The following is a 40747-nucleotide window of genomic DNA, read 5'->3' as shown; positions in this document are numbered from 1 at the left end:
CGCCGACGGCGTGTCGGTCACGACGTTCCACTGTCCCGGGCGCGGGCACGGGCACGGGAGCCGGGGCGGGGAAGGGAGCGAGGGCGGGCGCGGGCGTCGGGTCGAGCAGGGTCAGCCGCGGCCGCGGAGACGGTCGATCTCGCGGCGCTCGCGCTTGGTCGGCCGGCCCGCGCCGCGGTCGCGCTGGGCTGCGACAGCCACCTGCTCCGGGGGCGGGGGTGCCGGGGTGCGGTCGACGTAGCACCGGGCGGCGGGCTCGGCGCCGACGCGGCGCTCCAGGACGTATGCGACCTCGACGATCCGCTCGGGACCCTCGCCGCGGACCCGGACCTCGTCGCCGACCTTGACCGACGTCGCGGGCTTCGCGCGCTCGCCGTTGACCCGCACGTGGCCGGCGCGGCACGCGGTCGCCGCCGCGGCGCGGGTCTTGGTCAGCCGGACGGCCCACACCCAGCGGTCCACCCGGGTGGACGGCGGGCCGGCGGGCAGCGGCTTGGCGGCGGGCACGGGGGAGCCCGTCGCCCCCGGACCGCCCGCCGTACCCGGGCCCGCCTCGCCGCCGCCCGCCCGGCCCGCCTCGCCGCCGCCCGCCCGGCCCGCCGCCTCGTCGCTCAGCACGTCGCCGCTCCGGTCAGGCCGCGGCCCGGGCGGCGCCGAGGATCTCGGCCGCGTCGTGACCGCCCGGCTGCTCGCCGGCGGCAGCGGCCGCCTCGGCCAGCCGCAGCAGCGCCGCGTTCAGCGGCGTCGCGACCCCGTGCAGGCGGCCGAGCAGCACGATCTCGCCGTTCAGGTAGGCCGCCTCGATCGACCCGGCGCCGCGCACCAGGCTCTGCCAGGACGACCCGCCGCGCCGGGTGACGCCGGGGAGGTCGACGAGGGTGAAGTCGCCGCGGGCCTCCGCCTCCTCCTCGGGGGACGTCGGCTCGATCCCCGCCGCCGCGAGCACCGCGCGCGCCTCCGCGACCGTCGCGGTCAGCAGCTCCTTCGCCGCGGGCTCGCGCACCGGGCCGCACAGCGCCTCGACGGCGTTGCCGAGGTTGCTCAGCAGCTTCGCGTACTTCCACGCCATGACGTCCCGCACGACCGGCGCGCGGAAGCCGACCGCCTCCAGGTCCGCGCCGACCGCGGCGAGGTCCGGGTCGGCGTCGCCGACCGGGAACGAGCCCACGGTGAGCACGCCGGTCACCGGGCTGCCGGCCGCGGACACCCGCCCGGGCTCGAGGAACGTCGCGGGCAGCCACACGCACATGCCCGCGACGCGCGCGAACCGGCGCAGCGCGGTGCGCTCGTTGTCGACGCCGTTCTGCGCGCACACCAGCAGCAGGTCCTCGCCCGCGGTCCGCGCGCCGGCGACCGGGCGGCCCGCCCACTGCGCGGTCGTCGCGGCGGTGTCCTGGCCCTTCACGGCGAGCACGAGCACGTCGCCGGGGCGCAGGTCGACGTCCTCCGGCCCGGCGGCCGTCGCGGCGCGCACCACCCGGGCGCCGGCCGGGGTGGTCAGGTGCAGCCCGTCCGCCCGCAGCGCGTCGAGGTGGGCGCCCCGGGCGACGAGCACGACCTCGCGCCCCGCCTCCGCCAGCAGCCCGCCGATGGTCCCGCCGACCGCGCCGGCGCCGATGATCACGTATCGCACGCGTGCCACCGTGCCACACGCGGCGCCCTCGCGGCGCGGGCGGTCGGCCGCCGGACGCCCTCGCGCGGGCCTGCGCCCGGGTCGGGCCGTCCCGGGCGCCGACGTACGGTGGAGGTCATGAGCTCCTCTGTCGTCGCCGTCACCGGCGGCCATGTCGTCCCCGTCTCCTCCGACCCGATCGACGGCGGCACCGTCCTCATCCGCGACGGCCGCATCGAGGCCGTCGGCGCCGACGTCGTCGTCCCCGAGGGCGCGACCGTGATCGACGCGACCGGCCGCTGGGTGCTGCCGGGCTTCGTCGAGGCGCACGGCCACGTGGGCATCCACGAGGAGGGCGAGGGCGTCGCGGGCAACGACACCAACGAGATGACCGGCCCGAACATGGCGGCCGTCCGCGCGATCGACGCGGTGAACATCGACGACGAGGGCTTCCGCGACGCGCTGTCCGGCGGCGTCACCTCCGTCGTCGTGAAGCCGGGCTCAGGCAACCCGATCGGCGGCCAGTCGGTCGCGATCAAGTCCTGGGGCGGCCGCACCATCGACGAGCAGGTCATCAAGGCGGCCGTCTCCGTGAAGTCGGCGCTCGGCGAGAACCCCAAGCGGGTGTACGCCGAGAAGAAGCAGACGCCGTCGACCCGGCTCGGCACCGCGCTGATCATCCGGCAGGCGTTCACCGACGCCCAGCACTACCGCGCCGCGCGCGCCGCCGCCGAGGCCAAGCGCGAGCCGTTCAAGGTCGACCTCGGCCTGGAGACGCTGGCGCGGGTGCTCGACGGCGAGCTCGCCTGGGACCAGCACGCGCACCGGCACGACGACCTGGTGACCGCCATCCGGCTGGCCGACGAGTTCGGCTACCGCCTCGTGCTGAACCACGGCACCGAGGGCCACAAGATCGCGGACGTCATCGCCGAGCGGGACATCCCGGTGATCTTCGGCCCGATGTTCACCTCGCGGTCGAAGGTCGAGCTCCGGGACCGCGCCATCGCCAACCTCGCGGCGCTCGCGAAGGCCGGCGTCCGGGTCGCCATCACCACGGACCACCCGGTGGTCCCGATCAACTTCCTGGTGCACCAGGCGACGCTCGCGGTCAAGGACGGCCTGCCGCGGGAGACCGCCCTGGAGGCCCTGACGGTCAATCCGGCGTCGTTCCTCGGGCTCGACGACCGGGTGGGCGCGCTGGAGCCGGGCCGCGACGGCGACGTCGTCATCTGGTCGGGCGACCCGCTCGACGTGCACGCCCGCGCGGAGCACGTCCTCATCGAGGGCCGCACGGTCTACACCTGGGACGACGCGACGCAGACGGCCCGCGTGGTGGAGCGGTCGGAGCGCTTCACGGCCTGACCCGGCGCGTCCCACGGCCGTGAGGTCGTCACATCGCGGTGAGGTCGTCACGAACGAGTGACGACCTCACGCGGTCGTGACGACCTCACGGGCCGGCGGGGGTTCATGGGTGGCGCTCAGGGAGGGTTCAGCGGCCTTCCGGGATCGGGGCGTTCTCTTGCTCCTGTCGGCGCCACAGCGGCGCCCCGCAGGAGGTGTCCCCATGGACCAGCACGACCAGGCCGCCCAGCCGACCGACCCGCAGCAGGAGCCCGCGCCCCGGCCCGAGGTCGACCCCGCCCTCGCCGCCGCCCCGCCCGCCCCGCGCCGCTCCCGCCGACGCCGCACCGCCGTCGGGCTGGTCGCCTCGGGCGCCGTCGCCGGGGCCCTGGTCCTCGGCGGGTCGGCCGTCGCGCTCGGCTGGCCCGCGAGCACCGCCGGCACCGGGCTCACCGCCTCGGCGGGCCGCGACGGCTCCGGGTCCGGCCTCGGCGGGTGGGGCTCGTCGGGGACGCAGGGCTACGGGTACGGGGGCTCCGCCCCGTCGACCGGCCTGCCCGGCTCCTCGTCCGGCTCGTCGTCGACCGGCACCGCCACCCTCGACGCCGGTACCGCCACCGAGGCCCAGCAGCAGGGCGTCGTGCTGATCGACACGGTGCTCGGCTACCAGTCGGCCGAGGCCGCGGGCAGCGGCGTCGTGCTCACCTCGGACGGCCTCGTGCTGACCAACAACCACGTCGTCGAGGGCGCGACCGAGATCACCGTCACGATCGGCACCACCGGCGAGACGTACACCGCCCAGGTCGTCGGGACCGACGCGACCGCCGACGTCGCCGTCCTCCAGCTCCAGGGCGCGTCCGGCCTGACCACGGCCACGCTCGACTCCGACGGCGACCTCGCCGTGGGCGACGCGGTCACGGCGGTGGGCAACGCGGAGGGCGGCGGCGTGCTGCTCGCCGCGGACGGCACCGTCACCGCGCTGGACCAGTCGATCACCACCCGGGCCGAGGGCGTCTCGTCCGGGGAGTCGCTGACCGGGCTGATCCAGGTGGACGCGGACGTGGTCTCGGGCGACTCCGGCGGCGCGCTGCTGGACGACCGGGGCGAGGTCGTCGGCATCACGACCGCCGCGTCGTCGGGCTCGTCGGACATCACCGGCTTCGCGATCCCGATCGACGACGCCCTGGACGTCGCGACGCAGATCGTCGCGGGTCAGGACTCCGACACCATCACGCTGGGCTACCCGGCGTTCCTCGGCGTGCAGCTGGCGACCGGCGTTACCTCGACGGTCCCGGGCCTGGGCGGGGCGACCGGCTCGACCGGCACCGGCGCCACGATCGCGGGCGTCGTCGACGGCACCCCGGCGGCGCAAGCCGGCCTCGCGGCGGGCGACACGGTCACCGCGGTCGACGGCACGGCGGTCGCGGACGGCGACGCGCTGAGCACGGCGCTCGCGGCGCACGCCCCCGGCGACCAGGTCACGCTCACCTGGACCGCCACCGACGGCACCGCGCAGACGGCGACCGTCACCCTGATCGCGGGCCCGGCGGACTGATCCCGGCGCCCGGTCGCCCGCTCGCAGGCGACCGGGCGCCCCGCGCCGCGCGGCCTGCGTCTTCCTGCGCGGCCGACGACCATCGGCGGCGGCCGGACCGGAACGCGGAGGCCCGGCGACCCGGCAGCCCGGGCGCGCCCGGCGACCCGGCAGCCCGCCGGCCGGGCGCGCTCGCCCGCCCCGCACCGGCAGGCCCTACGCTGACCCACCATGGCCGTCACGATGCAGGACGTCGCGCGCCGCGCCGCCGTGTCCGTCAAGACGGTGTCCCGCGTGGTCAACGACGAGCCGCACATCAGCCCGGACAAGCGGGCGCGGGTGCTCGCGGCGATCGACGAGCTCGGCTACCGGCTCAACCCCGCCGCGCGGACGCTGCGCACCGGCCGGTCGGGCGTCATCGGCCTCGGGCTGCCCGACCTGCGCGAGCCGTACTACGCCGAGCTCGCGCACGCCGTGCTGCAGCAGGCCGGCCGGCGCGGCCTGACGGTGCTCGTCGACCCGACCGGCGGCGACCGGGACCGCGAGCTCGCGCTGCTGCGCGGCCGCGGCGGCGGGCTGGACGGCGTGCTGCTGTACGCGCTGGGCGTGGGAGCCGAGGACGCTGACGCCGCGGCGCTGCCCGCGGTGCTGCTGGGGGAGCGGGTCGAACCCGGGGCCGCGGCCGCGGTCGACGCGGACCCCGCGGTGGCCGCCGCCGTCGCCCACCTGGTCGAGACGGGGCGCCGGCGGATCGCCGTGCTCGGGGCGGATCCCCGCCCGGGGTCGCCGGGCGCGCGCCGGACCGCCGCGTTCCGTCGCGCCGCGTGCGACGCCGGTCTCGACGTCGACGAGGCGCTGCTGCTCGACGTCGGGCCGCGCTGGGGCCGCCAGGCGGGCGCCGAGGCGGCGGCCCGGCTGCTCGACTCCGGCCGGCCGGTCGACGCGCTGATCGCGCACACCGACGCCCTGGCGCTGGGGGCGCTGCGCGCCGCGCTCGACCGGGGGCTGCGGGTGCCCGAGGACCTCGCCGTCGTCGGGTCGGGGGACACCGAGGACGCCCGGTACGCCGTGCCGTCGCTGACGTCGATCGCGCAGGGGACCAGCGAGGTCGCCGGCACCGCCGTCGCGCTGCTCGAGGACCGGATCGAGGGGCGCGCCCCTCGGGACGACGGGGCGAAGGCGGCCGCCGCCGTCGAGCTGCGCCTGCGGGAGTCCACGCTCGGGGTGGGGGTCGCGTGACCACCGCCCACGCCCGGGGCCCTGCCCCCGCCGCTGCGGACCGCGCCACCGCCGACCCCGACCGGCCCGTGACGATGGCGGACGTCGCCGCGGCGGCCGGGGTGTCGGTCAAGACGGTCTCGAACGTCCTCGCCGGGCACGCGCACGTCCGACCCGCGACCCGCGACCGCGTGCTCGCCGCGGTGGCCGCGCTCGGCTACCGGGTCAACCCGTTCGCGAGCCGGCTGCGGTCGGGGCGCACGGGCGTGATCGCGTTCGCGCTGCCGCACCTGTACCAGCCGTACTTCGGCGACCTGGCCGAGCGGGTCATCGCCGAGGGCGAGCGCCGCGGGCTGACCGTGGTCATCGAGCCGACCGACGCGGTGGCGGCCGCCGAGCGCGCGGTGCTCACCGGCGGGCGCCGGCAGCAGGTCGACGGCGCCATCGTCTCGCCGGCGGCGCTGAGCCCCGCCGAGGTCGAGCGGCTGCGCGTCGAGGGCCCGGTCGTCCTGCTGGGGCCGCGGCTCGGCGCGCCGCCCGCGGACCAGGCCGTGATGGACGACCGCGGGGCGGCCAGGACCGCCGTCGCGCACCTGCTCGCGACGGGCCGCCGGCGGATCGCGGCGATCGGCGCGACGCCGAGGGGCGGGTCCGCCGCGCTGCGCGAGGCCGGCTACCGGGACGCCCTCGCGGCGGCCGGCGTCCCCGTCGACGACGCCCTGGTGCTCGACGCGCCCGACTGGGACCGCCGGTCGTCGGGCGCGGCGGCGGCGGTGCGGCTGCTGGGGTCGGGCGCCGCGTTCGACGCGGTGTTCTGCTTCAACGACGCCATGGCGTTCGGCGCGCTGCGCGTGCTGGCCAGCCGGGGGCTGCGCGTGCCGGACGACGTGGCGGTGGTCGGGTTCGACGACACCGAGCAGGCCCGGTTCTCGACCCCGCCGCTGACCTCCGTCGACCCCGGGCAGGAGCAGATCGCCCGGACCGCCGTCGAGCTGCTGGTCGACCGGATCGGCGGGTACGCGGGGGAGCCCCGCGTCGTGGTGGCGGAGCACCGGCTGGCCGTGCGGGAGTCGAGCGGCGGTCCGCGGACGCCCGTGGCCTGATCCCCACCCCGTCCTCCCGGGACCGGCCGTCCGATCGGGGTGCGTCGCGAGAGATCGACGGGGACCGGGACGCGCCTCCTGCACGGGCACGGCGTGCATCGATGTCAGATCATCCGCGGAGGTCGGAGCCCCGTCGGCGCCCAGGATCGCGCGGCAAGGCGCTCGCCGCATGCCCGCCACGCGAGTTGTCGGTGTTGACATCGATGTAATCGGACAGCAGAGTGGCGTCCGCACCGTTGCACCGCTCACGGCGAGGAAGCCCCATGACGCACGCGGCCACCACCGCACCCACCGCCCGCCCCGCGCAGCCGCTGCGCGCGCACGCCGGCCCGGTCGCCCCGCGCGCCACCGAGCGCCTGGTCCAGCGCCCGCTGCCGGCCTCCGCGGTCCGCCTCGACCCGGCCGGCCACCTCGGCCGCTGGCAGCGGCTGAACGCCGACGCCACGCTGCCGCACAGCATCGGGATGCTGGAGGACAGCGGCGCCCTGCCCAACCTCCGCCGGGTCACCGGCGAGCACGACGGCCCGTTCGTCGGCTACCAGTTCGCCGACTCGGACGTCTACAAGGTGCTGGAGGCGATCGGCTGGGAGATCGGCCGCACGGGCACCGACGCGTTCGACGGCTTCCTCGACCGGACCCTCGACCTGCTCACCCGGGCCCAGGACGCCGACGGCTACCTGAACTCGTTCGTGCAGGTCGACCGGCCCGCCGAGCGCTGGGCGGACCTGCGCTGGGCGCACGAGCTGTACTGCGCCGGGCACCTGGTCCAGGCCGCGGTCGCCCTGCACCGCGGCGCCGGGCGGGCCGACTACCTCGCGCTGGGCCGCCGGTGCGCCGACCTCGTCGTCGCCACGTTCGGGCCCGAGGGCCGCGCGGGCTACTGCGGCCACCCGGAGGTGGAGACGGCGCTGGTCGAGCTGTACCGCGAGACGGGCCACGAGCCGTACCTGGCCACGGCCCGGCGGATGGTCGACGAGCGCGGGCAGGACCTGGCGCTGCTCGGCCCCGACCGGCTCGGCGCGCACTACTTCCAGGACCAGGCCCCCGTCCGGGAGTCGCTCGAGGCGACCGGCCACGCCGTGCGGCAGCTCTACCTGGACGCGGGCGTCACCGACGTGTTCACCGAGCAGGGCGACGACACCCTGCTCGCCGCGATGCGCGCGCAGTGGGACTCGGCGCACCACCAGAAGATGTACGTGACCGGGGCGATGGGCTCGCGGCACTTCGACGAGTCGTTCGGCGACGCCTACGAGCTGCCGCCGGACCGCGCCTACGCCGAGACCTGCGCCGCCATCGCCGACGTGCAGTGGTCCTACCGGATGCTGCTGGCCGACGGCGGCTCCCGGTACGCCGACGCGATCGAGCGGGCCCTGCTCAACGCCGTCGCCGCCTCGGTGTCGGCGGACGGGCGGTCGTTCTTCTACTCCAACCCGCTGCACCTGCGCGAGGGGCACCGCGAGGAGGAGAACGCCCCGTCCCGGCGCACGCCCTGGTACTCCTGCGCGTGCTGCCCGCCGAACATCGCCCGGCTGGTCGCGTCGCTGCACGCGTACCTGGCGACGGCGACCGACGACGCGCTGCGGGTGCACCTGTACTCCGCGGCGACGATCGAGGTCCCCGGGCACCTGGGCACCGGCGCCGTCCGGGTGGACACCGCGTACCCGGCCGACGGGCGCGTGCGGGTCGAGGTCGACGGCTCGCTCACCGGGTCGCTCGCGCTGCGCGTGCCCGGCTGGGCCACCCGCCTGCGGGTGACCGTCGACGGCGTCCCGCTCGCCGCGACGACCCGGGCCGACCTGCCGCTCGAGGACGGCTACCTGGTGCTGCCCGCGGGCACCCGCCGGGCCGAGCTCGACCTGGAGATGCCGGCGACCGCCGTCGCGGCGCACCCCCGGGTGGACGCCGTGCGCGGCTCGGTGGCGCTCGTGCGCGGCCCGGTCGTCTACTGCGTCGAGCAGGCCGACCACCCCGACGGCCCGTCCGTCGAGGACGTGCGGCTGCGCGCCGGCGGCGCCCTCACCGTGGTCCCGGGCGACGACCCGCTGCCGCGCATCGCCGCGGAGGGCGTCGCCACCGAGGTCGCCGACGTCCCGCTGTACGGGCCCGGCGCGGGCGCCCCCGCGGCGGGCGCACCCGTGCGGCTGACCGCGATCCCGTACGCGCAGTGGGGCAACCGCGCCCCGGGCGCCATGCGGGTCTGGCTCCCGCTCGCCTGACCGGCGTCCGGCGCCGCGACCGAGCGGTCCGGCGCCGGGCGACCACGACGCACGACCCGGCCCGCCGAGGGCCGGCACCCCACGACGAAGGGACGGCGCGACGATGCGCAGACGGGTCAGGAGGGCGGCCGCGCTGGCCGCCGCGGTGGTGCTCGGCGCGAGCGCCTGCGCGAGCGGCTCCGGTGGTGGCGGTGACGACGACACCGTGACGCTCTGGGTCCGCGACTACCAGAAGGCGATCATGGGCACGCTCGCGGACGAGTTCAACGCGACCCACGAGACCCAGGTCGAGGTCACGCTGGTGCCCGCGACGAGCTTCGTGCAGAAGCTCGGCACCGCGGTGGCGGCCTACCAGGGCCCGGACATCGCGTCGCTGGACCTGGTGTTCGCGCCGTACTTCGCCTCGGCGGGCGTGCTCGCGGACGTGACCGACCGGGTCGACGCGCTGCCGTACGCGGACGACCTCAGCCCGGCGCACCTGGACCAGGTCACCTACGAGGGCCGCACCTACGGGGTCCCGTTCACGGGAGACGTGTCGGTGATGTTCTACAACAAGACCCTGTTCGCCGAGGCCGGGCTCGACCCCGAGGCCCCGCCGGCCACCTGGGCCGAGGTGCAGCAGGCCGCCGAGGCGGTCGCCGCGCTCGGCGACGGCAGCAACGGGTTCGTGTTCTCCGGCGCGTGCGGCGGCTGCAACATCTTCTCGCTGACCCCGCTGGTGTGGGCGTCCGGCGGCGACGTGCTGGACGCCGACGGCACCGAGGCGCTGCTCGACTCCGACGAGGTCGGCGGGGCACTCCAGCTGTACCGGGACCTCTACGACGCGGGCACCATGCCCGAGCTGGTGCGCACCGACGCCGGCCCGAACGCGGCGAGCGCGTTCCAGTCCGGCACGGTCGGCATCCGGTTCGACGGCACCTCGTTCATGTCGACGCTGGTGTCCGACGGCGCGGTCGACTTCGGCGTCGCCCCGATCCCCGGTCAGGACGGCGGGTCCGCCTCGTTCGCGGGCGGTGACGTGCTGTCGGTGATGACCGGCGCCGACAACCCGGACGGGGCCTGGGAGTTCCTGCAGTGGGCGACCGACCGCGACGCGCAGCAGGTGCTCGCCGACCACGCGATCCTGCCGATCCGGATGGACCTGCTCGACGAGATCTACGTGCCGCAGGACCCCCGGTTCGCCGTGTTCGCGGACGCGCTGTCCGTCGGGCACGTGCCGTACTCGATCGTCGAGAACGAGCTGTTCAACGACAACAACGGCGTCTGGGCCGGGCTGATCCAGGACGCCGTGTTCGGACCCGGCAGCGTCGCCGACGCGCAGGCCGCGGCCCAGGAGGACGCCCAGGCGATCCTCGACAAGGCGAACGACTGACCTCATCCGCGGGGCACCGCGCCCCCCTCGAACGACGGAGTTCCGAGCGATGACCGCACCCGTCATGGCCCCACCCGCACCCGGCGGCGTCGCGCTGCCCCGGCGCCGCCGCAGGCGCGCCACCCTCGCCCGCCGGCGCACCCGGCTCGGCGTGCTCATGGTCCTGCCCGCCGTCGTCATGCTCGGCCTGTTCTTCCTGTGGCCGCTGACGCAGACGGTCCGGATGTCCTTCTACGACTGGCCGATGCTCGGCGAGCACACGTGGGTCGGGCTGGAGAACTACGCCGACGCCCTGACCGACTCCGACTTCCTGGCGGCGGTCGGCTTCACCCTCCGGTACACGCTGATCGCCACGCCGCTGCTGTTCGCGGTGGCGCTGGTGCTCGCGCTGCTGGTCCGCGGGGGCACCCGCGCCGCGCGGGCGTTCCAGACGATCTGGTTCATCCCGGTGGTGATCGGCATGGCCGCCGCGTCCTACCTGTGGATGTACCTGTTCCAGCCCGACCTGGGCCCGGCCGCCGCGCTGGGGGAGCGCGCGGGGCTGCTCGACGCGTCGCAGAACTCCTTCGCCACCTTCACCTCCGCGCTCGTCATCGTGCTGGCGATGGTCACCTGGAAGGTGGTCGGCCTGCAGATGCTGCTGCTGTCCTCCGGGCTGCAGTCCATCCCGGTCGAGGTGACCGAGGCGGCGCGCATCGACGGCGCGGGGCGGTGGCAGGCCTTCCGGCACATCACGCTGCCGCTGCTGCGGCCGACCCTCGCGCTGGTGCTGGTGTTCTCGGTCGCCGGGTCGCTGCTCGCGTTCGACCAGTTCTTCATCATGACCGCGGGCGGGCCGTCGAACTCGACGATCACCGCGGTGTTCCAGACCTACCGGACCTCCTTCATCCAGTTCGAGCTCGGCGCCGGTGCCGCGATGTCGGTGCTGCTCATGGTCGTCCTCGCGGCCGTGAGCGCCCTGCAGATGCTCCTGCTGAGGAACACGGACAACGCATGAGCACGCTGGTCGCCGCCGACGCCTCGGCCCTCGCCACCCCCGACCCGTCCCGGACCCCGGCGCCCCGGCGCCGCGGCCGCATCCCGCGCACCGTCGCGGAGGTCCGCGCCTCGATGCCCCGCCTCGCGTGGTGGGTCGTCTGCCTCTGCCTCGCGATCGTGTTCCTCTACCCGCTCTACGTGATGATCACCCAGAGCCTCAAGGCGCCCGCCGAGGCCGTCGCGGTCCCGCCGACGATGTTCCCGCACGACTGGTCGCTGGAGAACTACGCGGCGCTCGCGGACTCGTCGTCCGGGATCAGCCTGCTGCGCTCGCTCGGCAACTCGGTGCTGGTCTCGGTGTCGGTGACCCTGCTGACCACGGTCGTCGCCACGCTCGCCGGCTACGGGTTCGCCAAGCTGCCGTTCCGGGGCTCGGGGTTCATCTTCTTCCTGGCCCTGGTCGCGTTCATGGTGCCGTTCCAGGCGATCATCACGCCGCTGTTCCTGATCCTGCGGAACCTCGGCCTGCTCGGCTCGCTGCCCGGGCTGGTCCTCGTCATCGCGACGTTCAGCCTGCCGTTCGGGCTGTTCCTCATGCGGAACACGTTCGCGGCGCTGCCCGGCAGCCTGGAGGAGGCCGCGATGATCGACGGCTGCGGGACGCTCGGGGCGATGCGCCGCGTGCTGCTCCCGGTCGCGCTGCCCGGCGTGATCTCCACCGCGCTGCTCACGTTCTTCACGGCGTGGAACGAGTTCTTCGCGACGCTGATCCTGCTGGTGGACCAGGACAGGTACACGCTGCCGGTCAGCCTGCAGATGCTGGCGTCCGGGCAGAACAACCAGCTCGACTGGGGCGTGATGCAGGCGGGGGTCACGGTGACGGTCGTGCCCTGCATCGTGATCTACCTGCTGCTGCAGAAGTACTACGTCAGCGGCCTGCTGTCGGGCGCGGTGAAGTAGCGGTCCGCCCCCGGCGGGCCGGGCGCCGCGCCGCCGTCCTCCCGGTGTCCCAACCGGGCGGGCGGCGCCGCGCGCGCCCCCTCACCGAGCGTCGGAGTCGGCTCCCTGGATCGCGGCCCTGCCGGCCTCGAGCCGCGCGACCGGCACCCGGAACGGCGAGCAGGACACGTAGTCCAGACCCACCGAGTCGAAGAACCGGATCGACTCCGGGTCACCGCCGTGCTCGCCGCAGACGCCGACGGTGAGGTCCGGGCGGGTGGCCCGACCCTCCTCGACGGCGATGCGGACGAGCCGACCGACGCCCTTCGTGTCGATGGTCTCGAACGGGGACACGGTGAGCACCCCGTTCGCGAGGTACTCCGGGAAGAACGCCCCCTCGACGTCGTCCCGGGAGAAGCCCCACGTCGTCTGCGTGAGGTCGTTGGTGCCGAACGAGAAGAACTGCGCGACCTCGGCGATCCGGTCGGCGGTGAGCGCCGCGCGCGGCAGCTCGATCATGACGCCGACCGGCAGGTCGAGCGCGACGCCCCGCGCCTCGCCGACCTCGGCCATGATCCGCAGCGCCTCGTCCCGGACCAGGTGCAGCTCCATCACGGATCCGACCAGCGGGACCATGATCTCGGCGTGCGGGGCGCCGCCGGCCTCGAGGCGGTCGGCCGCCGCCTCGCAGATCGCGCGGATCTGCAGGGCGAACAGCCCGGGCACGACGAGGCCGAGCCGGACGCCGCGCAGGCCGAGCATCGGGTTGGCCTCGTGCATCCGGCGGACGGCGGCGAGGAGCTTCACGTCGTGCGGGTCCTCCTCGCCGCGCTCCCGGGCGAGCGCGACGCGCACGGCCAGGTCGGTGAGGTCGGGCAGGAACTCGTGCAGCGGCGGGTCGATGAGCCGGATGGTGGTGGGCAGCCCGTCCATCTCCGCGAGCAGCGCGCCGAAGTCCTCGCGCTGCAGCGGCAGCAGGGCGTCGAGGGCGGCCTGCCGCTCCTCGTCGTCGTCGGCGAGCACCACCCGCTCGACCAGCACGCGCCGCTCGCCGAGGAACATGTGCTCGGTGCGGCACAGCCCGATGCCCTGCGCGCCGAGCGACCGGGCGCGCCGGGCGTCCTCGGCGGTGTCGGCGTTCGCGTGCACCCGGAGCCGGCGGGTGTCGTCCGCGTGCGTGAGGACGCGGTGCACGGACCGCACGAGCTCGGCGGTCTCCTCGTCGGGCCCGGCCTGCTCGAGCGCCGCGTCCAGACCCTCCCCGAGGTAGGTGCTGACGGGGGAGGGGACGACCGGCACCGCGCCGAGGTAGACCTCGCCGGTGGAGCCGTCGATCGCGATGACGTCGCCCTCGGCGACCTCGTGGCCGCCCACCTTCATCGACCGGGCGGCCGGGTCGATGTCGAGCGCGTCCGCCCCGACGACGCAGGTCAGCCCCATGCCGCGCGCCACGACCGCCGCGTGCGACGTCTTGCCGCCGCGCGCCGTGAGCACGCCGACCGACGCGATCATGCCGCCGAGGTCGTCCGGGTTGGTCTCCCGCCGGACCAGCACCACGTCGTCGCCCGCGGCGGCGCGCGCCTCGGCCGCGGCGGAGTCGAAGACCGCGTGCCCCACGGCGGCGCCGGGGGAGGCGGCCATCCCGGTGGTGAGCAGGGTCCGCTCGGCGTGCGCGTCGAACCGCGGGAACATCAGCTGCGAGAGCTGCGCCCCGCTGACCCGGGTCAGCGCCTCGTCCATGGTGATGAGGTGCTCGTCGACGAGCTGGGTGGCGATCCGGAACGCGGCCGGCGCCGTGCGCTTGCCGACCCGGGTCTGCAGCATCCAGAGCCTGCCGCGCTCGACGGTGAACTCGACGTCGCACAGGTCGCGGTAGTGGGTCTCCAGCCGGCGCATGGCCTGGCGGAGCTCGCCGTACGCCTGCGGGGACACCTGCTCCATCTCGGCCAGGCTCAGGGTGTTCCGGATGCCGGCGACCACGTCCTCGCCCTGGGCGTTCGCCAGGTAGTCCCCGTAGTCGCCGGAGTGCCCGGTGGCCGGGTCGCGCGTGAACGCCACGCCGGTGCCGGAGGTCGGCCCGAGGTTGCCGAACACCATGCTGACGACGTTGACCGCGGTGCCGAGGTCGTCGGGGATGCGCTCGCGGCGGCGGTACAGCCGCGCGCGGTCGGTGTTCCAGGACCGCAGGACGGCGACGATCGCCAGGTCGAGCTGCTCGCGCGGGTGCTGCGGGAACACGCGCCCGGACTCCGTGCGGACGATCTCCTTGAACGCCTCGACGAGCTGGCGCAGATCCGCCGCGTCGAGGTCCACGTCCTGCTCGACGCCCTTGGCCGCCTTGGCCTTGTCGAGCGTGTCGGCGAACAGGTCGCCGTCGATGTCGAGGACGGTCTTGCCGAACATCTGGATCAGCCGCCGGTACGAGTCCCAGGCGAACCGCTCGTCCTCCGCGAGCTCGGCGAGCCCGATGACGGACGCGTCGTTGAGCCCGACGTTGAGCACGGTCTCCATCATCCCGGGCATGGAGAACTTCGCGCCCGAGCGCACGGAGACCAGCAGCGGCTCGTGGAAGTCGCCGAGCCCCCGGCCCAGCGCGTCCTCGAGCCGGCGCACGGCCATCGTGACCTGCACGCGCAGCTCGGGCGGCAGGTGCCCCGTGCGCATGTACGCCCGGCAGGCGTCGGTGGTGATGGTGAAGCCGGGCGGCACCGGCAGGCCGAGGCGGGTCATCTCGGCGAGGTTCGCGCCCTTGCCGCCGAGCAGGTCCTTCTGGTCCATCCCGCCCTCGGAGAAGTCCTGGACATAGCTGGCCACGTGCACCTCCGGGTACGACCGCGGGGGCGTCGTCGCACCCGCCCTCCCTACTCTGCTCCCCGCGGTCGCGGTCCGGTAGGGCCATCGGTACCTGGCGCGGCCGCCGGGCGGCGAGGAGAATCCGGGGGCGGTCCGTCGGCGGTGGTCGGTAGGATGGGAGCACTAGACCCACCTCGAGGAACGGAGCGCACGGCGCACGCCGAGCACATGGCCGAGACCACACCCGATCGCCCGCGGCGATCGCTCCCCGGGACCGCCCGGGTCGAGCACCGGATCACGATCCCGTCGAGCGTGTCCATGGTCGAGCTCCTGGGGATGGACGACCAGGTCCTGCGCGCCGTGGAGGACGGCTTCCGCACCGTCGACGTGCACGTGCGGGGCAACGAGATCACCCTCGGCGGCCCGGCGGGGGACGTGGCGCTCGTCGCCCGCCTCGTCGACGAGCTGGTCGAGACCGCCGTCGCCGGCACGCCGCTGACCCCGGACGTGGTCACGCGCTCCGTCGCGATGCTCACCGCCGGCACCGCCACGCGCCCGGCCGACGTCCTGACGTTCAACATCCTGTCGAGCCGCGGCCGGACCATCCGGGCCAAGACCGCGGGCCAGAAGGAGTACGTCGACGCGATCGACCGGAACACGATCACGTTCGGCATCGGCCCCGCCGGCACCGGCAAGACCTACCTGGCGATGGCCAAGGCCGTGCAGGCGCTGCAGGCCCGCCAGGTGAACCGCATCGTGCTGACCCGCCCGGCGGTGGAGGCGGGGGAGCGGCTCGGGTTCCTGCCCGGCTCGCTCAGCGACAAGATCGACCCCTACCTGCGGCCGCTGTACGACGCGCTGCACGACATGGTCGACCCCGAGTCGATCCCGCGGCTGATGGAGGCGGGCACGATCGAGGTCGCGCCGCTCGCCTACATGCGCGGCCGCACCCTCAACGACTCCTTCATCATCCTGGACGAGGCGCAGAACACCTCGGCCGAGCAGATGAAGATGTTCCTCACCCGCCTGGGCTTCGGCTCCAAGGTGGTCGTGACCGGCGACGTCACCCAGGTCGACCTGCCGTCCGGCACGACCTCCGGCCTCCGCGTGGTCGAGTCGATCCTCGACGACGTGGACGACGTCGCGTTCTGCCGGATGTCCTCCTCGGACGTCGTCCGGCACCGCCTGGTCAGCGACATCATCGACGCCTACGCACGCTGGGACAGCACCAAGAGATGAACTCACCCCACGAAACCGCTCGCTGCGCTCGCGCTTCCGCGGGGGCCCCGAGATGAGCATCGAGGTCAACAACGAGTCCGGTCACGAGGTCGACGAGGCGGAGTTCGCCGCGCTCGCCCGCTTCGTCCTGGACCAGATGCACGTGCACCCGCAGACCGACCTGTCGATCCTGTTCGTCGACACCGAGGTCATGACGGACCTGCACGTGAAGTGGATGGACGAGCCCGGCCCCACGGACGTGCTGTCGTTCCCGATGGACGAGCTGCGCCCCGGGCGCGCCGACGAGCCGACGCCCGCCGGGCTGCTCGGCGACGTCGTGCTGTGCCCGGAGGTCGCCGTCGAGCAGGCGCGCACCGCCGGCCACTCCACGGCCGAGGAGCTGCTGCTGCTCACGACGCACGGGATCCTGCACCTGCTGGGCTACGACCACGCGGAGCCGGAGGAGGAGAAGGAGATGTTCGGCCTGCAGCGCCAGCTGCTGCTGACCTTCCTCGCAGGGCGATGACCGCCGGCGTCCCGCTGGGGCTGCTCGCGGCCCTGACGGTCCTGGCCCTGCTCGTGGCGGCCGTGCTCTCGGCCGGCGAGGCCGCCGTGCTCCGGCTGTCCCGCGGCGTGGTCGCCGACCTGCTCGCGTCGCGGCACCCCGCGGGCGAGCGCGTCCGCCGGCTGACCGAGGACCGCGCCGCCGTCGCGGGGTCGGCCGGCGTCGTCCGGCTGCTGTGCGAGATGGTCGCGGCCGTCTGCCTGACGCTCGCGATCGCCGCCTCGTCGCTGCCGTGGGCGGCGGAGCTCGTCGTCGCCGTGGCGGCGTGCGCCTTCCTCACCGTGGTGCTCGCCCGGCTCAGCCCGCGCTCGCTCGGCCACCGGTACCCGCGCCAGGTGCTCACCACCACGTCCCGGCTGCTGCTCGCCGTGCGCGCGGTCGCGGGCCCGCTGGTCCGGGTCGCCCCGGCGGCGGGCACCGACCTCGACGAGGACGAGCTCCGCGAGATGGTGGAGCGCGTGGGGGAGTCGCCGTCGATCGACGTGGACGAGCGGGCGATGGTGCGCTCCGTGCTCGGGCTCGGCGACACCCTGACCCGCGAGGTCATGGTGCCGCGCACCGACATGGTCACGACCCACGAGGCCACCCCGCTGCGCAAGGTGCTGTCGCTGCTGCTGCGCTCCGGGTACTCGCGCGTCCCCGTGGTCGGCGAGGGCGTCGACGACCTGCGGGGCGTGCTCTACCTCAAGGACCTGGTCCGCCGCATGCAGGACGACCCGGAGGGCGCCGAGGCGCCGGCCGGTTCGCTGGTCCGGCCGGCCGTGTTCGTCCCGGAGTCGAAGCCGGTCGACGAGCTGCTGCGCGAGCTGCAGGCCGGCGCCAGCCACATCGCGATGGTCGTCGACGAGTACGGCGGCATCGCCGGCCTGGTGACCATCGAGGACGCGCTCGAGGAGATCGTCGGCGAGCTCACCGACGAGCACGACCCGCACGCCCCGCAGGTCGAGGACCTCGGCGGCGGCACCTACCTCGTGCCCGCGCGGCTCGCGAAGGACGAGCTGGGCGAGCTGTTCGGCCTCGACGTCGAGGACGACGACGTCGACACCGCGGGCGGCCTGCTCGCCAAGGCGCTCGGCAAGGTGCCGATCCCGGGCTCCGCCGGCGAGATCCACGGCCTCCGCCTGGTCGCGCAGGGCACCGAGGGGCGGCGCAAGCGCGTCGCCCGGGTGCTCGTCTCCCGCGCCCCGGAGCCCGACGACGACGCGGACCCCCGCGAGACCGCCGACCGACCGGCCGACCCGGCCCCCACCCCGACGGACCACTGACATGACGGAGACCCCCGTGCCCCACCGCTCCGGCTTCGCCTGCCTCGTCGGCCGGCCCAACGCCGGCAAGTCGACGCTCACCAACGCGCTGGTCGGCCAGAAGGTCGCGATCACCTCCGGGCGGCCGCAGACCACCCGGCACACGGTGCGCGGCATCGTGCACCGCCCGGACGCCCAGCTCGTCCTCGTGGACACCCCGGGGCTGCACCGGCCCCGGACCCTGCTCGGCGAGCGGCTGAACGACCTGGTGCGCGACACGCTGACCGAGGTCGACGTCGTCGGCTTCTGCCTGCCGTCGGACCAGAAGGTCGGCCCGGGCGACCGGTTCATCGCCGAGCAGCTCGCGCAGCTCGGCCGCCGCACGCCGGTCGTGGCGATCGCGACCAAGGCCGACCTGGTCGGCAAGCAGCGGCTCGCGGAGCACCTGCTCGCCGTCTCCGAGCTCGGGGAGTGGGCCGACATCGTCCCGGTCTCCGCGGAGTCGGGCTACCAGGTCGACGTCGTGGAGCAGGTGCTGGTCCAGCACCTGCCCGAGGGCCCCGCGCTGTACCCCGAGGGCGAGCTGACCGACGAGCCCGAGGCCGTGATGGTGGCCGAGCTGGTCCGCGAGGCCGCGCTCGAGGGCGTGCGCGACGAGCTGCCGCACTCGCTCGCGGTCGTCGTCGACGAGATCGTCCCCCGGGAGACCGGCGCGGGGGAGACCCCGATGCTCGACGTCCGGGTGCACCTGTTCGTCGAGCGGGACAGCCAGAAGGCGATCGTCATCGGGCGCGGCGGCTCCCGGCTGCGCGAGGTCGGCACCCGCGCGCGCCGCGGCATCGAGGCCCTGCTCGGCTCCCGGGTGTACCTCGACCTGCACGTCAAGGTCGCCAAGGACTGGCAGCGCGACCCCAAGCAGCTCGGGCGGCTGGGCTTCTGAGCGCCGCGACCACGCAGCGGGAGCAGGGGGTCCCCCCGGGGGGTACCCACCACGGGGATAATCGCGACGTGCGCTACCGGACCGCTGCGGGGACCGTCGTGGGCGCGGTGGTCCTCGCCGTGCTCGGGGCGCTCATGGGCCCGCAGTGGGCCCCGGTGCCGCTGACGGACCCGCTGACGGTGCAGGCGCAGTCCACGGCGATCACCGGCGCGCCCGCGCTCGGCACCTACCCGGTGCAGGAGTCGGTGCTCACCGTGCAGCTCGACGGGGCGGACGTCGAGGCGCGGCTGCTCGTGCCCGTCGGCGTCGAGGGCGACGTGCCCGCCGTGGTGTTCGTGCACGGTGCGGGGACGGGGAGGTTCGAGGACGCGTTCGTCGACCAGGCGCGCTCGCTCGCCGAGGCCGGCGTCGCGACGCTGGTGCCGAACAAGCGGCTCGACACCTACACGCTGCGGCACCGCGACTACGTGGCGATGGCCGACGACTACCTGCGCTCGTGGGACCTGCTCCGGGGCCTGCCCGGGATCGACCCGGACCGGGTCGGCGTGTACGCGGAGAGCGAGGGGGCCTGGATCGCGCCGGTGATGGCCGCCGAGCAGCCCGGCATCGGGTTCGTCGTGCTGGCCTCCGCGCCGGTGGTGCCGCCCCGGCAGCAGGCCGCGTTCGCGGTCGACTCCTACCTGCGGAACACCGGCGTGCCGCAGCAGGTGTTCCGGGCGATCCCGCGGGCGGTCGGCATGTCGCTGCCCGGCGGCGGGCTTGACTACGCGGACTTCGACGTCGCGCCCTACCAGCGCCGGATGAGCCAGCCGGTGCTGGTCGTCTACGGCACCGCGGACGCCTCGATGCCGGTGGTGCAGGGCGCCGAGCAGATCATCCGGGACCTGGCGATCGCCGGGAACACCGACTACACCGTGCGCTACTACCGGGGCGCCGACCACGGCATCCGGGTGGACGAGGTCGTGGCCCCCGCGTTCCTGCACGACCTCGTGGGCTGGGTCCAGGGGCTGCCGGCGACCGCCTCGGCCGCCCCGCGGATCGCCGGCGAGCAGCCGGAGCAGCTGTACTGGGCCGGCCCCGTCCCGCAGCCGCGGTGGCTGGGCGACGGCGACGTGCTGCTGTTCCTGGTCGCGGGCGCGGTGGGGGTGCTCGTGCTGCTGCCGGTCGGCCGGCTCGCCGTGGTCGGGGTCCGGCGGGTCCGCGGCCGCGAGCCGGGGCCGGGGCGCGACCGCGCGCTGACCCGGCGGCTCGCGCTGCTGTCCGCGGCCTCGGTGGCGACGGTCGTGGCGCTGGTCTGGTACCTGGTCGCGGTCGCGCGGCTCGCGGTCGGCTACGAGCGCAACGGCTGGATCGTGCAGGGCGGCTGGATCGCGGTGCGCGTGCTCGGCCTGGTCGCCGTCTCCGCCGCGGCGGCCGTCGTGGTGCGGCTGCGGCGGCTGCGCCGGGCGGGCGAGCCGATGGCGCACGGCGTGCTCGGGCACGTCCTGCTGTGGGGGACCTGCGCGGCCAGCGCGGCCCTGCTGGTGGTCCTCGCGTACTGGGGCGTGTACCAGCTCGGCATCTGAGGGTGTGGACGATGCGGTGCGTGGCGCCGCGACCAGGCACCATGGTGCCTGCCAGGGCGACGAGGGGAGAGCACGGGTGCGGACGACGTGGGGTTCGGCGACCGACCGCGGGCGGGTGCGCGCGCTGAACGAGGACGCGCTGCTGGCGCACCCGCCGGTGTTCCTCGTCGCCGACGGCATGGGCGGGCACGAGGCGGGCGACGTCGCCAGCCGGCTCGCGGTCGAGGAGTTCGGCGCGCTCGCCGGCCGGGCCGCGGTCGACCCGTCCGACCTGCACGCGTGCTTCCGCAGCGCCGCGCGCCGGATCCGCGGGGCGTTCGAGCGCCGCGAGGGCGGCACGACGGTCGCCGGCGTCGCCCTCGGCGAGCACGACGGCGCCGCGCACTGGCTGGTGTTCAACGTCGGCGACTCGCGCGTCTACCGGTGGGCGGACGGCGAGCTCGCGCAGCTCACCGTCGACCACTCGGTGGTCCAGGAGCTCGTCGACTCCGGCACGCTGAGCCGGGACGCCGCCGAGCAGCACCCGGAGCGGCACGTGCTGACCCGCGCGCTCGGCACCGGCGCCGACCCGGAGCCCGACTACTGGACGCTGCCCGCGCGCCCCGGCGACCGGCTGCTGGTGTGCTCCGACGGCGTGACCGGCGAGCTCGCCCCCGCCGACCTGGCCGACGTGCTGCACCGCGTGCCGGGCGCCGCCGCGGCCGCCGCCGAGCTCGTGCGCCGCGCGGTCGAGGCGGGCGGCCGGGACAACGCCACGGCCGTCGTCGTGGACGCCCTGGGTGACGAGCCGGACGGGACGGATTCACCCGGATGGCTCGCGTTCGGCACCGCTCCTGCCGATAGGACGTGGGACGAGACGGTCGACGGGGCCACCATCCCGCGACCGCGAAGCCACCAGGAGGACCGTCGGTGATCGTGCCCGAGTACACCCCCGGCGAGTGGTACGCCGTCGTCGCGGGAGGCGTCGTGCTGCTGCTCGCCCCGTCGACCCCGCCCGAGGTCGTGCGCGACGTCTGGGCCACCGCCCCCGAGCGCGGCGGCGGCCTCGGCGCGCAGCTCGACGCCCTGGTGCGGCACGGGCTCGGCGGCCTGCACCCGTTCGCGGCGGTCGACCTGGCCGGCGGCAAGGTGCACACCGCGCTGCGCGGCGACGTGGAGGTCGAGGTCGTCCGCGGCACCCGCGCCGAGGTGCTGTCCGCGCCCGAGGTCGTGTCCTGGTCCGAGCGCTCCGTCGGCTCGGCCGAGGAGGTCACCGTCCGGGTGTCCGGCGCGGGCCGCGGCCCCGCCCTGCCCATCGTCAGCGGCGTGGTGCGCGCCTCCCGCGTGCGCGTGCGGCTGACGGGCGCCGAGCCGGCGCGCGAGGCCGAGACCGCGCCGTCCGAGCCCGTCGTGCGGTCCGCGGCGCCGACGCCGGTCGCCGTGGCGCGCGCGCGTGCGGCGGCGGTCGAGGACGCCGCGCCGGCGCCGGCCGAGGTCGAGGCCGAGCCGGTCCCCGCGGTCGAGGCGGCCGCCGTGGCCGAGCCGGTCCCCGCGGCCGCGTCCGCGGACGTGCCGTCCGGCACCGAGGTCGTCGAGGGCACTCCCGCGCCGGCCGAGGTCGTCGAGGGCGAGCTCGTCGAGGCCGAGGTGGTCGAGGAGGACGCGCCCGCGGAGGACGCGCCCGCGGAGGACGCGCCCGCCGAGGACGCGCCCGCCGAGGTCGAGGAGCACGACGCCGTCGCCGAGGCCCCCGCGCCCGCCCCGGCCCCGTTCCCCGCCCCGGCGCCCGCGCCACCCGCGCCGCCCGCCGCCGGGGGCCCCGTGCTCCCGTCGCCGGCCCAGCCCTACGTGCCGCCGGCCGCCCCGGCGCTGCCCGGCCCCGCGTCCGCCGACGACCACGACGGCCTGACGATCCTCAGCGGCGAGCTGGCGTCGATCCGCCAGCACCTGCCGTCCTGGGCGGTCTCCCAGACCGGCGACTGGCCGTCGGGCCCGGTCGTGCCCACGCCGACGCCGGCGCCCGGCGTCTCGGGCGCCCTGCCCGTCACCGCCGCGCCCACGGCGCAGCTGCCGGTGCCCCGGCTCGCCCTGTCCACCGGCGCGCTCGTGCCCGTCGACGCCGTCGTCCTGATCGGCCGCGCGCCGCAGGCCGACCGCGCGCCCGACGGCGCCGAGGCGCGGCTCGTCACGGTGCCGAGCCCGGAGCAGGACATCTCGCGCACCCACGCCGAGGTCCGTCTCGAGGCCGGCCGGGTGCTGGTCACGGACCTGTACTCCACCAACGGCATCACCGTCGCGACCGGCGCCCTGCCGCCGCGGCGCGTCACCGCGGGCGAGCCCGTCGCGGTCGCGGAGGGGGACGTCGTCGACCTGGGCGACGGCGTGACGTTCACCGTGGAGCCGGGTGCGTGAACCGACGGCGTGAGGCCTCGCAGCCGCCGCACCTGCCCGGATACGCGGTGCAGCGGCTGCTGGGCTCGGGGGGCTCGGCCGACGTCTTCCTGTACGAGCAGGACCTGCCGCGGCGGCCGGTCGCGGTCAAGGTGCTGCTCGGCAGCGTGGACGCGGAGGCGCGAGAGGCGTTCGAGCGCGAGGCGGACCTGACCGCCCGGCTCTCGCACCACCCGTCGATCGTGACGGTGTACCAGGCGGGCGTGGCCGGCGACGGTCGGCCGTACCTGGTGATGGAGTACTGCGCGCGGCCCGGCCTCGGGCAGCGGTACCGCAGCGAGCGGTTCGAGGTCGCCGAGGTGCTCGAGCTCGGCGTCCGGCTGGCCTCCGCGGTGGAGACCGCGCACCGCGCCGGGATCCTGCACCGGGACATCAAGCCCGGCAACGTGCTGACCAACGACTTCGGCCGGCCGGTGCTCACCGACTTCGGCATCGCCTCGACGGTCGACGCGGGCGGCCCGGCCGTCGGCATGTCGATCCCGTGGGCGGCGCCCGAGCTGCTCGCGGTCGACCCGCACGGCGACGCGCGGTCCGACGTGTACTCGCTCGCCGCGACGCTGTTCTCCGCCCTCGCGGGACGGTCGCCGTTCGAGCGCCCCGGCGGCCCGAACGAGGCCGCCGACCTGGTCGGGCGCATCGAGCGGGGCGCCCCGGTGCCGTTCGCCCGCGACGACGTCCCCGACCGGCTGCGCACCGTGCTCGCGCGGGCGATGGCCCGGGAGCCGCAGCAGCGGCACGCCCGGGCGCTCGACCTCGCGCAGGACCTGCGGGCCGTGCAGGCCGACCTGGGGCTGCCGGTCACCGCACCCGACGTCGACGACCACGCCGGCCCGGCCGGCGCCCCGGTCGCCGGTGCCGCGGCCCCCGCCGACGCCACGCGCGTCCGGCCGGTCGTCGAGGTGGCGCCGCACGCCGCGCCCTCGGCCGCGGCGCCCGGCGCCCCCGCCGTGCCCGCGCGCCCCGCCGCGCCCGTCGGCCCGCCCCTCGACCTCGGCTCCGGCCCGGAGGCGACCCGGCTGCGGCCCGTCGTCGCGGTGCACCCCGGCGCCGTGCCCGGTGCCGCGGCCGCCCCCACCGGTGCGCCCGGCGCCGCTCCCGGCCCCGAGCTCGTCGCCGCCCCCGTGCACGAGGTGCACCCCGGGTCGGCCGGCCGGTCCCGCACCGGCCGCGTGCTCGCCGCCGTCGGGTCCGTGCTCGCGATCGCCGCGGCCGTCGTCGCGGTCGTGCTGCTGGCGAACCGGCCCGAGACCGACCCCGGGCCGGCCGCGGGCACCGAGTTCCCCGGGCCCGCGAGCACCCTCGGCCAGACCGTGCCCGCGCCGACCAACCTGTTCGGCGCGCGCCAGGCCGACGGCACGGTCGTGTTCACCTGGACCAACCCCGAGCCGCAGGACGGCGACACCTACCTCTGGGGGCTGCGCACCGCCACCGGCGAGCCGCAGCTCCAGATCGTCGAGGAGCCCACCGTGACCGTGACCCCGCCCGCCGAGGGCGGCGAGGTGTGCCTCGAGGTCTCCGTCGTGCGCGCGGACCGCCGCGCGTCGACCGTGCCCGCGGAGGGCTGCGCCGCGTGAGGACCCCCTGGAACCGCAAGAAGGTCGCGTCCACCGCGGCCGTCGTCACCGTGCCCGCGGTGCTGGCCACGCTCGCCCTGGTCAACCCCGGGTTCCCGCTCGCGCAGGTCGACCTCAACGACGGCGCCGTGTGGCTGACGTCCACCAGCACGCTGCAGGTCGGCCGGTACAACGCCCAGGTCGAGGAGCTGAACGCCGGCCTGGTCGCCAGCAGCACCGAGTTCGACGTGCTCCAGGACGCCGGCGACGTGCTGATCGTGGAGGCCGGGACGCTGACCGTCGTCGACCCCGCCGGGGTCACCGCCGCGGCGCAGGTCGCGGTGCCCGCGGGCGCCCAGGTGTCGATGGCCGGCGGCACCGTCGCGGTGATGGACACCGACGGCCAGGCGTGGGTGCGCACGTTCGACGACCTGCCGATGCTCCAGGTGACCGCCGACGAGCCGGACGCCGACGTCGGCGCCGGCGGCGTCGTCACGGCCTCGGTCACCGGGGACGCGTTCGCCGTCGCGGGGGCCACCGGCGAGGTCACGCGGCTCACGCCGACCTCCGGTGGCGCCGCCGCCGCGGAGGAGGCCCCCGCGCTGGGCGGCCCGGTCGAGGCGCTCACCGCCGTGGGCGACGTGCCGGTCGGACTCGACGGCGACACCGTCCGCACCCCCGGAGGGTCGAGCGCGCTCGGGATCGCCCAGCCCGTGCTGCAGCAGCCCGGTCCCGCCGCGAGCACCGCGCTGGTCGCGGGCAGCACCGGCCTGGTCGAGGTCGCGGTGTCGTCCGGCGAGGTCGCCGCCGAGCACGAGGCCGGCGGGGCGGGCACCCCCGCGGCGCCCGTGCGGGTCGGCTCCTGCGCGCACGCCGCCTGGCCCACCCCGACGCACAACTACCTCGAGCTGTGCGCGGACGCGGAGCCGCGGCTGGCCGACCTCGACGGCGTGACCGCCACGGACCACCTGGTGTTCCGGGTGAATCGCCAGGTCGTCGCGCTGAACGAGACCGTCGACGGCCGGCTCTGGCTGCCCCTGGAGGACACCGAGCTCCGCGAGCCCGACTGGTCGGACGTCGTGCCGGAGGAGAAGCCCGAGGACGACACCGACCGGGCCGAGGGCGACCGGACCACCCAGCAGCTGGTCCCCGAGTGCTCGCCGACCAGCGCCGCCCCGAACGCCGTGGACGACCAGTTCGGCGTCCGCGCGGGACGGACCACGATCCTGCCGGTCATCGACAACGACACCTCGTCCGACTGCGGCATCCTCGTGCTTAGCGAGGTCGACCCGCTGCCCGCCGAGCTCGGCACGCTGCAGCAGGTGTACGGCGGGCGGGCGCTGCAGGTCACGGTGCCCGCCGACGCGACGGGGTCGGCGACGTTCGCCTACTCGATCAGCGACGGCCGCGGCACCACCGCGCCGTCGACCGCGCAGGTCACGCTGACCGTCCGCGACGCGTCGCTGGACGAGCCGCCGGTGCAGGACCGGACCGGCGAGATCCGCGTCGAGCAGGGCGCGACGGCGACCTACCCCGCGCTCGCCGACTTCTCGGACCCCGACGGCGACCCCCTGACGCTGGTCGGCGCGAGCGCCGAGAAGGGCACCGCGCGGTTCCGCCAGGACGGCACGCTCAGCTACGTCGCCGACGGGGGCGAGCTCGGCCGCGACGTCGTGCACGTCGTCGTGTCGGACGGCACGTCCACCACCGAGGGCACCGTCGACGTCGACGTCCGGGCCATCGGCTCGCTCGACCTGCAGATCGACCCGGTGCACGCCGTCACCTACGTGGACCAGGACGTCCAGCTGCGCCCGCTCGACGCGGTGCGCACCTTCGGCGCCGAGCAGCCGCGGCTGGCCGGCGTCGAGGACGTGCAGGGCACGACGGTCACGCCCGACCTGGAGGCCGGGACGTTCGGCTTCCGCGCCGCGCAGGCCGGCACCTTCTACGTGAGCTTCACGGTGACCGCCCCGCCGCAGCAGGCCACCGGCGTCGCGCGGATCGACGTGCGGGAGCGGCCGGAGCAGGCCGAGCCCCCGGTCGCGGTCGCCGACGACGCCTGGCTGCCCGCGGGCGGCGAGACCACCGTCGACCCGCTGGCCAACGACACCGACCCGGCGGGCGGCGTCCTGGTGCTGCAGAGCGTGTCCGCGCCTGACGGGCTGCGGGTCGCGGTGCGGCAGCGCACCCTCGTGACCATCTCGGCGGTGGGCGCGCTGGCCGAGCCGGTCACGCTGCAGTACGTCGTGTCGAACGGGACCTCCAGCGCCACCGGGCAGATCCTGGTCCGCCCGGTGCCGGCCTCCGCCACCCCGCAGCCACCGGTGGTGCCGAACGTGACCGCCGACGTCCGGACCGGGGGTGTCGTCACGATCCCGGTCCTCGAGGGCGCGTCGGACCCGGACGGCGACGCCATCGCCCTGAAGCCGGAGCTGGCCGAGCCGCTCGGCGACGGCGAGGGCCTCATGTTCGTCTCGGGCGACAACCTGCGGTACCAGGCTCCGTCGTCCCCGATGACCGTGCACGCCACGTTCGTCGTCCAGGACGCGACCGGCATGGAGACGGCCGCGACCGTCACCGTCCGGGTGCACGAGTCCGACCCCGAGACCAAGGCGCCGCCGAAGCCCCGCGCCCTCACCGCGCGGGTGTTCGCGGGGGAGACCGTGCGGATCCCGGTGCCGCTGGTCGGCATCGACGCGGACGGCGACGGCATCACGCTCCTCGGCGTCGCCTCCGCCGGCACCAAGGGCCGGGTCACCACCGTCGGCGCCGACTTCCTGGAGTACGAGGCGCTGCCCGACGAGGCCGGCACCGACACCTTCACCTACGCCGTCGAGGACTGGACCGGCCAGCGCGCCGTCGCCACCGTGCGCGTGGGCATCGCCGCGCGCCCGGGCGACAGCAACCGCGTGGTCGCGCGCGACGACACCATCACCGTCCGCCCGGGTCAGACCGTCGAGGTCCGGGTCCTGGAGAACGACACCGACGTGCTCGGCGGCGAGCTCGCCGTCCGGGAGGACCTGGAGGTCGACGAGGGCATCACCGCCTCGCTGTCCGGCAACCGGGTCGTCGTCCGGGGCGACGCCGCGGGCGTGTTCAACATCGGCTACACGGCCGTCAACGAGCGCGGGGCCGTCAACGGCGCCGTGCTGTCCGTGACCGTCGACCCGGACGCGCCGGTGCTCGCGCCGATCGCGCGCGACGTCGTCGTGCCGCCGGTCGACACCGTCGGGCGGACCAGCGTCGACGTCGACGTGCTCGGCGTCGCGCAGAACCCGAGCGGGCCGCTCGGGGACCTGCGCGTCTCCGTGCCGGGCAGCGCGTCGTCGGTGGCCACCGTGCGGGGCGACGGCACCATCACGGTCACCCTCGCCGAGACCGCCCAGACCATCCCGTACCTGCTGACCAACACCACCGCGGAGGACGTCAGCTCCTACGCGTTCATCTCGGTGCCCGCGCTCGGCTTCTTCCCGCCGACCGCCCGACCGCGCGCGCCCGAGCTCCGGGTCGCCGGCGGCGAGACCCTGACGATCCCGCTCGGCGAGCAGGTCCAGGTCGCGCCGGGGCGGACCGCGCAGGTCGCGGACGCCACCGCCGTCACGGCCACCCGGTCCGACGGCTCGCCGCTGGTCGCCGACTCCACCACCGTGCAGTTCCGGCCCGCCCCGGGCTACGTCGGACCGGCGTCCATCACCGTGCCGGTCACCGACCGCACCGGGGCGGGGGACACCTCCGCCCGGACGTCGGTCATCACGCTGCCGATCACGGTCTACACGCTCGACGACTACCCGCCGACGTTCGTGCCCTCGACGCTGGAGGTCGGGCCCGGCGAGGCGCCGACCACGGTCGACCTCCAGGCCTTCACCCAGGGCGTCGAGGGCGCGTCCGGCGCGGACACCTTCACGTACCGGCTGACCGGGGACGCGCCCGCCGGCTTCACCGTCTCGCTCCAGGGCAGCCGGCTGTCGGTCGCGTCCGACGTCGGCACCCCCAAGGGCACCCGCGGCACGCTGCCGATCGAGCTCGGCTACGGCCGCGCCGGGAAGATGGCCGTCCAGGTCGAGGTGCGGACCGTCGCGAGCACCCGGCGCGTCGCCGTGCTCCAGGACAAGGTCGTCAACGACGCCGTCCAGGGGCAGGAGCGCGTGGTCGACGTGCTCGCCGGCGCGTCCAACCCGTTCCCGGACCAGCCGCTGCGCGTCGTCGGCGTCACCGTCGAGACCCCCGGCGCCGGCACCGCGTCGGTGTCCGGCTCCGAGGTCGTCGTCCGGCCCGCCGCCGAGCTCGTCGGGCAGATGGTCGTGCGGGTGCGCGTCCGGGACGCCACGGACGACAGCGCCCGCGAGGTCGCGTCCAGCATCACGCTGCGCGTGCGGGGGAAGCCGGCCACGCCGGACGCCCCGCGGGTCGGCGAGGTCCGCGACGGCACCGTGGTGCTGTCCTGGACGGCGCCCGACGGCCGCGGCGAGCCGATCCGGGGCTACAAGGTCACGGCGAGCGCGGGCGGCCCGACGACGTCCTGCGCCAGCACGACGTGCACCATCACCGGGCTCACGAACAACGTCGAGTACACCTTCACGGTCGCGGCGGAGAACGCCGTCGGCTGGTCCGACCCGAGCCCGGCGTCCGCCGTGGCGCGGCCGGACACCGTGCCGGACACCCCGGCCGCCCCGTCGCTCCAGTGGGGCGACCAGGAGGTCACGGCGACGTGGGCGGTGCCGAACTCGAACGGGTCGCCGGTGTCGTCGTACACGCTGATGATCTCGCCCGCGCCGCCGGGCGGCTCGCCGTCCGTCACGACCAGCGGGACGTCGTACACGTTCCGCGGGCTGAGCAACGGGACCGCGTACACGGTGCAGGTGCGGGCGCACAACCGCGCGCCCGAGCCGAGCGCGTGGAGCGCGGCGTCGGCCCCGGCGACGCCGGCGGCTCCGCCGGAGGCCCCGGTCGTGTCGGCGACCCCCGTCGCCTCGGACGAGGGCCGTCGGATCGACGTGTCGTGGACGCCGCCCGCGAACAACGGCGCGGAGGTCGACCGCTACCGGCTGGTCATCTCGGGCGGGCCCGGCGAGGGCGAGTTCCTGCTGTCCGCGTCCCAGACCACGTACGCCCTGGTGGGCGCGCGGAACGGCGCGACGTACACCTTCCGCGTGACCGCGCACAACAAGGCGGACTGGGGCAAGACCGGCGAGACGAGCGCGGTCGCGTTCGGCGTGCCGGGGACCCCGTCCGCGCCGACGTTCGTCGACGCGTCGTCCGACGCGGACGCCGGGCAGGGCTGGCTCCGCGTCGAGTGGTCCGAGGCCGACTGGAACGGCTCGCCCATCGTCCGCTACGAGGTCACCTCGACCTCCGGGTCGGTGCAGGTCGACGGGCGCCGGGCGACCATCTGGGGCCTGCCCGGGGGTGCGCGGCCGGCGGTGCAGGTCCGTGGGTGCAACGTGCGCGGCTGCGGCGCCTGGAGCACGACCTACCAGACACCGGACCCCAGCCCCGTGCGGACCCGACCCGCGGCGCCGACGAACCTCGCCTTCACGACGTCCGCGTCGAGCGGCCAGGGCCGACCGGACCAGGCGCAGCTGTCGTGGGCCGTCCCGACCGACCAGGGCGGGCGGACGGTGGTGAACTACGAGTTCCAGCTGTCGGGCGACCGGCTGAACACGGCCTCGGGCCAGACCGCCGCGACCAACGTCGCGGTGAACCCCCTCAGCTGGCGCGGGAACGCGCAGAGCGGCGTGACGCTGACCCTCCGGGTCCGCGCGCAGACCGAGGCCGGCTGGGGCCCGTGGAGCGAGATCTCCCAGCGCGTCGACTGGACGGACCCGGCGCCCGAGACGCCGCCGGACCCCGGGGGCGGATCCGACACCGGCGGTTCCTCGCCGTGACGCCCGGCCTGCCGATCGGGTGATGGGCCCGCACGACACGACACCACGACAGACAGCACCGACAGGAGACACCCCCCGATGACCCCCGAGCAGTCCGCCTGGTTCGCCGAGACGTTCGCCGGCCTCGTGGGCAACGTGTCCCGCGCGGTCCTGGGTGCCGACCGCCCGGTGCGGCTCGTGCTGACCGCGATGGTCGCCGAGGGCCACGTGCTGCTGGAGGACGCCCCGGGCACCGGCAAGACGTCGCTGGCCAAGGCGATCGCGGCGTCGGTCCAGGGCACCCACCAGCGCATCCAGTTCACCCCGGACCTGCTGCCCAGCGACGTCACCGGCGTGACGATCTGGGACCAGGGCGCGCGCACGTTCCAGTTCCACCCGGGCCCGGTGTTCACCTCGGTGCTGCTGGCAGACGAGATCAACCGCGCCTCGCCGAAGACGCAGTCCGCGCTCCTGGAGGTCATGGAGGAGGGCCACGTCACGGTCGACCGGGACACGCACCCCGTGGGCCGGCCGTTCGTCGTGATCGCGACCCAGAACCCGATCGAGCAGGCGGGCACCTACCGGCTGCCGGAGGCGCAGCTCGACCGGTTCCTGGTGCGCACCTCGCTGGGCTACCCGGACCGCACCGCGACCGTGGAGATCCTGTCCGGCGCGCGGGACCGCACCCGGGAGCTCGACGCGGTGGTCACCACGGCGGGCGTGGTCGAGATGGCGGAGCTCGCGCAGACGGTGCACGTCGACGGCTCGGTGCTGGACTACGTCGCGCGGCTGATCGAGGGCACCCGCGAGGACCCGCAGACCTCCCTGGGCGCGAGCGTCCGCGGCGGCCTGGCGCTCGTCCGCGCCGCGCGGGTGCAGGCCGCGGCCGCGGGTCGCGCCTACGTGATCCCGGACGACGTGAAGGACCTCGCGGTGCCCGTGCTGGCGCACCGCCTCGTGCTCGACCCCGAGGCCGACTTCCTCGGTGCGACGACCACCCAGGTGGTCGAGCGCGTCCTGTCCGCGACCCCGCCGCCGGTGGCGCGCGCGTGACCAGGGTCGGGGTGCACCCGGGAGGCGCGGCGTGAGGCGGTCGCGCACCCGGCTGTCGGGCGTGGGCTGGGGCGCGGGGCTGCTCGGCGCGGCCGCCGCGGCCGCCGGCGTGCTGCTCGGCTGGGTCGAGCTGGCGGCGCTGGGCGCCGTCGGCGTCGTGGCGCTGCTGGTCGCGCTCGCGATGACCTGGGGCCGGCTGCCGCACGCCGTGCGGCTCGACCTCGCGGACCGGCGGGTGCGCGTGGGGGAGCGGGCGTTCGGCGGGGTGGTCGTGTCGGCCCCCGGCGGCCGGCGGACGCGCGCCGTGCGCCTGGAGCTGCAGGTCGGCGAGGGCCGGGCCGAGCTCGAGGTGCCGTCGCTGGCCCCGGGCACGGAGCACGAGGAGCTGTTCGCCGTCCCGACCGACCGGCGCGCGGTCGTGACCGTCGGCCCGGTGCGCGCGGTGCGCGGCGACGCGCTCGGGCTCGCCACCCGGCACGCGGTGACCACGGGCTCCGAGGAGCTGTACGTGCACCCGCGCGTCGTCATGCTCACCGGCGCGGACGCGGGCCTGCTCCGCGACCTGGAGGGCGGGTCCACCCGCGACCTGTCGGACATGGACCTGGCGTTCCACGCGCTGCGCGACTACGTCGTCGGCGACGACCGCCGGTCGATCCACTGGCGCACCACCGCGCGCCGCGGGCAGCTCACCGTCAAGCAGTACGAGGACACCCGCCGCACCCAGACGGCCGTCGCCCTCGCCACCGACCCCCGGGACTACCGGCACGGCGAGGACGACGCGGAGCTGGAGCTCGCGGTCAGCGTGGTCGCGTCGCTCGGCGTGCACGTGCTGGCCGAGGAGCACCCGCTCGCGGTGCTCGCCGGTCCCGGGCGGGTGCGCACCACCGCGCGCCGCCCGCTGCTCGACGACTGCTCCGGCATCACCTGCGGGCCCGACGGCACCGGGTCCCGGCTGCTCGGCCGCCGGGTCGCCCGCGAGGCGCCGGACGTGACGCTCGCGTTCCTGGTCACCGGGTCCGTCGTGCCCGCGGCGGACCTGCGCGCCGCCGCCCGGCACGTCCCCGAGGGCACCCGGACGCTCGTGGTGAGCTGCGTGCCCGGCGCCGAGGTCGAGGTCCGCACGCAGCGCACGCTGAGCCTGGTGCGCCTGGGCTCGCTCGACGACCTGCCCCGCGCCCTGCGTCTGGCGGCGGCGGCATGACGACGACCACCGAGAACCCCCTGGCGCCCGGCGCCGCCGCGCCCGGTGCCCCGGACGCCGCCCCCGGCGTGCCGACGCCGCCCGGGCCGCCGTCGTCCGGCCGCCGTCGTCCCGGCGGCTCCGGGCAGCCCGCGGGCGCCGAGCGCCCGCGCCGCGGCGTGCCCCGGGGCGGACGGGCGGTCGTCGACGTGCTCGTGCTCGCCGGCGGGGTCCTCGCCGCGCTGACCCCGCTGCTGCCCGTGTACGGCGGTTCGGTGCTGCTGGCCCCGGTGGTCGGCGGCGTCGTGCTCGGCGCGGCCGCGGGCGTGCTGTCGGCGTGGGCGCGCTGGTCGCCGCCCGTGACCACGGCCGTGCTGCTCGCGGTCACCGTCGTGCTCGGCGGGCCGCTCGCGACGCCGGACCAGACGGTCGGGGGCGTCGTGCCGACGCTCGCGTCCATCGTGTCCGTGGTCCGCGGGTCGGTGCTGGGCTGGAAGGACGTGCTGACCCTGCAGCCGCCGCTGGGCGGCTCGGGCTGGCTGCTGGTCCCGCCGTACCTGCTCGCGGTCGTGGGGACCGCGGTCGCGGTGCGGCTCGCGCTGGGCTCCGGCCGCGCCGCGTCGGCCGCCGCCCTGATCCCGCCCGTGGTCCTCACCGGCGCCGTGCTGCTCGGCACGCACACCACCGTCGCCCCGGTCGCGGTCGGCGCCGCGATCGCCGTCGTCCTGCTGGTCTGGGCGTCCTGGCGGTCCGGCCGGCTGCGGGCCCGGCGCCCGGTCGCGCTGGTGCTCCTGGTCGCGCTCGCCGGCGGCGCGGGCGTCGCGGCGGGCACGGCGGTCGAGTCGAACCGGGACCGGTACGTGCTGCGCGACGCGCTGCTGCCGCCGTTCGACCCGCGCGACTACGCCAGCCCGCTGTCCGCGTTCCGCAAGTACGTGAAGGACGACGACACCGTCGAGCTGTTCACGGTCGAGGGGCTGCCCGCGGGCGCCCGGATCCGGCTCGCGACCTTCGACCGGTTCGACGGCGTGGTGTGGAACGTGGCCGGCGACGGCTCGTCCCGGGCCTCGGGCCAGTTCCGCCGGGTCGGCGAGGTGGTGAGCGAGCAGGCCGTGGAGGAGGCCGACGCCGTCGAGGCGTCCGGCACCGGCGGCGAGCGCGCGGAGGTGCGGGTCCGGGTCGACGGGCTCATGGGCGTGTGGCTGCCGACGGTCGGCGACGCGGTGTCGGTGCGGTTCGACGACACCGAGGCCCAGTCCCGGCTGCGGTTCAACGACGCGACCGGCGCGGCGGTGCTCACCGGCGGCCTCGACGAGGGGCTGTCCTACCGCCTCGACGCGGTCGTCCCGACGGAGCCCGACGACGAGCAGCTCGGCTCGGCCGCCGGCAGCGCGCTCGACCTGCCCGAGCCGCAGGGCATCCCCGACGCCGTGCCGACCGCGGCCGGCGACGCCGCGCGCGAGGCGGAGACGCCCGCCCAGGTCGCCCGGGCGCTCGAGCAGGCGCTCTCCGAGCGCGGGTTCTTCTCGCACGGGCGCACGGACCAGGGCGACTACCCGTCGCTGTCCGGGCACGGCGCCGACCGGGTGGCGACGCTGCTCGGCGGCGACCTCATGGTCGGCGACGACGAGCAGTACGCGTCCGCGATGGCCCTCATGGCCCGGGAGATGGGCCTGCCGGCGCGGGTGGTCATGGGCTTCGTGCCGGGCGACGACGAGGACGCCGCCGCGACGCCGGACGCGCCCCTGGACCCCGAGGCCCCCGTGGTGGTGACCGGCGCGGACGTGCACGCCTGGGTCGAGATCGCGTTCGAGGGGTACGGCTGGGTCACGTTCGACCCGACCCCGCCCGAGAGCCAGACGCCGCAGGACGAGCAGGAGACCAGCCAGGCCGACCCCGAGCCCCAGGTCGCGCAGCCCCCGCCGCCGCCCGCCCCGCCGGTCGACCCGCCCGCGGACGACACCGACCAGCCGCAGACGCAGGACGGCGACGACGAGTCGGCCCTGGCGGTCTGGCGGCGCATCGCGCTCGGCGTGGCCGCGGGGTCCGGCCTGCTGCTGGTGCTGCTCGCGCCGTTCCTCGTCATCGCGGGTCTCAAGGCCCGACGGCGGCGCCGGCGGCGGCGCGACCCCGTCCCGGTGAACCGGGTCGTGGGCGGCTGGCAGGAGGTGCTGGACCTGGCGACCGACCTGCGCCGCGACGTCGACCCGGTGGCCACCCGCCGCGAGGGCGCGCGGGCGCTGGACCGGGTGTTTACCAGCGCGCCGCTTCCGGAGGAGGGGCGCCGCCGGAAGCGTCCCGCCCCGGTGCCGGCCGGCCCGACGCCGGCCGGGGTCGAGGCGGGGGCCGCGGTGGTCGCGCTCGCCGGCCGCGCGGACGCGGCCGTGTTCGGCGCCGCGGCGCCGACGACCGCGGACGCCCGGGAGTACTGGGCGGACGTCGACCGCACGCTCGCGTCCATGCGGGCGGCGACGCCGCGCAAGGAGCGCTGGCGCGGACGGGTCGCGACCCGGTCGCTGCGCCGCTCGGAGCGGCGACGGGCCGCGGCGGCCGCCGACCGGGCGCGGCGGAGCGTGCCGGACGGCCGGGAGAAGCGGGGGACCTGGGGACGACGGGCACGACGAGCGGACGGAGCGGACGGATGAGCAGCACCACCGGCGGCGTGGTCCCGCCGAGCGCACCCCCTGCACCGGTCGGGCGCCGCGTCGCGGCGTACCTCGTCGACGCCGCGCTGACGTCGGTCGCGGCGGCGCCGCTGTGGCTCGCGTGGGCGCCGGCGTTCACGGCGACGGTGCGCGCGGCCGCGGCCTCGGGCTCCGGCACGCCGGTGGCCGAGCCCGCGGCGCCGTCCGGCGTGCTGCTCGCCGTCGGCGTGGTGCTGCTCGCCGCCTGGGGCGTCGCCCAGTGGGTCTGGAACGGCACCCGCGGCTGGACCGTCGGTCGCCGGCTGCTCGGCCTGCGGCTCGTCGACGTCCGATCCGGCCGGCCCGTCGGGCTCGGGCGGGCGTTCGTGCGGGCGCTGGTCGTCGCGCTGGGCTCGCTGGCGTGCGGCGTCGGCCAGCTGCTGGTGCTGCTGTCGCCCCTGTTCGACTCGTCCGGGCGCCGGCGCGGCTGGCACGACCGGGTGGGGGAGGGCGTCGTCGTCGACGTGCGCGGGCTCGTCCCCGCGCGCCGCGTGGCCGAGTGGCCGGCGCGCTCCGGCCGGACCGACGGGGCCGCGGCCGACGCCGCCGCCCGGCCCGCGGCGCACGGCGGGGACGCCCCGGCCTGGCCCTCGGTGCCGCACCCCGCGGGGCCGGGGGACGCGCACCCGGCCGGCTCGGCCGCCGCGGGCGGTGCGCCGACGGCCGACCCCACGCCGTCCGAGCCGACCCGCACGCGGTGGAGCGCGCTCGCCGCCGACCGCCGGCTCGACGCCCCGGGGCTCGTGCTGCCGCCGCTCGGCGGACCCGGCCTCGGCCCGGACCTCGACACCCGGCAGATCCCGGTCGTCCCGGCCGCCGTCGTGCCTGCGCACCCCGCGGCGCCCGTGCCGCTCGCACCCGGGCCGGACGTCGTCGCGCCCGCCGCGGGACCGGCGGCGCCGGCTCCTGCGCTCCCGTACCCGCCGGCCCCGGCGCCCGTCGCGGGGTCGGCGTACCCGCCGGATCCGGCGGCGCCCGCCGCGTCGCCCGTGTACCCGTCGGCCCCGGCGCCCGTCGTGGAGTCGCCGCACCCCGCCGCCCCGGTCCCGCCCGCCCCGGTCCCGCCCGCCCCGCCCGCCCCGGTCTCCGGCGAGCGGGCCGCGTGGCGCGACGCGCTCGGGCCCGTCCCGGGGCCCGCGCCGACCGAGCCGCCGACGCGCACCGGCCGGCACGCGGTCGTGCCGGCCGCGCCGGTGCACCCGGACTCGCCGGTGCCCGCGACGCCGCCCGCCCCGGTCGCGCCGCCCGCGCCGCCGTCGGGACCAGGCCCCGCGGCCGCCGCCGGCTGGCCGCCGCCCGCGCCCGCCCCGGCCGGCGCAGCCCCGCACACCCCGCACGCCGCCCCCGCCCCGACCGCCGCCGCGCCGCCGGTCCCGCCCGCCCCGTTCCCCGCCACGCCCCCGGCCCCCGCGCCGGGACCGGGCGCCGGGTGGGCGGTCCGGCTCCCGGACGGCACGGTCGCGGCGCTGGACGGCCCGCTGCTCGTCGGGCGCAACCCCGACCCGCAGGAGGGCGTCCGGACGGTCGCCGTGGCCGACCCGGGCCGCTCGGTGTCGAAGACGCACCTCATGCTGGGCGTCGACGAGCACGGGCCGTGGGTCGTCGACCGCGGCTCGACCAACGGCACGCTCGTGACGCTCGCGGACGGGCAGCGGATCGTCTGCCTGCCGGACCGGCGGGTGCGGCTCGCGGACGGCTCGCTGGTGGCGTTCGGCGACCTGGCGCTCGCCGTGGGGCTGCGCGCCTAGGGGCCTACGATGGCGCATGGGCCGCCTGCGGTCTGCTGCGACGATGCAGGACGTCGAGCTGGTCGACGTCGCTGGCGGGCCGCGCGCGCCCGGACGCCCCCGCACCTGGCTGCCGCCCTCCCCGCCCGACGAGCCGCCCGAGCCGGGTCCGCCCCGCTCGACCCGCCCGCGCCGCCGCCGGTGGGTCGCCGTGCTGGTCGTGGTCGCGCTGGTGGCCGCGGGCGTCGCCGTCGGCCGGGCCGCCGCCCCCGCGCCGCCCGCCGTCGTCGCCCCCGGCATGCTCGCCCCGCTGGACGGGCCGCCGTGGGCGCGCTGGCGGATCTCCGTGCCGCGGTCGGCCGACGTCCTCGCCGCGACCGGCGCGCTGGTCGTGTCCGGGGTCCGGGACCGGCGGTTCCAGGTGGCGGGCTACGACGAGGGCAGCGGCGAGCGGCTGTGGGCCCGCGACCTCGGGCGGGTCGCCGGCACCCGGCCGCTGACGGGCTGCCCGCACGCGGAGTCGGACGTCGGCCCGGTCGTGCTGTGCGTGGTCGAGCCGCCGGTGCTCCCCGGTGGCGGCTGGTCGCACGGCACGGTGCCGTTCCCCGCGCCCGACGAGCGCTGGGCGCAGATCTCCGCGCTCGACGCCGCCACCGGCGACGTGCTGGGCCGGTGGACGGTCTCGGGCCGGCTCGCCGCGGTGGACCGGGTCGGGGACGACCTGGTCGTGCTGCGGGTCGGTGCGGACGGCCACGCGCGGGTCGGCCGCTACGCCGGGGCGGACGGCCACCGCCTCTGGTGGTACCGCGGCACCACCCCGCTCCGGCTGCGCGAGGGGATCGTCAGCGGCTCCGAGCTGCGGGTGAACGAGTCGTTCGTGCTGCTGCAGGGCTGGTCGGCGACGGTGCTCGACGCGGCGGACGGCGAGGAGCTCACGGCGACGCCGCCCCGGTCGTTCGTCGTGGGGTCGCTGTCGGCCGACGTGTTCGGCACCTGGTCGAGCGCCCACGGCGGCGTCGTGCACGACCGGACCGGGCGCGCGCTGTTCTCGTCCCGCGCGCTGTTCCCGACGATCACGGCGTCCGACGGCGACCCGCCGGACGTGCTGGTCATGGACGAGGGCGGGACGCTCGTCGGCCGGTCGCTGCCGGACGGGGCGGAGCTGTGGCGCCACGACACGTACCGCGCCGTACGGGTGCAGGCCGGGGGGCACCTGCTGCTCCTCGGCGTCGACGGCTACCAGGTCGTCGCCGCCCGCACCGGGGTCCCGGAGTGGCAGTCGCCGGAGCGGGTGCTGATGTGGTGGGCGCCGCTCACCGACGGGACGACGGTGCTGGGCGCCGGCCGGTCGCCGACGGGCCGGCCGACGATGGAGGCCCGCCGGCTGTCGGACGGCGAGCTCGAGTGGGTGCTGCCGATCGAGGACGGCGTCCGGTCCGTGACCGCCGTCGGCGGGCACCTCGTGCTGCGGAGCCGGGACGAGGTGATCGCGCTCACCTGAGCCGTCCGCATGCTGAGCGGTTGCGGTCCGCCCGGTGGTGCGGAGTACAGTCGAACCGTGCTCACGCTTCGCAGCCTCCTTCTTCGCCGCCGCGACGAGGCCCTCTAGGCCGGATCCTCGTCGCGGTGTTCGGTGCGCCGGCTGACCCCAGCACCCCGCGAAGCGAAGGACCCCCGATGAGCTACCACACCCGCACCGCCCAGCAGCCCTCCGGCATGCCGGTGCACAAGTACCGCCCGTTCGCCGACCAGATCCGGGTCGAGCTGCCGGACCGCACCTGGCCGACGAAGCAGATCACGAAGGCGCCGCGCTGGTGCGCGGTCGACCTGCGCGACGGCAACCAGGCGCTGATCGAGCCGATGAACGCCGCCCGCAAGCTGGCGATGTTCGAGCTGCTGGTGCAGATGGGCTACAAGGAGATCGAGGTCGGCTTCCCGTCCGCCTCGCAGACCGACTTCGACTTCGTGCGGATGCTGATCGAGGAGGGTCGCATCCCCGACGACGTCGTCATCCAGGTGCTGACCCAGTCCCGCGAGCACCTGATCGAGCGGACCTACGAGGCCATCGCCGGCGCCAAGCAGGCCATCGTCCACCTGTACAACTCGACGTCCGTGCTGCAGCGCGAGGTCGTCTTCCGGTCCGACGAGGACGGCATCGTCGACATCGCGGTCTCCGGCGCCCGCCTGTGCAAGAAGTACGAGGAGAGCATCCCGGAGACCGAGGTGTTCTACGAGTACAGCCCGGAGTCGTACACCGGGACCGAGCTCGAGTTCGCGGTCCGGATCTGCAACGCGGTCCTGGACGTGTTCGAGCCGACGGCCGAGAAGCCCGTGATCATCAACCTGCCGGCGACGGTCGAGATGGCCACCCCCAACGTCTACGCCGACTCCATCGAGTGGATGGGCCGGCACCTGCGGTACCGCGAGAACGTCGTGCTGTCGCTGCACCCGCACAACGACCGCGGCACCGCCGTCGCGGCCGCCGAGCTGGGCTACCTGGCCGGCGCCGACCGCATCGAGGGCTGCCTGTTCGGCAACGGCGAGCGCACCGGCAACGTCTGCCTGGTCACCCTGGGCATGAACCTGTTCAGCCAGGGCGTCGACCCCGAGATCGACTTCTCCGTCGGCGGCGGCATCGACCACATCCGCCGGGTCGTCGAGTTCTGCAACCAGATGGCCGTCCCCGAGCGGCACCCGTACGGCGGCGACCTGGTGTTCACCGCCTTCTCCGGCTCGCACCAGGACGCCATCAAGAAGGGCCTGGACGCGATGGAGGCCCGGGCGGCGGCCGAGGGCAAGGACGTCGACGACATCGTCTGGGCCGTCCCGTACCTGCCGATCGACCCGAAGGACGTCGGCCGGTCGTACGAGGCGATCATCCGGGTCAACTCGCAGTCCGGGAAGGGCGGCATCAGCTACCTGATGAAGTCCGAGCGCGACCTGGACCTGCCGCGCCGCCTGCAGATCGAGTTCTCGCAGGTCGTCCAGCGGTACACCGACGCGCACGGCTCGGAGGTCACGGCCGACGTGCTGTGGCGGATCTTCACCGACGAGTACCTGCCGGTCGACGCCGCGTCCGACCTGGACGCCTGGGGCCGGTTCGCGCTCCGCGGGACCCGGACCACCAGCGCCGAGGAGGGCCCGGACACGCTCGCGGTCGACCTGGTCGACGGCGGCGTGGACCGCACGGTCGAGGCGTCCGGCAACGGCCCGATCGCGGCGTTCGTCGCCGCGCTCGACCAGGTCGGCGCCCGGGTGCAGGTGCTGGACTACGCCGAGCACGCGCTGTCCGCCGGCGGCGACGCCGCGGCCGCCGCCTACGTGGAGTGCGCGGTCGGGGACCGGACCCTGTGGGGCGTCGGGATCGACTCCTCGATCACCACCGCCTCCCTCAAGGCCATCATCTCGGCCGTCAACCGCGCCGAGCGCGAGGCCGCCACCGCCCGCTGATCCCGCGCGGGCCCCTGGACGGGGCCGGCTCCACCCCCGACCGGCCCCAGCGCCCGGTCCCGCCCGCCGCGCCCACCCGCGCGCGGCCGCGGGGCCGGGGGGGGGGGGGGGGGGGGGGGGGGGGGGGGGGGGGGGGGGGGGGGGGGGGGGGGGGGGGGGGGGGGGGGG

General features: G+C 76.4%; 26 protein-coding genes. 23 read left to right on the top strand and 3 right to left on the bottom strand.

The genetic code is table 11. The annotated features are described in order from the left end of the window. Nucleotides 1-111 precede the first annotated feature (111 nt). The gene (locus AC3WUG_RS02915; RefSeq protein WP_492326366.1) at nucleotides 112-489 is read right to left on the bottom strand and encodes an RNA-binding S4 domain-containing protein; all 378 of its coding nucleotides are present in this window, start codon (nucleotides 487-489) and stop codon (nucleotides 112-114) included. 142 nt (nucleotides 490-631) lie between these two features. Next, nucleotides 632-1633 (bottom strand): ketopantoate reductase family protein, encoded by a 1002-nt coding sequence (locus AC3WUG_RS02910; protein WP_492326274.1) that lies wholly within the window; start codon nucleotides 1631-1633, stop codon nucleotides 632-634. Nucleotides 1634-1750: 117 nt separating this feature from the next. Here AC3WUG_RS02910 and AC3WUG_RS02905 point away from each other — a divergent pair, with 117 nt between their 5' ends. The 8 genes from AC3WUG_RS02905 to AC3WUG_RS02870 all read left to right on the top strand — a co-directional run bounded on the left by AC3WUG_RS02905 (nucleotide 1751) and on the right by AC3WUG_RS02870 (nucleotide 12334). Then, nucleotides 1751-2974 (top strand): amidohydrolase, encoded by a 1224-nt coding sequence (locus AC3WUG_RS02905; RefSeq protein ID WP_492326273.1) that lies wholly within the window; start codon nucleotides 1751-1753, stop codon nucleotides 2972-2974. 202 nt (nucleotides 2975-3176) lie between these two features. Further along, nucleotides 3177-4508: a S1C family serine protease gene (locus tag AC3WUG_RS02900; protein WP_492326272.1), complete on the top strand. Its 1332-nt coding sequence runs from the start codon at nucleotides 3177-3179 to the stop codon at nucleotides 4506-4508. 210 nt (nucleotides 4509-4718) lie between these two features. After that, entirely contained in the window at nucleotides 4719-5726 is a 1008-nt protein-coding gene (locus AC3WUG_RS02895) for a LacI family DNA-binding transcriptional regulator (RefSeq protein WP_492326271.1), read from the top strand. Further along, on the top strand, nucleotides 5723-6808 hold the full coding sequence (locus AC3WUG_RS02890) for a LacI family DNA-binding transcriptional regulator (protein ID WP_492326270.1): 1086 nt from the start codon (nucleotides 5723-5725) through the stop codon (nucleotides 6806-6808). The genes AC3WUG_RS02895 and AC3WUG_RS02890 overlap by 4 nt, the downstream gene beginning before the upstream one ends. Nucleotides 6809-7071: 263 nt before the next feature. Then, complete coding sequence (locus AC3WUG_RS02885; RefSeq protein WP_492326269.1) at nucleotides 7072-9024, top strand: glycoside hydrolase family 127 protein; 1953 nt, start codon at nucleotides 7072-7074, stop codon at nucleotides 9022-9024. A gap of 103 nt (nucleotides 9025-9127) precedes the next feature. Beyond that, nucleotides 9128-10396 (top strand): ABC transporter substrate-binding protein, encoded by a 1269-nt coding sequence (locus tag AC3WUG_RS02880; protein ID WP_492326268.1) that lies wholly within the window; start codon nucleotides 9128-9130, stop codon nucleotides 10394-10396. A 49-nt stretch (nucleotides 10397-10445) separates the two neighbouring features. Further along, nucleotides 10446-11393: a carbohydrate ABC transporter permease gene (locus AC3WUG_RS02875; protein WP_492326267.1), complete on the top strand. Its 948-nt coding sequence runs from the start codon at nucleotides 10446-10448 to the stop codon at nucleotides 11391-11393. Beyond that, the gene (locus AC3WUG_RS02870) at nucleotides 11390-12334 is read left to right on the top strand and encodes a carbohydrate ABC transporter permease (RefSeq protein WP_492326266.1); all 945 of its coding nucleotides are present in this window, start codon (nucleotides 11390-11392) and stop codon (nucleotides 12332-12334) included. The genes AC3WUG_RS02875 and AC3WUG_RS02870 overlap by 4 nt, the downstream gene beginning before the upstream one ends. 81 nt (nucleotides 12335-12415) lie before the next feature. On the opposite strand, the gene ppdK is transcribed toward AC3WUG_RS02870, so the two are convergent. After that, nucleotides 12416-15127 carry a pyruvate, phosphate dikinase gene (gene ppdK, locus AC3WUG_RS02865; RefSeq protein WP_492326265.1) on the bottom strand — a complete coding sequence of 904 codons (2712 nt, stop codon included), beginning with the start codon at nucleotides 15125-15127 and terminating at the stop codon, nucleotides 12416-12418. Between the two features lie 207 nt (nucleotides 15128-15334). Here ppdK and AC3WUG_RS02860 point away from each other — a divergent pair, with 207 nt between their 5' ends. The 15 genes from AC3WUG_RS02860 (at nucleotide 15335) to leuA (ending at nucleotide 40579) form a co-directional block, all read left to right on the top strand. After that, the gene (locus AC3WUG_RS02860; RefSeq protein WP_492326264.1) at nucleotides 15335-16345 is read left to right on the top strand and encodes a PhoH family protein; all 1011 of its coding nucleotides are present in this window, start codon (nucleotides 15335-15337) and stop codon (nucleotides 16343-16345) included. A gap of 52 nt (nucleotides 16346-16397) precedes the next feature. Then, nucleotides 16398-16850, top strand: coding sequence for an rRNA maturation RNase YbeY (gene ybeY, locus AC3WUG_RS02855; RefSeq protein ID WP_122149451.1), 453 nt, complete (start codon nucleotides 16398-16400; stop codon nucleotides 16848-16850). Further along, a complete protein-coding gene (locus tag AC3WUG_RS02850; RefSeq protein WP_492326263.1) occupies nucleotides 16847-18154 on the top strand; it encodes a hemolysin family protein in 1308 nt (435 codons plus the stop codon). The genes ybeY and AC3WUG_RS02850 overlap by 4 nt, the downstream gene beginning before the upstream one ends. Nucleotide 18155: 1 nt before the next feature. Continuing rightward, a complete protein-coding gene (era, locus tag AC3WUG_RS02845; protein ID WP_492326262.1) occupies nucleotides 18156-19073 on the top strand; it encodes a GTPase Era in 918 nt (305 codons plus the stop codon). A gap of 68 nt (nucleotides 19074-19141) precedes the next feature. Continuing rightward, a complete protein-coding gene (locus AC3WUG_RS02840) occupies nucleotides 19142-20638 on the top strand; it encodes an alpha/beta hydrolase family protein (protein ID WP_492326261.1) in 1497 nt (498 codons plus the stop codon). Between the two features lie 76 nt (nucleotides 20639-20714). Further along, a complete protein-coding gene (locus AC3WUG_RS02835; protein WP_492326260.1) occupies nucleotides 20715-21551 on the top strand; it encodes a PP2C family protein-serine/threonine phosphatase in 837 nt (278 codons plus the stop codon). After that, nucleotides 21548-23029: an FHA domain-containing protein gene (locus AC3WUG_RS02830; protein WP_492326259.1), complete on the top strand. Its 1482-nt coding sequence runs from the start codon at nucleotides 21548-21550 to the stop codon at nucleotides 23027-23029. The genes AC3WUG_RS02835 and AC3WUG_RS02830 overlap by 4 nt, the downstream gene beginning before the upstream one ends. After that, on the top strand, nucleotides 23026-24642 hold the full coding sequence (locus AC3WUG_RS02825) for a protein kinase domain-containing protein (RefSeq protein ID WP_492326258.1): 1617 nt from the start codon (nucleotides 23026-23028) through the stop codon (nucleotides 24640-24642). Before AC3WUG_RS02830 ends, AC3WUG_RS02825 begins: the two co-directional genes overlap by 4 nt. Next, complete coding sequence (locus AC3WUG_RS02820) at nucleotides 24639-30506, top strand: Ig-like domain-containing protein (RefSeq protein WP_492326257.1); 5868 nt, start codon at nucleotides 24639-24641, stop codon at nucleotides 30504-30506. Before AC3WUG_RS02825 ends, AC3WUG_RS02820 begins: the two co-directional genes overlap by 4 nt. Before the next feature lie 78 nt (nucleotides 30507-30584). Beyond that, nucleotides 30585-31538, top strand: a complete 954-nt coding sequence (locus AC3WUG_RS02815; RefSeq protein ID WP_147793929.1) for an AAA family ATPase — start codon at nucleotides 30585-30587, stop codon at nucleotides 31536-31538. Between the two features lie 31 nt (nucleotides 31539-31569). Continuing rightward, the gene (locus AC3WUG_RS02810) at nucleotides 31570-32739 is read left to right on the top strand and encodes a DUF58 domain-containing protein (protein ID WP_492326256.1); all 1170 of its coding nucleotides are present in this window, start codon (nucleotides 31570-31572) and stop codon (nucleotides 32737-32739) included. Next, on the top strand, nucleotides 32736-35363 hold the full coding sequence (locus AC3WUG_RS02805) for a transglutaminase TgpA family protein (RefSeq protein ID WP_492326255.1): 2628 nt from the start codon (nucleotides 32736-32738) through the stop codon (nucleotides 35361-35363). Before AC3WUG_RS02810 ends, AC3WUG_RS02805 begins: the two co-directional genes overlap by 4 nt. Next, nucleotides 35360-37150: an RDD family protein gene (locus tag AC3WUG_RS02800; protein WP_492326254.1), complete on the top strand. Its 1791-nt coding sequence runs from the start codon at nucleotides 35360-35362 to the stop codon at nucleotides 37148-37150. The genes AC3WUG_RS02805 and AC3WUG_RS02800 overlap by 4 nt, the downstream gene beginning before the upstream one ends. 16 nt (nucleotides 37151-37166) lie before the next feature. Further along, nucleotides 37167-38630 carry an outer membrane protein assembly factor BamB family protein gene (locus tag AC3WUG_RS02795; RefSeq protein WP_492326253.1) on the top strand — a complete coding sequence of 488 codons (1464 nt, stop codon included), beginning with the start codon at nucleotides 37167-37169 and terminating at the stop codon, nucleotides 38628-38630. Nucleotides 38631-38806: 176 nt separating this feature from the next. Beyond that, complete coding sequence (gene leuA / locus AC3WUG_RS02790; protein WP_492326252.1) at nucleotides 38807-40579, top strand: 2-isopropylmalate synthase; 1773 nt, start codon at nucleotides 38807-38809, stop codon at nucleotides 40577-40579. Nucleotides 40580-40747 lie beyond the last annotated feature (168 nt).

Source organism: Cellulomonas sp. EB106-03-03-XG116 (genome assembly GCF_058792015.1).
This window is presented reverse-complemented; position numbering and strand designations above follow the sequence as displayed.

Excerpts from the sequence above, each read along its gene's own strand:
- AC3WUG_RS02805 (WP_492326255.1), top strand. The coding sequence starts at position 32,736 with ATGACGACGACCACCGAGAACCCCCTGGCGCCCGGCGCCGCCGCGCCC.
- ybeY (WP_122149451.1), top strand. The coding sequence starts at position 16,398 with ATGAGCATCGAGGTCAACAACGAGTCCGGTCACGAGGTCGACGAGGCG.
- AC3WUG_RS02800 (WP_492326254.1), top strand. The coding sequence starts at position 35,360 with ATGAGCAGCACCACCGGCGGCGTGGTCCCGCCGAGCGCACCCCCTGCA.
- AC3WUG_RS02880 (WP_492326268.1), top strand. The coding sequence starts at position 9,128 with ATGCGCAGACGGGTCAGGAGGGCGGCCGCGCTGGCCGCCGCGGTGGTG.
- leuA (WP_492326252.1), top strand. The coding sequence starts at position 38,807 with ATGAGCTACCACACCCGCACCGCCCAGCAGCCCTCCGGCATGCCGGTG.
- AC3WUG_RS02905 (WP_492326273.1), top strand. The coding sequence starts at position 1,751 with ATGAGCTCCTCTGTCGTCGCCGTCACCGGCGGCCATGTCGTCCCCGTC.
- era (WP_492326262.1), top strand. The coding sequence starts at position 18,156 with ATGACGGAGACCCCCGTGCCCCACCGCTCCGGCTTCGCCTGCCTCGTC.
- AC3WUG_RS02815 (WP_147793929.1), top strand. The coding sequence starts at position 30,585 with ATGACCCCCGAGCAGTCCGCCTGGTTCGCCGAGACGTTCGCCGGCCTC.
- AC3WUG_RS02895 (WP_492326271.1), top strand. The coding sequence starts at position 4,719 with ATGGCCGTCACGATGCAGGACGTCGCGCGCCGCGCCGCCGTGTCCGTC.
- AC3WUG_RS02795 (WP_492326253.1), top strand. The coding sequence starts at position 37,167 with ATGGGCCGCCTGCGGTCTGCTGCGACGATGCAGGACGTCGAGCTGGTC.
- AC3WUG_RS02850 (WP_492326263.1), top strand. The coding sequence starts at position 16,847 with ATGACCGCCGGCGTCCCGCTGGGGCTGCTCGCGGCCCTGACGGTCCTG.
- AC3WUG_RS02900 (WP_492326272.1), top strand. The coding sequence starts at position 3,177 with ATGGACCAGCACGACCAGGCCGCCCAGCCGACCGACCCGCAGCAGGAG.
- AC3WUG_RS02870 (WP_492326266.1), top strand. The coding sequence starts at position 11,390 with ATGAGCACGCTGGTCGCCGCCGACGCCTCGGCCCTCGCCACCCCCGAC.
- AC3WUG_RS02885 (WP_492326269.1), top strand. The coding sequence starts at position 7,072 with ATGACGCACGCGGCCACCACCGCACCCACCGCCCGCCCCGCGCAGCCG.
- AC3WUG_RS02875 (WP_492326267.1), top strand. The coding sequence starts at position 10,446 with ATGACCGCACCCGTCATGGCCCCACCCGCACCCGGCGGCGTCGCGCTG.
- AC3WUG_RS02860 (WP_492326264.1), top strand. The coding sequence starts at position 15,335 with ATGGCCGAGACCACACCCGATCGCCCGCGGCGATCGCTCCCCGGGACC.